Origin of the sequence: Thalassospira povalilytica, assembly GCF_002844235.1 — a bacterium.
GTDB classification, from domain to species: Bacteria; Pseudomonadota; Alphaproteobacteria; order Rhodospirillales; family Thalassospiraceae; genus Thalassospira; species Thalassospira povalilytica.
Genome location: NZ_PGTS01000007.1, coordinates 1 through 57,671 on the forward strand (window position 1 = coordinate 1; position 57,671 = coordinate 57,671).

The 57,671-nt window shown below is 55.9% G+C and carries 47 protein-coding genes (1 of these 47 running past the window's edge); 32 read left to right on the forward strand and 15 right to left on the reverse strand.

Annotated elements, in window-relative coordinates; genetic code table 11:
• Window positions 1–764: 764 nt before the first annotated feature.
• Window positions 765–2,726: a 3-hydroxyacyl-CoA dehydrogenase NAD-binding domain-containing protein gene (locus tag CU041_RS16855; RefSeq protein WP_101247804.1), complete on the reverse strand. Its 1,962-nt coding sequence runs from the start codon at window positions 2,724–2,726 to the stop codon at window positions 765–767.
• 1 nt (window position 2,727) lies between these two features.
• The gene (locus CU041_RS16860; protein ID WP_101247805.1) at window positions 2,728–3,564 is read right to left on the reverse strand and encodes an alpha/beta hydrolase; all 837 of its coding nucleotides are present in this window, start codon (window positions 3,562–3,564) and stop codon (window positions 2,728–2,730) included.
• Between the two features lie 205 nt (window positions 3,565–3,769).
• Here CU041_RS16860 and CU041_RS16865 point away from each other — a divergent pair, with 205 nt between their 5' ends.
• The 17 genes from CU041_RS16865 (at window position 3,770) to CU041_RS16945 (ending at window position 22,161) form a co-directional block, all read left to right on the forward strand.
• A complete protein-coding gene (locus tag CU041_RS16865) occupies window positions 3,770–6,064 on the forward strand; it encodes a bifunctional salicylyl-CoA 5-hydroxylase/oxidoreductase (protein ID WP_101247806.1) in 2,295 nt (764 codons plus the stop codon).
• Window positions 6,065–6,070: 6 nt separating this feature from the next.
• Window positions 6,071–6,829 carry an SDR family NAD(P)-dependent oxidoreductase gene (locus CU041_RS16870; RefSeq protein WP_101247807.1) on the forward strand — a complete coding sequence of 253 codons (759 nt, stop codon included), beginning with the start codon at window positions 6,071–6,073 and terminating at the stop codon, window positions 6,827–6,829.
• Complete coding sequence (locus CU041_RS16875) at window positions 6,826–7,326, forward strand: MarR family winged helix-turn-helix transcriptional regulator (RefSeq protein WP_068518469.1); 501 nt, start codon at window positions 6,826–6,828, stop codon at window positions 7,324–7,326. Before CU041_RS16870 ends, CU041_RS16875 begins: the two co-directional genes overlap by 4 nt.
• Entirely contained in the window at window positions 7,319–8,131 is an 813-nt protein-coding gene (locus CU041_RS16880; protein ID WP_068518468.1) for an enoyl-CoA hydratase family protein, read from the forward strand. The genes CU041_RS16875 and CU041_RS16880 overlap by 8 nt, the downstream gene beginning before the upstream one ends.
• Window positions 8,131–9,285 (forward strand): acyl-CoA dehydrogenase family protein, encoded by a 1,155-nt coding sequence (locus CU041_RS16885; RefSeq protein ID WP_101247809.1) that lies wholly within the window; start codon window positions 8,131–8,133, stop codon window positions 9,283–9,285. Before CU041_RS16880 ends, CU041_RS16885 begins: the two co-directional genes overlap by 1 nt.
• 22 nt (window positions 9,286–9,307) lie before the next feature.
• Entirely contained in the window at window positions 9,308–10,933 is a 1,626-nt protein-coding gene (locus tag CU041_RS16890; RefSeq protein WP_101247810.1) for an AMP-binding protein, read from the forward strand.
• On the forward strand, window positions 10,930–12,123 hold the full coding sequence (gene kynU / locus CU041_RS16895; RefSeq protein WP_101247811.1) for a kynureninase: 1,194 nt from the start codon (window positions 10,930–10,932) through the stop codon (window positions 12,121–12,123). The genes CU041_RS16890 and kynU overlap by 4 nt, the downstream gene beginning before the upstream one ends.
• A gap of 2 nt (window positions 12,124–12,125) precedes the next feature.
• Window positions 12,126–12,971 carry a tryptophan 2,3-dioxygenase gene (gene kynA / locus CU041_RS16900; RefSeq protein WP_101247812.1) on the forward strand — a complete coding sequence of 282 codons (846 nt, stop codon included), beginning with the start codon at window positions 12,126–12,128 and terminating at the stop codon, window positions 12,969–12,971.
• A gap of 137 nt (window positions 12,972–13,108) precedes the next feature.
• Window positions 13,109–14,248 (forward strand): ABC transporter substrate-binding protein, encoded by a 1,140-nt coding sequence (locus CU041_RS16905; protein ID WP_101247813.1) that lies wholly within the window; start codon window positions 13,109–13,111, stop codon window positions 14,246–14,248.
• 78 nt (window positions 14,249–14,326) lie between these two features.
• Entirely contained in the window at window positions 14,327–15,244 is a 918-nt protein-coding gene (locus tag CU041_RS16910; RefSeq protein WP_170310289.1) for a branched-chain amino acid ABC transporter permease, read from the forward strand.
• Window position 15,245: 1 nt separating this feature from the next.
• Window positions 15,246–16,232 (forward strand): branched-chain amino acid ABC transporter permease, encoded by a 987-nt coding sequence (locus CU041_RS16915; RefSeq protein ID WP_101247814.1) that lies wholly within the window; start codon window positions 15,246–15,248, stop codon window positions 16,230–16,232.
• Window positions 16,225–16,974 (forward strand): ABC transporter ATP-binding protein, encoded by a 750-nt coding sequence (locus tag CU041_RS16920; protein ID WP_068518460.1) that lies wholly within the window; start codon window positions 16,225–16,227, stop codon window positions 16,972–16,974. Before CU041_RS16915 ends, CU041_RS16920 begins: the two co-directional genes overlap by 8 nt.
• Before the next feature lies 1 nt (window position 16,975).
• Window positions 16,976–17,665: an ABC transporter ATP-binding protein gene (locus CU041_RS16925; RefSeq protein WP_101247815.1), complete on the forward strand. Its 690-nt coding sequence runs from the start codon at window positions 16,976–16,978 to the stop codon at window positions 17,663–17,665.
• Window position 17,666: 1 nt separating this feature from the next.
• Entirely contained in the window at window positions 17,667–18,098 is a 432-nt protein-coding gene (locus CU041_RS16930) for an acyl-CoA thioesterase (RefSeq protein WP_068518458.1), read from the forward strand.
• Window positions 18,091–18,486: a RidA family protein gene (locus CU041_RS16935; RefSeq protein ID WP_068518457.1), complete on the forward strand. Its 396-nt coding sequence runs from the start codon at window positions 18,091–18,093 to the stop codon at window positions 18,484–18,486. The genes CU041_RS16930 and CU041_RS16935 overlap by 8 nt, the downstream gene beginning before the upstream one ends.
• Before the next feature lie 229 nt (window positions 18,487–18,715).
• Window positions 18,716–20,167: a sigma-54-dependent transcriptional regulator gene (locus CU041_RS16940; RefSeq protein WP_101247816.1), complete on the forward strand. Its 1,452-nt coding sequence runs from the start codon at window positions 18,716–18,718 to the stop codon at window positions 20,165–20,167.
• Complete coding sequence (locus CU041_RS16945; protein ID WP_101247817.1) at window positions 20,164–22,161, forward strand: HAMP domain-containing sensor histidine kinase; 1,998 nt, start codon at window positions 20,164–20,166, stop codon at window positions 22,159–22,161. Before CU041_RS16940 ends, CU041_RS16945 begins: the two co-directional genes overlap by 4 nt.
• Window positions 22,162–22,203: 42 nt before the next feature.
• Here CU041_RS16945 and CU041_RS16950 read toward each other — a convergent pair whose 3' ends face one another.
• Window positions 22,204–22,626 carry a VOC family protein gene (locus CU041_RS16950; protein ID WP_101247923.1) on the reverse strand — a complete coding sequence of 141 codons (423 nt, stop codon included), beginning with the start codon at window positions 22,624–22,626 and terminating at the stop codon, window positions 22,204–22,206.
• 465 nt (window positions 22,627–23,091) lie between these two features.
• On the opposite strand from CU041_RS16950, the gene CU041_RS16955 reads away from it, so the two are divergent.
• From CU041_RS16955 to fdhD, 7 genes are all read left to right on the forward strand, one after another.
• Window positions 23,092–24,825, forward strand: a complete 1,734-nt coding sequence (locus tag CU041_RS16955) for an OFA family MFS transporter (RefSeq protein ID WP_101247924.1) — start codon at window positions 23,092–23,094, stop codon at window positions 24,823–24,825.
• Window positions 24,826–25,127: 302 nt separating this feature from the next.
• A complete protein-coding gene (locus tag CU041_RS16960; RefSeq protein WP_101247818.1) occupies window positions 25,128–26,021 on the forward strand; it encodes a LysR family transcriptional regulator in 894 nt (297 codons plus the stop codon).
• 122 nt (window positions 26,022–26,143) lie between these two features.
• A complete protein-coding gene (locus CU041_RS16965) occupies window positions 26,144–26,617 on the forward strand; it encodes a formate dehydrogenase subunit gamma (RefSeq protein WP_101247819.1) in 474 nt (157 codons plus the stop codon).
• Complete coding sequence (locus CU041_RS16970; protein ID WP_101247820.1) at window positions 26,614–28,170, forward strand: formate dehydrogenase beta subunit; 1,557 nt, start codon at window positions 26,614–26,616, stop codon at window positions 28,168–28,170. The genes CU041_RS16965 and CU041_RS16970 overlap by 4 nt, the downstream gene beginning before the upstream one ends.
• Window positions 28,171–28,174: 4 nt before the next feature.
• On the forward strand, window positions 28,175–31,054 hold the full coding sequence (fdhF, locus tag CU041_RS16975; RefSeq protein ID WP_101247821.1) for a formate dehydrogenase subunit alpha: 2,880 nt from the start codon (window positions 28,175–28,177) through the stop codon (window positions 31,052–31,054).
• 95 nt (window positions 31,055–31,149) lie between these two features.
• Window positions 31,150–31,374 carry a formate dehydrogenase subunit delta gene (locus CU041_RS16980; RefSeq protein ID WP_068518448.1) on the forward strand — a complete coding sequence of 75 codons (225 nt, stop codon included), beginning with the start codon at window positions 31,150–31,152 and terminating at the stop codon, window positions 31,372–31,374.
• The gene (gene fdhD / locus CU041_RS16985; protein ID WP_101247822.1) at window positions 31,371–32,180 is read left to right on the forward strand and encodes a formate dehydrogenase accessory sulfurtransferase FdhD; all 810 of its coding nucleotides are present in this window, start codon (window positions 31,371–31,373) and stop codon (window positions 32,178–32,180) included. The genes CU041_RS16980 and fdhD overlap by 4 nt, the downstream gene beginning before the upstream one ends.
• Before the next feature lie 22 nt (window positions 32,181–32,202).
• Here the strand turns inward: fdhD and CU041_RS16990 are convergent, their stop codons facing one another.
• From CU041_RS16990 to CU041_RS17005, 4 genes are all read right to left on the reverse strand, one after another.
• Complete coding sequence (locus tag CU041_RS16990; protein ID WP_212733818.1) at window positions 32,203–33,207, reverse strand: LacI family DNA-binding transcriptional regulator; 1,005 nt, start codon at window positions 33,205–33,207, stop codon at window positions 32,203–32,205.
• Between the two features lie 274 nt (window positions 33,208–33,481).
• Entirely contained in the window at window positions 33,482–34,972 is a 1,491-nt protein-coding gene (locus tag CU041_RS16995) for a tripartite tricarboxylate transporter permease (protein ID WP_068518446.1), read from the reverse strand.
• Between the two features lie 58 nt (window positions 34,973–35,030).
• Window positions 35,031–35,456, reverse strand: a complete 426-nt coding sequence (locus CU041_RS17000; protein ID WP_068518445.1) for a tripartite tricarboxylate transporter TctB family protein — start codon at window positions 35,454–35,456, stop codon at window positions 35,031–35,033.
• A gap of 161 nt (window positions 35,457–35,617) precedes the next feature.
• Window positions 35,618–36,664 (reverse strand): type 2 periplasmic-binding domain-containing protein, encoded by a 1,047-nt coding sequence (locus CU041_RS17005; RefSeq protein ID WP_101247823.1) that lies wholly within the window; start codon window positions 36,662–36,664, stop codon window positions 35,618–35,620.
• Between the two features lie 350 nt (window positions 36,665–37,014).
• Between CU041_RS17005 and araD the strand changes: the two genes are divergently transcribed.
• The 4 genes from araD (at window position 37,015) to CU041_RS17025 (ending at window position 42,097) form a co-directional block, all read left to right on the forward strand.
• On the forward strand, window positions 37,015–38,760 hold the full coding sequence (gene araD / locus CU041_RS17010) for an L-arabinonate dehydratase (protein WP_068518444.1): 1,746 nt from the start codon (window positions 37,015–37,017) through the stop codon (window positions 38,758–38,760).
• 92 nt (window positions 38,761–38,852) lie between these two features.
• Window positions 38,853–39,764, forward strand: coding sequence for a dihydrodipicolinate synthase family protein (locus CU041_RS17015; RefSeq protein ID WP_068518443.1), 912 nt, complete (start codon window positions 38,853–38,855; stop codon window positions 39,762–39,764).
• 28 nt (window positions 39,765–39,792) lie between these two features.
• Window positions 39,793–41,307, forward strand: coding sequence for an aldehyde dehydrogenase (NADP(+)) (locus tag CU041_RS17020; RefSeq protein WP_101247824.1), 1,515 nt, complete (start codon window positions 39,793–39,795; stop codon window positions 41,305–41,307).
• A 64-nt stretch (window positions 41,308–41,371) separates the two neighbouring features.
• A complete protein-coding gene (locus tag CU041_RS17025) occupies window positions 41,372–42,097 on the forward strand; it encodes a ribonuclease activity regulator RraA (RefSeq protein ID WP_068517025.1) in 726 nt (241 codons plus the stop codon).
• A gap of 99 nt (window positions 42,098–42,196) precedes the next feature.
• Here CU041_RS17025 and CU041_RS17030 read toward each other — a convergent pair whose 3' ends face one another.
• The 5 genes from CU041_RS17030 to xylF form a co-directional block, all read right to left on the reverse strand.
• Complete coding sequence (locus CU041_RS17030) at window positions 42,197–43,450, reverse strand: ROK family transcriptional regulator (RefSeq protein WP_101247926.1); 1,254 nt, start codon at window positions 43,448–43,450, stop codon at window positions 42,197–42,199.
• A gap of 161 nt (window positions 43,451–43,611) precedes the next feature.
• Entirely contained in the window at window positions 43,612–44,793 is a 1,182-nt protein-coding gene (locus tag CU041_RS17035; RefSeq protein ID WP_101247825.1) for a fumarylacetoacetate hydrolase family protein, read from the reverse strand.
• Window positions 44,790–45,692 carry an ATP-binding cassette domain-containing protein gene (locus CU041_RS17040; protein ID WP_233433154.1) on the reverse strand — a complete coding sequence of 301 codons (903 nt, stop codon included), beginning with the start codon at window positions 45,690–45,692 and terminating at the stop codon, window positions 44,790–44,792. The genes CU041_RS17035 and CU041_RS17040 overlap by 4 nt, the downstream gene beginning before the upstream one ends.
• Window positions 45,693–45,703: 11 nt before the next feature.
• Window positions 45,704–46,969 carry a sugar ABC transporter permease gene (locus CU041_RS17045; protein ID WP_170310290.1) on the reverse strand — a complete coding sequence of 422 codons (1,266 nt, stop codon included), beginning with the start codon at window positions 46,967–46,969 and terminating at the stop codon, window positions 45,704–45,706.
• A 100-nt stretch (window positions 46,970–47,069) separates the two neighbouring features.
• Window positions 47,070–48,101 (reverse strand): D-xylose ABC transporter substrate-binding protein, encoded by a 1,032-nt coding sequence (gene xylF / locus CU041_RS17050; protein WP_068517029.1) that lies wholly within the window; start codon window positions 48,099–48,101, stop codon window positions 47,070–47,072.
• A 243-nt stretch (window positions 48,102–48,344) separates the two neighbouring features.
• Between xylF and CU041_RS17055 the strand changes: the two genes are divergently transcribed.
• Together CU041_RS17055 and CU041_RS17060 are read left to right on the forward strand one after the other, a co-directional pair.
• The gene (locus tag CU041_RS17055; RefSeq protein ID WP_068517030.1) at window positions 48,345–49,106 is read left to right on the forward strand and encodes an SDR family NAD(P)-dependent oxidoreductase; all 762 of its coding nucleotides are present in this window, start codon (window positions 48,345–48,347) and stop codon (window positions 49,104–49,106) included.
• 89 nt (window positions 49,107–49,195) lie between these two features.
• Window positions 49,196–51,358, forward strand: coding sequence for a dihydroxy-acid dehydratase domain-containing protein (locus CU041_RS17060; RefSeq protein ID WP_101247827.1), 2,163 nt, complete (start codon window positions 49,196–49,198; stop codon window positions 51,356–51,358).
• A 199-nt stretch (window positions 51,359–51,557) separates the two neighbouring features.
• Here CU041_RS17060 and CU041_RS17065 read toward each other — a convergent pair whose 3' ends face one another.
• The 3 genes from CU041_RS17065 to CU041_RS17075 are packed head-to-tail and all read right to left on the reverse strand — an operon-like array spanning window position 51,558 to window position 56,253.
• Window positions 51,558–53,057 carry an efflux transporter outer membrane subunit gene (locus tag CU041_RS17065; protein ID WP_101247828.1) on the reverse strand — a complete coding sequence of 500 codons (1,500 nt, stop codon included), beginning with the start codon at window positions 53,055–53,057 and terminating at the stop codon, window positions 51,558–51,560.
• A 14-nt stretch (window positions 53,058–53,071) separates the two neighbouring features.
• Window positions 53,072–55,057 (reverse strand): MacB family efflux pump subunit, encoded by a 1,986-nt coding sequence (locus CU041_RS17070; protein ID WP_233433155.1) that lies wholly within the window; start codon window positions 55,055–55,057, stop codon window positions 53,072–53,074.
• Between the two features lie 2 nt (window positions 55,058–55,059).
• Window positions 55,060–56,253 (reverse strand): efflux RND transporter periplasmic adaptor subunit, encoded by a 1,194-nt coding sequence (locus tag CU041_RS17075; protein WP_101247829.1) that lies wholly within the window; start codon window positions 56,251–56,253, stop codon window positions 55,060–55,062.
• A gap of 165 nt (window positions 56,254–56,418) precedes the next feature.
• On the opposite strand from CU041_RS17075, the gene CU041_RS17080 reads away from it, so the two are divergent.
• Together CU041_RS17080 and CU041_RS17085 are read left to right on the forward strand one after the other, a co-directional pair.
• Window positions 56,419–57,201, forward strand: coding sequence for a response regulator transcription factor (locus tag CU041_RS17080; protein ID WP_101247830.1), 783 nt, complete (start codon window positions 56,419–56,421; stop codon window positions 57,199–57,201).
• On the forward strand, window positions 57,198–57,671 hold the start of the coding sequence (locus CU041_RS17085; RefSeq protein WP_101247831.1) for a HAMP domain-containing sensor histidine kinase. The gene runs 927 nt beyond the window's last position; only the first 474 of its 1,401 coding nucleotides appear in the window; its start codon is at window positions 57,198–57,200; its stop codon lies off the right edge, out of view. The genes CU041_RS17080 and CU041_RS17085 overlap by 4 nt, the downstream gene beginning before the upstream one ends.

The following is a 57,671-nucleotide window of genomic DNA, read 5'->3' on the forward strand; positions in this document are numbered from 1 at the left end:
CATTAAATAAGCTCGCCCTATAAGGGCGGGCTTTTTTAATGTTCGATTGTCGGGTGCATATGGATTGGAACATCGCAAACAGGCCAATGCCTGTTTGCATAAGGTTCTTTGCGGAGGCCATAGGCCGGAGCTGAGCGAACAAAGTGAGCGCTAATCCTGCCCCCGCAACCAATAAAAAGACCCTGTCACCTTCGGTGGCAGGGTTTTTTATTGCCCGCAGAGACAGTCTTTAAACCTGTAACCTTCCTTGGTTATGAGCCTGTGCTCATAACTTGAAGGCTGAAGCTGTTAAGAAATCGCTCCAGTGGAGCGATTTTAAGCTGAAGGTCGAGGACGGCGACTGCCGTGCGCAGACTGCGCTAGGGCCTCTTCCTCGAATCTTAGCTGCTGCCTGTTTGCACAAGGTTCTTTGCGAAGGCCAAAGGCCGCAGCTGAGCGAACGTAGTGAGCGCTAATCCTGCCCCCGCAACCAATAAAAAAACCTGTCACCTTCGGTGGCAGGGTTTTTTATTGCCCGCAGAGACAGTCTTTAAACCTGTAACCTTCCTTGGTTATGAGCCTGTGCTCATAACTTGAAGGCTGAAGCTGTTAAGAAATCGCTCCAGTGGAGCGATTTTAAGCGGAAGGTCGAGCACGGCGACAGCCGCGCGCAGACTGCGCTTTCGCCCCTTCCTCAAATCTATCCGATACCTGTTTGCAGGTTCTTTGCGAAGGCAAGAGACAAGAGCAGTCAGAACCAAATCCCGTTGCCATCGCCGCTATCCCTACTTGTCAGAGCGCGTCAAAAACATCGGCCCGCCCTTATGTCTTGGGAAGCCATAGCCATTGACCATCACAACGTCGATGGCATCCGGGCTGTTGGCGATGCCTTCGCTCAGGATCTTGTCGCCTTCATTGCGCATGGCCGAGAGGATGGTGTCGATGATTTCATCATGGGAAAAGTTGCGGCGTGTGATGCCCTTCTTTTCTGACTCGGCAATGACCAGCGCGTCGACTTCCGGGTCCGGCTGGGCTTTGCCGTTTTCGTCATAGCGATACCATCCAAGGCCGTTCTTTTTGCCAAAACGCCCCATTTCGCACAGGTAATCGCCCAGTGCCACATACCGTTCTGCCGGATCACGGAAGGGGGCAAGGCGTTTGCGCGTGGCCCAGGAAATTTCGAGACCGGCCATATCCTGCATGGCAAACAGGCCCATCGGGAAGCCGAATTCGACCATGGCAGCATCGATCTGATGGGGAAGGGCGCCGTCTTCGAGCATATATTCGCAATGCTTGCGATAGGCCGACATGATGCGATTGCCAATAAAGCCGTCACAGACCCCGCAAGGCACGGCAATTTTGCCAAGAGCACGGCCAAAGGCAAAGGCGGTCGTAAGGCTTTTGGCGTCGGCCTGTCTGGTGCGGACGATTTCAAGTAGCTTCATGATATGGGCAGGCGAGAAGAAATGAAGCCCGATCACACGCCCCGGATTAACGCATTTTGCCGCGATCTCGTTGATATCAAGATAGGACGTATTGGATGCCAGAACCGCATCTGGTTTGCAATGAAGGGACAGTTTACCAAACACGTCATGCTTGACCGCCATATCTTCAAAGACGGCTTCAACCACCAGATCGGCCGAAGCCAGGGCGGCATAGTCCGTACTGGTTGAAAGGGCCGCCATCAACTGATCAAAGCGATCCTGAGTGATCAATCCGCGCTTGAGGCTTCCTGAAAGATGCTTTTCGACCGTGTTGCAGCCATTCGCACAGGCATCTTCATTGCGTTCAATGATCGTGACCTTAAAGCCCGCAAGCAAGGATGCGGTTGCAATGCCCGCCCCCATGATGCCGCCGCCAATCACGCCGACATCGGTAATAGGTGCGGGATCCACATCGGAAAGCTCGGGCAATTTGCCAACCGAACGTTCGGCAAAGAAGATGTGACGAAGCGCCTTTGACTGATCGCTGTCGCGCAGCTCAACAAAAGTTTGGCGCTCATAGGCAAGACCGTCTTTGGCCCCCTTTTCAAGGCCGGTACGCAGGACGTCGATGGCTGCAAGCGGTGCAATCTGGCCGCGGGATTTTTTGCGGGCAGATGCGACGATGTCGTCCCATGCGGCACTGTCGGGCACATCGACCGGCGCACGATCAACAAGGGCGACAGGCATATCGCGATCAAGGATCGTCTGGGCAAAGTCCTTGGCGGCATCAAGCAGCGCGCCGTGGCAAATCGCATCGATCAGGCCAATTTCGTTGGCCTTGGTGCTTGAAACCGGCTTGCCGGACGTGATGATGTTAATGGCCTCTGTCACTGGGACCAGACGGGGCAGGCGAACCGTGCCACCCGCACCGGGGATCAGGCCAAGATTGACTTCCGGAAGGCCTAGTTTGGCCGATTTGTCTGCAATCCGGTAATGACATCCCAGCGTGGCTTCGAGCCCGCCGCCAAGAGCATGACCGTGAATGGCCGCAATAACCGGTTTGGTTGCTGCTTCGAGCCGTTTGATCACATCGGGAAGGATCGGGTCTTTGGGCGGTTGGCCAAATTCCGTTACATCGGCCCCGGCGATAAAGGTTTTGCCGCCACAGATCATGATCGCGATCCTGATGGCCGGATCATGATCGATTTGATCAAGGGCATCAACGATGCTGACCCGCACCGGATGGCTGGTGGCGTTGATCGGCGGATTGTCGACCGTGATGATGCCAATATGGTCTTCACGGGTCAGGGTGACGGTGGTCATATCAGTCATCCTCCCCGCTGATCGGTGTCAAAAGGCAGGCGGTCAGATCAGACTCGGGATCGGCAAGATCGGCAATGACATCGAAATGATGCTTGTCGGGGGCATGAACCGAACGGGTCGATGCGCCAAGCCCGGTCCAGATATTGGCAAGCAGATCATTCTGGCGGACAAATTCCGGACGTTCATCGGCACCGACCCAGCAGGTGAGTGAGCAGGGCAGGGTTGGTTTGAGAAGGGCTGCACTTTCGGTTGCCGCTTCTTCTTCATCAAGGCCCAGAACATCATTCATCGACGTGTACAAAAGCGGTCGCAAATCATGCAGTCCGGAAATTGACACCGTGTTTTCAACCCGTGCCAGAACACCGGGTGCCAAGGGCGAGGTGTTTGAAACCATCCGGCTGACAAGATGTCCGCCCGCCGAATGCCCGGTCAGGTGAATGGGACCGGATATGCGGCCCGCAACATGATTGATTGCCGCGGCAACCTGTCGGGTGATCCGGGACAGGCGGGCATCGGGTGCGAGCGTATAGCTTGGCAGGCAAACAGCCCAACCCCTTGCGACCGCGCCATTGGCAAGATGCGACCAGCTTGATTTATCAAAGGCCTTCCAATAGCCGCCATGAACGAGAACGACCAGGCCCTTTGGGGCGCCGACAGGCAGGAACAGATCGTATTTTTCGCGATCAGCAGAACCATAGGGAACATCAAGTTCGGCCCGGCCATCGGTAATCAGGGCATCGCGGAACCGGGAGGATTGTTCAGCCCACATGCCCGGAAAGGATCCGGCATCGGCAATATGGTCGCCATTGGCATAAGCATCATCCCAGTCGGTAATCATGTGACTTCTTCCCTGATATTCGATGTGGTGGCGGTTCGGTCCCGCGGTCAAAGGCGGGCTTGCGCATTCTGGTTATAGGACAAATTCTAGGCAACTTCATAGATATTTCAAACTTAAAATATTTGTGCTTGAAATAAAACAGAACGAGGCGTACCGTTTTATCAGTTTCCCGAAACAACCAAACAAATCAGGAAGGGAAAAGCTGGTGAGAGTAGCTTGTCTGGGTGGCGGTCCTGCGGGACTTTATTTTGCAATCTCGATGAAATTGCGCGATCCCGCCAATGAGGTGGTGGTGATTGAACGCAACAAGCCCGATGACACATTCGGCTGGGGCGTGGTGCTGTCTGACGAGACGCTGGATAATTTGGCCGAAAATGATGCCAAAAGTGCCGAGGCCATTCGTGCCAACTTTTCCTATTGGGATGATGTTGCGGTTCAGTATCGCGGCGAAAAGACTGTTTCGACCGGTCATGGCTTCTGCGGTATTGGCCGCAAAAAGCTTTTGATCCTGCTTCAGCAACGTGCGCGTGAACTTGGTGTTGAATTGCGGTTCGAGACCGAGGCCGAAAGTGCGGCAAGCTATGCCAGGGAATTTGATCTTGTGGTTGCCAGCGACGGGTTGAATTCCAAAACCCGCAGCGAATTTGCCGATCAGTTCCAGCCCGATATCGATACCCGCAAATGCAAATTTGTCTGGCTGGGCACGCATCAGAAGTTCGACGATGCCTTTACCTTCATCTTCGAACAGACCGACAAGGGGTGGGTCTGGGCGCACGCCTATCAGTTTGATGATGAAACCGCGACCTTCATTGTTGAATGCTCGCAGGAAACCTGGGACGCATATGGCTTTGGCGAGATGTCCAAGGAAGAGTCGATTGCAACCTGCGAGGCGATTTTCAAGGATCATCTTGGTGGTCATGCCCTGATCAGCAATGCCCATCATATTCGTGGTTCGGCCTGGCTGAGTTTCCCGCGCGTTCTGTGCAAAAGCTGGTCCCATGAAAATATCGTCCTGATGGGCGATGCGGCGGCGACCGCGCATTTTTCGATTGGATCGGGAACCAAGCTTGCGCTTGAAAGTGCGATTGCGCTGGCCAATTACCTGCATTCCGAGCCTGATCTGAAATCGGCCTTTGGCAAGTATGAGGACGAACGCCGTCTTGAGGTACTGCGCCTGCAGTCAGCTGCGCGCAACTCGATGGAATGGTTCGAAGAGATCGAGCGTTACTTTGATTTTGACCCGGTTCAGTTCACCTATTCGCTGCTGACCAGATCACAACGTATCAGCCACGAAAACCTGCGCATGCGCGATGCCAAATGGCTGGAAAGTGCGGAAAGCTGGTTCCAGCGCAAGGCAGGATTGCCGGCATCCGAACCGGTCCGTCACCCGATGTTTGTGCCGTTCAAACTGCGCGATATGGAACTGAAAAACCGGATCGTTGTTTCCCCGATGGCGCAATACAAGGCCGTTGATGGTTGTCCGACCGACTGGCATCTGATCCATTACGCCGAACGTGCCAAGGGTGGTGCGGGTCTGGTTTATACCGAAATGACCTGTGTCTCGGCCGATGGCCGGATCACGCCGGGCTGCCCGGGTGTTTATGATGATGCCCATGAAGCGGCCTGGAAACGGATCACCGATTTCGTGCATGACGAAACGGATGCAAAAATCTGCATGCAGATCGGTCATTCCGGACGCAAGGGGTCAACCCAGCTGGGTTGGGAAGAAATGGATGCGCCGTTAAAAGACGGCAACTGGCCGCTTTTGTCGGCATCCGCCATTGCTTGGTCTGATCGCAATGCCGTTCCCAAGGCCATGACACGCGAAGATATGGATATGGTCCGTGACCAGTTCGTTGCCGGGGCCAAAATGGCCGACCGCGCAGGATTTGACATGATCGAAGTCCATGCCGCGCACGGCTATCTTCTGTCATCCTTCATCAGCCCGGTCAGCAATACGCGCGATGATGAATATGGCGGATCGCTTGAAAACCGGATGCGTTACCCGCTTGAAGTCATCAATGCCGTGCGTGCAGCCTGGCCTGCCAACAAGCCGATGTCGGTGCGTATTTCGGCCAATGACTGGGTCGGGGATGCCGGGGTCACACCCGAAGAAGCGGTTGAGATTGCCCGCATTCTTCAGGCCAATGATGTTGATATCTGTGACGTTTCTGCAGGTCAGACGACAAAGGATGCGCGCCCGGTTTATGGCCGCATGTTCCAGACGCCGTTTTCTGATCGTATCCGCAACGAAGCCAAAATGGCGACCATGGCGGTTGGCAATATTTACGAACCCGATCACGTCAATTCGATCCTGATGGCGGGGCGTGCGGATCTTGTCTGTCTGGCTCGTCCGCATCTGGCCGATCCGTACTGGACGCTGCATCAGGCAGCCCAGCTTGGCAATCGCACCGAAAACTGGCCGGCCCCTTATTATGCCGGGCGTGATCAGATGTGGCGTCTTTCTGAGCGGGCCGATGTCATGACCGGAAAGGTGTAAGTCGTGATGGGTGATCTTGCCATTCAGTGTGCATTGATAACCGGGGGCGGTTCAGGTGTCGGGGCGGTTATGGCCCGGATGCTGGCCGATGCCGGGGTCAAGGTTGCCGTTTCCGGCCGCCGGACCGATGTTCTGGCCGAGGTCGCCCAGCATGAAAACATCATGGCGATCGCAGCAGACGTTACCGATGAAACATCTGTGCGTGACATGTTCACCACCATGGTCGAAACCATGGGGGCGCCCGATCTGGTGATTGCCAATGCCGGTATGGCCGAAAGTGCCCCGGTCGGCAAAATGTCGGTCGATCTTTGGAAACGCACCATTGATGTCAATCTGACCGGAACGTTTCTGACCTTCCGCGAAGGGCTTGCCGTGATGGACAAGGCCAAGCCGGGGCGACTGATTTCGATTGCCTCGACCGCGGGGCTTAAAGGTTATGCCTATGTCACGGCCTATTGTGCGGCAAAGCATGGCGTTGTCGGCCTGATCAAGGGGATGGCCGTTGAGCTTGCCAGCAGCCCGATCACCGTCAATGCGGTTTGCCCGGGCTTTATGGAAACACCGATGCTTGAAAAGTCGGTGGCAAACATCGTTGCGAAAACCGGCATGACCCGTGATCAGGCTCGTGCAAGCCTTGCCAAAATCAATCCGCAGAACCGGTTCATTCAACCAGACGAGGTTGCTGAAACCGTGATGTGGCTGTGCAGCCCGAATGCGGGATCGATCACCGGCCAGACGATTTCGGTGTCGGGAGGAGAAGCATGAATATGAACAAATCCGAAAATGCCACCGGACCGGGCGGAAACGAAACGTCTGATATCTCCAAGGCGCGCCTGCGGGCCTGGCTGCAAATCCTGAAAGTGTCGCGCAAGATCGAAGGCGAACTGCGCGAAAAAATGCGGGTCGAGTTCGGATCGACCTTGCCCCGCTTTGATGTATTGGCCGCCCTTTATCGCGAACGCGATGGCATGCGCATGAGCGAACTTTCAAAATCGCTGATGGTTTCGAATGGCAATGTCACCGGCATCGTGGACCGGCTTGTGGCAGAGGGACTGGTGGTCCGCCTGCCGGTCGAAAATGACCGCCGGGCATCCATCGTGCGTTTGACCGAGGCAGGCGAAAAGGATTTCGCCGAACGCGCACTGGTTCATGAAAGTTGGGTTTCCGATCTGTTTTCCGATCTGTCGTCATCGGATGCCGATGCCCTTATTCGTATTCTTCGCACCATCTCCCACCATAACGAGGCGCCCCACCATGACTAGGATGGCAAACATCACACCGACCCATTTCAATTGGCGCATGGAAGGCGACGTTGCCGTCATTTCACTGGACCGGCCGGATCGTAAAAACCCGCTGACCTTTGAAAGCTATGCCGAGCTTCGCGATACGTTCCGCGATCTGGTCTATGCCGATGACGTCAAGGCCGTGGTGTTCGGATCAAACGGTGGCAATTTCTGCTCTGGCGGGGATGTGCATGACATTATCGGTCCGCTGATCAAAAAGGACATGAAGGGCCTTCTGGAATTCACCCGCATGACCGGTGATCTGGTCAAGGCGATCATTGGCTGTGGCAAGCCGGTGATTGCGGCTGTGGATGGCGTTTGTGTGGGTGCGGGGGCAATCATTGCCATGGCATCCGACCTGCGTCTGGCAACCGCAGCATCCAAAACCGCCTTCCTGTTTACCCGTGTCGGTCTTGCCGGATGCGATATGGGCGCATGTGCGATCCTGCCGCGCATCATCGGTCAGGGCCGTGCCGCCGAACTTCTTTATACAGGTCGTTCGATGTCGGCCGAGGAAGGCGAACGGTGGGGGTTCTATAACCGTCTGGTCGAGGCCGATGTTCTCGAAGCAGAAGCCATCGCCCTTGCCACCCGTATTTCCCAGGGTCCGAATTTCGGTCACATGATGACCAAGACCATGCTGGCCCAGGAATGGAACATGTCGATTGAACAGGCCATCGAGGCCGAAGCACAGGCGCAGGCGATCTGCATGCAGACCGAAGATTTCAACCGCGCTTACAAGGCCTTTGTTGCCAAGGAAAAACCGGTGTTTGAGGGCAATTGATGGCTGATACATCCTACCTTGACTGGCCGTTTTTCGAAGATCGCCACCGTGAACTGGCGACACGTCTTGATGCATGGGCATCGGCCAACCTTGATGGCATTGATCATGGTGATGTCGATGCCGCGTGTCGGGATCTTGTGGGGCGTCTTGCCGGGGGCGAATGGCTTCGCCATGCCGCGATTGATGGTACTGATCCCAATTCGAAACTGGATGTCAGATCGCTGTGCCTGATCCGTGAGACACTGGCACGCTATGACGGTCTGGCCGATTTCGCATTTGCAATGCAGGGCTTGGGGAGTGGCGCGATCTCCTTGTTTGGAACGGAAGCCCATCAGAGGGAGTGGCTTCCAAAAGTACGTTCCGGCAAGGGGATCGCTGCCTTTGCCCTGACCGAACCAAAGTCGGGATCTGACGTTGCCAATATCGCCCTGGATGCCCGGCGCGATGGCGATGACTTTGTTCTGAATGGCGAGAAAACCTGGATTTCCAATGGGGGCATTGCCGATTTCTATTGTGTCTTTGCGCGCACCGGCGAAGCACCCGGTGCAAAGGGGCTTTCAGCCTTTGTGATCCCGGCCGGTATTCCCGGGTTTGAAATTGTCGAACGTCTGCACACCATTGCCCCGCATCCGCTTGCCCGACTGAAATTCACCGATTGCCGTATTCCGGCATCAAGCCTGATCGGCAAGGGCGGGGATGGCTTCAAGATCGCAATGTCGGTGCTTGATGTTTTCCGTTCGACCGTGGCGGCGGCGGCCCTTGGCTTTGCGCGCCGTGCCCTTGATGAAACCATCACGCGGGTTCAGGAACGCGAACTGTTTGGCGCACCGTTATTTGATCTTCAGATGGTGCAGGGACATGTCGCGGACATGGCACTTGATATCGATGCGTCGGCACTTCTGGTTTACCGGGCCGCGTGGCTGAAAGATAGTGGTGCCGCCCGGGTCAGCCGCGAAGCGGCGATGGCCAAACTTTATTCCACCGATCATGCACAAACCGTCATAGACAAGGCGGTGCAAATTCATGGCGGCGATGGTGTGCGCAGTGGCCACATCGTTGAATCGCTTTACCGGGAAATTCGCGCCCTTCGCATTTATGAAGGCGCATCCGACGTCCAGAAAATAATCATCGCACGGCAAACGCTGGCGCAATAATGGCTGTATCAGGGACTTCACAATGCTCGGACCAACCGCACATACCGATAGCTTCACCCGGGACAAGCTCCCGCCGCTCAATGAATGGCCGGAAATCAATCTGGATGGGTTCGACTATCCCGAATATCTGAATGCCGGTGTTGAGCTGACCGATAAAATGGTCGAACAGGGTTTTGGGGATAACACCGCCCTGATCGGCAATGGTCGCCAGCGTACCTATAAGGAACTGGCTGACTGGACTAACCGCATTGCCCATGCGCTGGTCGAAGATTACGGCGTCAAGCCCGGCAACCGTATTCTGATCCGTTCGGCCAATAACCCGGCAATGGTGGCGTGCTGGCTGGCGGCGACCAAGGCCGGCGCTGTCGTGGTCAATACCATGCCGATGCTGCGTGCCGGCGAATTGGGTCAGATTGTCGATAAGGCCGAAATTGAATTTGCGCTTTGCGATACGCGTCTGATGGATGAACTGGTGGCCTGCGCCAAGGACAGCAAGTTCCTGAAAAAGGTCATCGGGTTTGATGGCACGGCCAATCATGATGCCGAACTTGATCGCATTGCCCTGACCAAATCGGTCAAGTTCGAGGCGGTTAAAACCGGGCGTGATGATGTGGCATTGCTTGGCTTTACATCGGGTACCACCGGCAGCCCCAAGGCCACCATGCATTTCCACCGTGATCTTCTGATCATTGCCGATGGCTATGCCAAGGAAGTGCTCAATGTGACGCCCGATGATGTGTTTGTCGGATCGCCGCCGCTTGCCTTTACCTTTGGTCTGGGCGGGCTTGCGATCTTCCCGCTGCGTTTCGGCGCAACGGCGACACTGCTTGAAAAGGCATCCCCGCCCAATATGATCGAAATCATCGAAACCTATAAGGCGACGGTTTGCTTTACCGCCCCGACCGCCTATCGGGTGATGCTTTCGGCGATGGATGACGGGGCGGATCTTTCATCCTTGCGTGCGGCTGTTTCGGCTGGTGAAACGCTTCCGGCCCCGGTTTATGAGGCATGGATGGCCAAAACCGGAAAGCCGATGCTTGATGGCATTGGCGCGACCGAGATGCTCCATATCTTTATTTCCAACCGCTTTGGCGACAGCCACCCGGCCTGCACCGGGCGTCCGGTTTCCGGATATGAGGCCAAGATCGTCGATCATGACATGAACGAAGTGCCGGTCGGCACGGTCGGGCGTCTTGCCGTGCGTGGTCCGACGGGCTGTCGTTATCTGGATGATGTTCGTCAGGCCGTCTATGTCCGCGATGGTTGGAACCTGACCGGGGATGCGTTCTTTGTCGATGAAAAGGGCTATTACCATTTCGCGGCGCGCAATGACGATATGATCGTTTCATCGGGCTATAACATTGCCGGTCCCGAAGTCGAAGCGGCGCTTCTGTCCCACGAGGCCGTGGCAGAATGTGCAGTGATCGGTGCCCCCGATGAAGAACGCGGCACCATCGTTCAGGCCCATATCGTTCTGGCGGACGGTTTCCACCCGACACCCGAGATGGCCAAACTGCTTCAGGATCATGTAAAAGCGACGATCGCGCCGTTCAAATATCCGCGCTCCGTCGTCTTTATCGAGACACTGCCAAAAACCGCGACTGGAAAAATCCAGCGCTTCAGACTGAAACAGGAAATGTCTGCATGACCGACTTTGCCGCCACCAAATCCCTGTTCCATATTCCCAAAGGTGTGATTTACCTTGACGGGAACTCGCTTGGCGTGCTGCCGAAAACGGCCGCAAACCGCGCCAAGGCGATGATCGAGGATGAATGGGGGGAAATGCTTATCCGTGGCTGGAACGAAGCCAAATGGATGGAGCAACCCGAACGTGTCGGCAATCTTGTCGCACGTTTGATCGGGGCGGCACCCGGTACGGTCGTGATGGGCGATACCCTGTCGATCAAGGTCTATCAGGCCTTGGCAAGTGCGCTTGAAATGCGCCCGGATCGCAAGGTTGTTGTTTCTGATAACGGCAACTTCCCGACCGATCTTTATATGGCTGATGGCCTGATCAAAAGTCTGGATAAGGGGCATGTTCTTAAAACCCCAAATCCCGAAGATGTCGAAAGCCTGATCAACGAAGATCTGGCTGTGCTGATGCTGACCCAAGTGGATTATCGCACGGGCCGCATGCATGACATGAAACGCATCACCGAACTTGCGCATGCTGCGGGTGCCCTGGTGATCTGGGATCTTGCCCACTCGGCTGGTGCGGTGCCGGTTGATCTGACCGGGTGCAATGCCGATTTCGCAGTGGGATGTACTTATAAATATCTCAATGGCGGTCCCGGTGCGCCGGCCTTTATCTATGTGCGTCCCGATCATGCCAAGATTGCCCGTCCGGCATTGTCGGGCTGGCTTGGTCATGCCGCCCCCTTTGCCTTTGACCCGGATTACACCCCTGCACCCGATGTGTCGCGCATGCGGGTTGGCACCCCGCCGGTGATCCAGATGACGGTTCTGGAAGAAGCAATGAAGGCATGGGACGGCGTTGAAATGGCCGATATCCGTGCACGCAGCATCGAACTTTGTGAACAATTCATCGCGGGGGTCGAGGCAAGCTGCCCGATGCTCGAACTTACAAGTCCGCGTGATGCCGCAAACCGTGGATCACAGGTCTCGTTCAGGTTTGATCAGGGCTATGCGGTCATGCAGGCATTGATTGCACGTGGGGTGATCGGTGATTTCCGTGCCCCTGATGTGATCCGTTTTGGCTTTACCCCGCTTTATATCGACAATGCCGATGTTGATGGTGCAGTCAAAATCCTTGCTGAAATCATGGAAACCCGGGCTTGGGACAAGCCGGAATTTCACAAACGCAATGCGGTGACCTGATCATGGCAAAACCGACCACCCCCTATGATCCCAGCACCGAAGGTGCCCGCACGGATTTCTCCGATCAGATGTCCTATGGGGATTATCTGTCTCTTGATGCGATCCTGACCGCCCAGCACCCGCAATCGGATGCCCATGACGAATTGCTGTTCATCATTCAGCACCAGACATCCGAACTTTGGATGAAACTGGCGATCCGCGAAATTGCGGCTGCGCGCAAGGCCATTCGGGGTGGGGATTTGCGCCCGGCCTTTAAAATGCTGGCCCGTGTGTCGCGGATTTTCGAACAGCTTAATAACGCATGGGACGTTTTGCGCACCATGACGCCAAGTGACTATACGACATTCCGTGATGCGCTTGGCCCGTCATCGGGGTTCCAGTCCTATCAGTATCGTCAGATCGAATTCATGCTGGGCAATCGCAATCACGCGATGTTGCGCCCCCATGCACATCGCGAAGACATCATGGAAATGCTCAAGGCCGAACTGGCAACGCCAAGCCTGTATGACGAGGCGCTTAATCTTGTCGCGGGCGAGGGGATCGATATTCCCGAACATATTCTGAACCGCGATGTTTCGGCCCCTTATACGCCAGATGATGCGGTGATTGCCGCCTGGCACAAGGTTTACAGCGATCCGGCAAAGCACTGGTCGCTTTATGAACTGGCTGAAAAGCTGGTCGATTTCGAAGATTACTTCCGTCGCTGGCGCTTTAACCATGTGACCACGGTCGAACGCGTTATTGGTTTCAAACGCGGGACCGGCGGAACCGGTGGTGTCAGTTATCTTAAGAAAATGCTGGAAGTAGAACTGTTTCCGGAACTCTGGCGGGTGCGAACCACGCTTTGAGGATGGACGGACCCGATGCAAATACTGCAAGATCAGGGGCAGGCATCAGGTTCACGAAAACCACGACGCAAAAAGACATAAATGTCGTGGGATCAACGTGTTGCTAAATGAAAAATCGTATTAACACGGAGGCTTTAATGAAGGGTATCAAGACAACCATCGCAGCAGTTGCTGCTTTGCTTGCAGCGGGGTCGGCGCACGCTGATCCGGTCAAGGTCGGCATGATCACGACGCTTTCGGGTGGCGGTGCCGGTCTGGGGATCGATGCACGTGACGGCTTTATGCTGGCTGTCAAACAGGCAAACAATCCGGACCTGCAGGTCGTGATCGAAGACGATCAGCGCAAACCGGACGTTGCGGTTCAGCTGGCTGACAAAATGATCCAGCAGGAAAAGGTTGATGTTCTGACCGGTATCATCTGGTCGAACCTGGCCATGGCGGTTGTACCGTCCGCAGTTGCACAGGACAAAATCTATCTGTCGGTCAACGCTGCCCCGTCGCAGCTTGCCGGCAAAGGCTGCAACAAAAACTATTTCAGCGTTTCCTATCAGAACGACAACCTGCATGAAGCAGCCGGTGGCTATGCATCAAGTGCCGGTTACCAGAAGGCCTTCATTCTTGCGCCGAACTATCCGGCCGGTAAGGACTCCCTGGCTGGTTTCAAACGCTTCTTCATGGGTGATATCGCCGAAGAAGTTTACACCAAGCTTGGCCAGACCGACTATGCCGCCGAAATCGCACAGATCCGTGCATCGGGTGCAGACAGCGTCTTCTTCTTCCTTCCGGGCGGCATGGGCATCGCGTTCATGAAACAGTACGCCCAGTCCGGTGTTGATATTCCGCTGATAGGTCCGGCATTCTCGATGGATCAGGGCATTCTCGGCGCTGTTGGTGACGCAGCACTTGGTGTGAAAAACACCTCGAACTGGTCAAAAGACATCGACAACCCGACGAATGCGGCATTCGTTGAAACCTTCCAGGCCGAATATGGTCGTCTGCCGTCGCTTTATGCATCCTATGGCTTTGACACGGCAAACCTGCTGCTCTCAGCAATGGGCAAGGCAAGCATTTCCGATAAGGAAGCGTTCCGTGATGCCCTGCGTTCTGCCGATTTCAATTCGGTGCGTGGCAACTTCATCTTTGGCCCGAACCAGCACCCGATTCAGGACATCTATGTTCGTGAAGTCGTGAAGGAAGGTGACGTTCTGACCAACAAGATCGTTGGTGTCGCCCTTAAAGACCACTCTGACGCCTATGCGTCGGAATGCTCGATGTAATGACGAGCTGACAAGACGGTGGGGGCCGGTCACGGTCAATGACCGGTCCCCGACCACCTTGTGACGGAGTTTCCAATAATGTTCTCTCTTTTTCTGGAGCAGCTGTTAAACAGCCTTCAGTCCGGTCTGATGCTGTTTTTGATGGCATCGGGGCTGACGCTGGTTTTCGGTGTGATGGGGCTGATTAACCTTGCCCACGGCTCGCTCTATATGGTTGGTGCGTTTGCCTGTGCTGCTGTTGCGGCCTGGACCGGCTCATTCTGGCTTGGTCTTGTTGCAAGTGTGATGGCCGCTGCACTTGCCGGTGTTCTGGTTGAAATGCTGATTATTCGCCGCTTGTATAACCGTGATCATCTTGATCAGGTGTTGGCGACTTTTGCCCTTATTTTGGTCTTTTCCGAAGGGACCCGCTGGCTTTTCGGTTCCTTCCCGCTTTTCCTGAGCGTCCCCGATATCCTGACCGGTACGGTCGTTCTGCCCGGCGCGCTTGAATATCCGATTTTCCGTCTGGCGATCATTATTGCCGGGCTTCTGGTTGCGGTCGGTCTGTTCCTTTTGATTGGCAAGACTCGTCTTGGGGTGCGCATCCGCGCGGGTGAGGCAGATCGTGGCATGATCGCTGCCCTCGGGGTCAATATCGACCGCCTTTATACGGTTGTCTTTGCGCTTGGCGCGGCGTTGGCCGGGCTTGCCGGTGCCTTTGTCGGCACGACCCAGTCGGTTCAGGTCGGCATGGGTGAACCCGTGCTTATTCTGGCCTTTGTCGTGATTGTTATTGGCGGCATCGGCTCGATCAAGGGCGCGCTGGTTGGATCGCTTCTGGTCGGGTTTACCGACACGATGGGGCGTTTCCTGTTGCCGCATGCCTTTGCCACCTTCCTTGATCCGTCAAGTGCGACGGCAATCGGGTCGGCACTTGCATCCATGTTGATTTATATCGTGATGGCGCTGGTTCTGTTCCTGCGTCCAAGCGGTTTGTTCGGGACGGAAGCCTGATATGACCATGAACCGCGAAACACTTATCAATTCCATTCTGGCCATTGCACTTGTGGCTGTGCCGCTGATTGCGATGGGGATGGATGAACCCTTTATCATTACCCTTGCAACCAAGGTGGCGATCTTTGCCATGGCCGGGGTCGGACTTAACCTTGTTCTTGGTTTTGGCGGCCTTGTGTCATTCGGTCATGCGGCGTTCTTTGGCATTGGCGGCTATGCCGCGGGCATTCTTGCCAGCCATGCGCTCAATTATGAACCGATCATGGAAAGCCCGTTCCTGATCGAAGGCACCACCCAGATGATCGTGATCTGGATTGTGGCCCTTGTGGTATCGGCATTTGTTGCACTGGCGATCGGGGCGATCACGCTTCGGACCAGTGGCGTCTATTTCATCATGATCACCCTGGCCTTTGCCCAGATGATCTATTACTTCGCCATTTCCTGGCCGGCCTATGGCGGCGAAGACGGATTGTCGATCTATGTGCGCAATGGCTTCCCGGGGCTCAATACCCTGGATCCGATCAGCTTCTTTGCCCTTTGCGCGGTGATGCTGGGGATTGTCATGCTGTTCTCGGCAGTCCTGATCCGGTCACGCTTTGGTCTTGCCCTTCAGGGCGCGCGCCAGAATGCGCAACGCATGACGGCGGTGGGCATTGCGCCATTCCGTATCCGTCTGGTTGCCTTTGTGATTTCGGCAATGATTACCGCCCTTGCCGGGGCGCTGTATGCCGATCTTAACCGCTTTGTCAGTCCGACCATGCTGTCCTGGCATATGTCGGGCGAAATCATGATCTTTGTCATTCTGGGCGGGGTTGGACGTCTGTTTGGTCCGCTGGCCGGTGCGGCACTTTATATCATTCTCGAACATCTGCTTGGCGGTGTGTGGGAATTCTGGCAATTGCCGCTCGGTGTGTTGTTGCTGATTGTCGTGCTGTTTGCCCGCGGTGGTTTGGTCGGTGTTCTGGCCGGGGAGCGTAAACATGCCTGATGCCATTCTTTCGCTTTCAAACATCACCAAACAGTTCGGATCGTTACTTGCCAGTGATGATGTGACCCTTGATCTGCGTCCCGGTGAAATTCATGCCCTGATCGGTCCGAACGGGGCGGGTAAATCGACCCTGATCAAACAGATCGCGGGCGAAATCCAATCTGACAGTGGTAACATTCATTTCGATGGTCAGCTGATCAACGAATTTGATGCGGTTGCCCGCTCGCGCATGGGCCTTGCCCGAACGTTTCAGGTGTCATCCCTGATGCCGGAATTCTCGGTTTTGCAAAATGTGATGCTGGCGCGCCAGTCGGTCAGTGGAAAGGTATTTCGCTTTTTCCGCCCGGTTCTCGGTGACAAATCACTTGTCGAACCGGCCATGGCACAGCTTGAACGGGTCGGCTTGGCCGATCGTGCACAGATGCGTGCAGCCGATATTTCGCATGGCGAACGCCGTCAGCTTGAAATGGCTGTGGCCCTTGCCCTTGAACCCAAGGCGTTCCTTCTTGATGAGCCGATGGCCGGTATGGGGCCGGAAGGTTCCAAACGCCTGACCGGGTTCCTCGATGGTTTGCGGGCGCAGGCCCCGATCCTTCTGGTCGAACATGACATGGATGCGGTCTTTGCGCTCGCCGACCGGATTTCGGTTCTGGTCTATGGCCGGATTATCGCGACCGGCACGGTCGATGAAATCCGCGGCAACGAAGATGTCAAACGTGCCTATCTCGGGGAGGAAGCCTGACATGACTGCACTTCTCGAACTTAGTGGCGTGACCGCCTTTTACGGTGCATCGCAGGCGCTTTTTGGTATTGATTTGACGCTTAATGAGGGCGAGGCCGTTGCCCTTATGGGCCGTAACGGCATGGGCAAGACCACCACGATCAAAACCATCTGTCGCATGATGGAACATCGTGATGGTTCGATCCGTTTTGCCGGTCACGACCTTGCAAAGATGCCATCGCACAAGGCCGCCCGTCTGGGGCTTGGTCTGGTGCCCGAAGGGCGCCGGTGCTTTGCCCGCCTCAGTGTGACTGAAAACCTGATTGCCGCTGCCCGTCCCGGGGAATGGGATTTTGACAAGGTCGCCGAACTTTTCCCGCGCCTTGCCGAACGGCGCGATCAAAAGGCCATGACCCTTTCGGGTGGTGAACAGCAGATGCTGGCCATCGGACGCGCATTGATGACCAATCCGCGCTTGCTGATCCTGGATGAAGCAACCGAGGGGCTGGCCCCCGTAGTACGTCAGGAAATCTGGGCGGCGATCAATCAGCTCAAACAATCGGGTCTGACCATCCTTGTGGTCGATAAGTCGCTCAAGGAACTTTCAGGGGTCGCTGATCGCTATGTCGTCGTTGAAAAGGGCGTTACCGCCTGGACCGGTGCGGTGAACGAACTGACCGACGATCTGGCCGACCGGTATCTGGGGGTCTGACATGGCTGTTTTCACCTATCGGCAGAAAGTCCTGTTTCAACATTGCGATCCGGCGGGGATTGTCTTTTATCCGCGCTATTTCGAAATGGTGAACGCGACGGTCGAAGAATGGTTTGACGCGGTCATCGGATGCGGGTTTCCGACCATGCATGGCCCGATGCAGGCCGCCGTTCCGACGGCGGGGCTGACCATCGCCTTTACCGCGCCAAGCATGTTGGGTGATCAGCTGGAATTTCGTCTGGAACCGATCCGGATCGGACGATCAAGTCTTGAGCTGGAAATCGCAGCTTTCGCAGGTGACGAGCAACGCCTGAAAACAACGGTAACACTGGTCTTTACCAAAAAAGGGGCCGGAAAGTCAGTGGCATGGCCAGATGATTTGCGTGCCAAAATCGAAAAAGAAATCAATCAAGTGGTAGAAAACAATGCATAAAATCGTTCAGCCAGACGGATGGAAAGAGCCCAAGGGATATGCAAACGGTGTCCTTGCACAAGGTGCCACCCTGTATATCGGCGGACAAATTGGCTGGAACGAAGATCAGGTCTTCGTTGCCAAGGACTTTGTCGGACAGATGGAACAGGCGCTTAAAAACATTGCCGCTGTTCTTGATGCGGCGGGCGGCAAGCCCGAACATCTGACCCGCCTGACCTGGTATGTCACCGACAAACAGGAATATCTCGCCAAGCAGCGCGAAGTTGGCCGTGCGTATCGCGATGTTCTTGGCAAGAATTTCCCGGCCATGACCATGGTCGTGGTCAGCGCCCTTGTCGAAGACGAAGCCCTGCTTGAAATCGAAGCCACGGCGGTTATTCCGAACTAGTTAACCCGGGTAATTCAACCAGGTGATGATGCAAAAGGCGGCTTTAAGGCCGCCTTTTGTGATTTCTGGAAACATTTGCAAATATCGCAAAGCCTTGCGAACCGGCGGGGTTCGGGGGCAGGGGGCGACGTTTTGCATTTCATGTATAGCTGCACTAAGCTTTTGCGAACTGTACTCGACTGAGTAAGACCTATAATAAAAACAATAATAAGTTTCTGCGGAGGACGTCATGAGATCGACCGTTATGGGCGCATCGGACGGGACGGCGCCAACTGTTGGCAATGACACGGCTTTTAACGCGCCGGGACCGGAATTCGGTCCCTGGCTTGAAAAGGCATCAATTCTGATCGTCGATGACGAACCGGGCATGCGCAACTTTCTGGTCCGCACATTGGGCCCGCGCGCCAAACGGGTCGAAGAAGCCGCCGATTGCGAACAGGCAACTGCCTTGCTCGATCAGCACCATTTTGATGTCGTGATCCTTGATAACATCATGCCGGGCAAAAGCGGTGTCGAATGGCTGACCGAACAACGCGAAATCGGGTTCTTTTCCGACGCCATCCTGATGACGGCCTATGCCGATCTTGATACCGCGATCAAGGCCCTGCGTGCCGGGGCGGTTGATTTTGTTCTCAAACCTTTCCGGTCCAACCAGATTTTGAACGCGGTCGCCCGTTGCCTGGACCGGATGCGCCTGCGGCGGGAAAACCATGTGTTGCGCCATGAATTGCGCGCAACATCCGATCACGTGTTGCTGCGTGACAAACTGATCGGCTATTCCCCGCAAATTCAGGAAATCCGCGAAACCATTGCCCGCGTGGCACCGCTTCCGACATCGATCCTGATTTCGGGACAAAGCGGAACGGGCAAGGAAGTCACCGCCCGTTCGCTGCATGCCCTGTCGGATCGCGCGCAAAAGCCGTTTGTGCCGATCAACTGTGCCGCCATTCCGTCCGAAATGATCGAGGCGGAGCTGTTTGGTCATGTCAAAGGTGCTTTTACCGGTGCACAGACCGCACGCGACGGTCTTTTCATGCATGCGCAGGGCGGCACCCTGTTTCTTGATGAAGTCGGCGAATTGTCACTGGCCACCCAAAGCAAGCTTTTGCGTGCAATCGAAAGTCGCCGTATCCGTCCGGTCGGGTCCGAACGCGAAGCGCCGGTCGATCTGCGCTTTATCTTTGCGACCAATGCCGATCTTGAGGCCGAAGTCGAAGCCGGGCGTTTCCGTGCCGATCTGTTTTACCGCATCAATGTCATGCATATCGAAATGCCGCCTTTGCGCGAACGCGGCGATGACGTGCTTGAACTGGCTGAATTGTTCATGGCCAAATTGTCCAAACAGCTTGGCGTGCGCCAGGTCGCGATGGACAGTGCCGTGCGTGCCGGTTTGACGCGCTATGACTGGCCGGGCAATGTACGTGAATTGCGCAACCTGATTGAACGGACATTGATCCTTGGCCGGTTCCCCAACGAATTCCGCGACGAGACTGCCGATCACGGGGACCATGGCGATCAGGATACAGCGGTCGAAAGCGACGAAACCCTTGATGAAATGGAACGCCGTCACATTCTGGCGATGTTGCACAAAACCGGTGGCAACCGGAATGAAGCGGCCCGGCGGCTTGGCGTTTCGCGCAAGACGATCGACCGCAAATGCGCCAGCTGGGAACAGGAATGATACTGTTTTCCGGATCATCTGTTGATCGGCCAAAACGCACACGTTCTGTGCGTTTCAAGCTTTTGGCGATTGCACTTTTGCCAACGCTTGTCATTTTGCCATTGTTGCTTGGCGTGATGATGGTGCGCTGGAACTCCAAGTTTGATGCGCTGCTGACCTCGAAAGTCAGTGGCGATTTGACGATTGCCCATCAATATTTCACCCACATTCTTGATAATACCGGCGAACAGATCGCAGCCCTTGGACAATCTGTCGCCTTTCGCAATGTCCTGACTGCGGATGATCCCGAGGCGCTGGCATCGCTTCTGTCACAACGCAAACAGGCGCTTGGTCTTGATTTTCTTTATCTTGCTGATGGCGGAACATCGGGACAAACGACCGGTGACTGGCCGGTCATTGCCAGCGCCTTTGCCGGGCGGTCATCAACCAGCATCGATATTTTCAGCAATACCGACCTGATGGGGTTTTCACCCGACCTTGCGGCACGGGCGCGCGTTGATCTGATTGATACGCCCAATGCGGTTCCGACCACGCGCAATGCCGAAACCCGCGGCATGGTGGTCCATTCGGCAAGTCCGGTTGAATTGCCATCGGGCAAACGGGCGGCCCTGGTCGGCGGGATATTGCTGAACCAGAATTTGGGCTTCATCGATACGATCAATGATCTTGTCTATCGTCAAAGCAGCCTGCCCGAAGGCAGTCAGGGGACCGCAACCCTGTTTCTTGATGATGTGCGCATCAGCACCAATGTCCGGCTGTTTGCCGACCGTCGTGCGCTGGGCACCCGTGTTTCAAGTGTCGTGCGCAAAACTGTTCTTGAAGATGGCCGGGTCTGGCTTGATCGCGCCTTTGTGGTCAATGACTGGTATATTTCGGCCTATGAACCGATCAAGGACAGTTTCGGCAAACGGGTCGGGATGCTGTATGTCGGTTTCCTTGAGGCCCCGTTTGCCCAGACCAAATATGAAAGCCTTTTGATCCTGATCGGGGCATTTTTGTTTGTAGCGGCAATGTCGGTGCCGATCTTCCTGCGCTGGGCGCGCGGCATCTTCAAACCGCTTGAACGCATGGCCAACACCATTGGCCGGGTGGAAAGCGGTGATTTGTCGGCGCGAACCAACCTTGATCAGGTGCAGGACGAAATCACCCTGGTTGCCGATCATCTTGATGATCTGCTTGATCAGGTTCAGGAACGCGACAAACGTCTTCGTGCCTGGAATGATCAGCTCAATGCCCGGGTCGATGCGCGCACCCGCGAATTGCGCGATGCCAATCGGGCGCTTGAAACCACCACCAAACAACTGATCATGTCCGAAAAGCTAGCCGCGATCGGCGAAATTACCGCCGGTGTGGCCCATGAAATCAACAATCCGGTCGCCGTTCTTCAGGGCAATCTTGATGTGGTGCGTGATCTGCTTGGCGATCATGCAAAGATCGCCAATACGGAATTCCGCCTGATTGATGAACAGGTCAACCGGATCAATCTGATCGTGACCAAGCTTCTGCAATTTGCCAAACCCGAAGAATATGCAGGCTTTGTCGAACGCCACAGTGTCGCACAGGTCATTGATGACTGCATGCCACTGGTTGCCCATTTGCTCAGCCGTGCCGATATCGAGGTCGTGCGCGAACATCAGTCAACCCGACTGGTTCTGATGAACCGGACCGAATTGCAACAGGTGCTGGTCAATCTGATGGTCAATGCCCTGCACGCAATGCCGGACCGCGGCACATTGACGCTGATTGACGAAGACGCCGATCACGATGGCCGTCCGGGGATACGCATCACCGTGCGCGATACCGGCATTGGCATGAGCGAAGATGTCCTGAACCGGATTTTCGATCCGTTCTATACAACCAAGCGACAGCAGGGAACGGGTCTTGGTCTGTCGATCACCAAGACCCTGATTGATCGCCAGGGCGGCCGACTTGATGTTCAAAGCACATCGCAAAAGGGCACAACCTTTACCATCTGGCTGCCCGAAGCAGGCTAGGGCAAAGACACGGCCACCGGTTTGCGGGCGTAACAGATACCCTCATACGCCAAAACGGACATGTCCGTTGGCATCAATGGCCCAGGCCGGGTTCCATGCGATTTCCCATGCATGTCCGTCCGGGTCGGCAACATAGCCCCGCAATCCGCCATAGGGTGGTGCATCGGCCGGGCGCAACATTTTGCCACCCGCCGCGATCAGCCGGTCCATCAGTTCACCGACCTGATGGCCATCTGCGACATTATGGGCAAGTGAAAAGGCCGATGGACCATCCCCTTCGGGGCGTTGCATATCATCAAGCAACGCGTCCTTTAACCAGGTCCCCAGAACAAACCCGTTCATCTGGTAAAAACTGATATCGGCATTTTCAAACACCGGGACCCAGCCAAAGCCGCGCTGATAAAAGCGCCGCGACCGGTCAAGATCGCTAATTCCAAGCGTAATGACAGAGATTTGCTGTTGCATGGCCATTCCTTTCTGTTGGCGTGCGCACATTGCACGCATCCTGAAAGTCATGGGCCGTTACAGCGCAACGGAAGGACCCGCATCTGCGGGGGCCGGGCCAACCGCACCGACCTAACCTGTTTTTGACCCTTTATGGCTACCAGATCGGCGTGAAAAAGCAAGGTCCGTATCACCGAAATTCCTGCTGCCCGGGCAGTGATGCGCTGTGAAATGTTGCATTTGCGAGTGGACATTTTGTCTTGATACCACCTTGGCGTGTGGAAAAAGTTGGACATTTTGTCCATGCGCGTGCGGTGCAATATGGGGCAATTTAAGGGCGAAGTGGCGGAAATCATGGCATTTTTTCGGATGGCACAGCGATTGCGATAAAGAGGGTTCGGGGTTCTACCGTGGTTGCCCTGCACAATGCCTTCAACCGGGGGTGGGCAAGGCAAGAAGATCAAAATGCCGGGAGGTAACAACGACATGTTTGATAAGCTTAAAAAAGAACATATCGTCGCCAGCGACGATTTTAACCGCTGGAAGGTGCCGCCAGCGTCTATTGCAATTCATCTATGTATTGGCTCTGTGTATGCATGGAGCATTTTTAACCCGCCACTGATCAAGGAATTCGGCGTGGTTGCAGCAAGTTCCGGTGACTGGGGCCTGCAATCCGTTGTCTGGATTTTCTCTGTTGCGATCGTCAGCCTGGGTCTTGCTGCTGCATTTGGCGGCAAGTGGCTTGAAGAAGTCGGCCCGCGTATGGTCGGCGTTGTCGCAGCTTTCTGCTGGGGCGGTGGTTTCATTATTGGCGGTCTTGGTATTGCCAGCCATCAATTGTGGCTTGTCTATCTTGGCTATGGCGTGATTGGCGGGGCCGGGCTTGGCCTTGGCTATGTGTCGCCGGTCTCGACCCTGATCCGCTGGTTCCCGGACCGGCGCGGGATGGCAACGGGCATGGCCATCATGGGCTTTGGCGGTGGTGCGATGATCGCAACCCCGATCAAGGAAGGCCTGCTTTCGGTTTTCTACAAGGTTCCTGAATATCTTGGCCCGGAAAGTGCGGTTAACCTTGTTACCGAAGGTGGCAAGCGTATGGCCGAAGTCGGTGGCCAGATGGTCGAAGTCGTTGTGGCAGGTGCAGCACAGGTTGCTGCCGCACCGGTTCCGATCGAAGAAGGCGTCTATGTTGCCGGCACGGGTAATACCGGTGCTGCCAGCACCTTCTTCACGCTCGGGATTGCCTATTTCATCGTCATGATCATCGCATCCTTCTCGTATCGTGTGCCGCGTGATGGCTGGCTGCCCAAAGGCTGGACCCCGCCGACCGCAGACACCGCATCCAAGCGCATGATCACGCAGAAAAACGTCCATATCGACCAGGCACTGAAAACCCCGCAATTCTATCTGCTGTGGATTGTTCTGTGCTTCAACGTGACGGCGGGCATCGGGGTGATTGGCGTTGCCAAAACCATGATGTCGGAAATCTTTGGCACGACCTTGCCGCTGGTGGTCAATTCGGCTTTTGCGGCGACCTATGTGTTCATGATTTCGGTCTTTAACATGTGTGGCCGCTTCTTCTGGGCGTCCATGTCGGACTATATCGGTCGCAAGAACACCTATTACTGCTTCTTCATTCTGGGAATCGCACTTTATCTGTCGATCCCGTTTGCCGCAGAACAGGTCAGTATCAACCCGGCTGTCACCTGGCTTGTAATGTTCTATGCCGCAACCATGATCATCTTCACGATGTATGGCGGTGGTTTTGCAACCATTCCGGCCTATCTGGCGGACGTGTTCGGCACCAAATATGTCGGCGGTATCCATGGTCGTCTTCTGACCGCATGGAGCACGGCTGGCGTTCTTGGCCCGCTGGCAATCACCCAGCTGCGTCAGACCTCGGTCACCAATTCGATCAAGGATCTGGCAAGCAAGGTCGATCCGGCGGCATTCCAGGCCAAATTCGGTGCCGGTATCGAACAGCTTGATCAGCTGGTTGCGGCCAAAACCGTAACCATCGGTCGTCTGATGGAAATCGCACCGGCCGGTACGGTCGATCCGACGTCGAGCCTCTATAACACCACCATGTATGCGATGGCGGCACTTCTGGCGATTGCGCTTGTTGCCAACAAGCTGGTCCGTCCGATTGACGACAAGCACTACATGGAAACGCAGGACGGTGGTGCAACCACCGGACAGGAAGCAACTTCCAAAGCGTAACGGCCTTGGGCGTCGATTGCCGCACCCTGTGATCGACGCCCGTTTGACTGACGCACCAATTTGTCAGTCATTTTGGGGGCATGATTGGCACAGTCATGTCTTGGGTCCGGGTTCCGTTCATCCAGCCCGGACCTGCGTTCTGTTGCAGGAATAACCTTTTTGCCCGTCGGGGTAATCGGTTATCCTGCAACCAGAACACACAAGCGTCACAACGCATGTTTTCCAATCTCGCTTCGGCCCGACAATTGGCCGACTTCAACGCCCGATAAAAGCATGCCGCGAAACCGGTTGCCGGAAGTGATATGATCGACAAACTCGAAATGTTTATGGTGCTCGCCCGTGAGCAGCATTTTGGACATGCCGCCGAAGAATGCGGCGTGACCCAGCCGACTTTGTCCAGCGCACTCCGTCAGCTTGAAGACCATCTTGGTGTGGTCCTGGTCAAACGCGGTTCACGCTATCAGGGTCTGACACCCGAAGGCGAACGTGTTCTGGAATGGGCACGCCATATTGTTGGCAGTACCCGATCCATGCGTGATGAAATGCGCGCCATGCGATCCGGTCTGACCGGGCAGGTGCAAATTGCCGTGATCCCGACGGCACTTGCCATGGTTCATGAACTGACCACGCCATTTCGTGAAAAACATCCCGATGTCAGTTTCGCCATCCTGTCGCGCACCTCGACCGAAATTCAGGCCCTGCTTGACAATCTTCAGATCGATGCAGGCATTACCTATCTTGATAACGAACCGCTTGGTCGTGTGACGTCGATCCCGCTTTATCGCGAACGCTATCAACTGGTGACATCAAATCTTGATGATCTCGGGGATCGCAAAAATATCACCTGGCACGAAGCAGCCCAGTTGCCCCTGTGTCTGCTGACGCCTGACATGCAGAACCGCCGGATCATCGATCAGCACCTTAATGCCGCCGGGGCCAAGGTCAGTGCGACACTGGAAAGTGATTCCATGATCGCATTGTTTACCCATGTTCAGACCGGCAACTGGGCCAGCATCATGCCCGAAAAAATGGTCGAAAGTTTCGGGATGCGCGATCGCGTCAAATCCATTCCGATCACCGATCCCGACGCCAGCCATACCGTCGGACTGATCACCGCAAAACGCGAACCGGCAACACCGGTGGTCTCTGCCCTGCTGAAAGAGGCAAAGCTGATTTCGGAACTCGAAACCGCCTGATTGCGCCTTGATAGGTTTTCGCTATCGCGTAACGGGATGGCTTTATTGAACGGGCACCACAGATGCCCGACACTATTAAAAACAATAAATATAACTGTAACATGCTTGAGAGAGAGGCTTGCATGTCGGAAACGACCGAGGACCAGAATGTCCGCGTCGAGGCCATTTGTGATCAGATGATCACGATGGAAGGCCCGCTCCTTCCCATTTTGCACGAAGTGCAGGAAGAGTTCGGCCATATCCCCGAAGGCGCACTTCAAACAATCGCCAAGAAACTGAACCTCAGCCGGGCCGAAGTCCACGGGGTTGCAAGTTTCTATCACGACTTCCGCGAAGAAAAGGCCGGCAAACATATCATCAAGATTTGCCGTGCCGAGGCCTGCCAGGCAATGGGGGCCGACGCGCTCGCCGATCAGGTGCGCCGTCATCTTCGGGTGGATTGGTCGCAAACCACAGCGGATCGCAAGATCACGCTGGAACCAGTTTTCTGTCTTGGCCTGTGTGCCTGTGCACCTGCGGCCATGGTCGATGGCAAGGTGGTCGGGCGCGTGACCAGTGATCGTATGAACCGCATTCTCGATGAGGTGGGCGCATGACGATCAAGGTTTATGTCCCGCTTGATTCCGGTGCGGTGGCCCTTGGGGCCGATGATGTCGCAACCGCGATTGCCGCCAAGGCCGCAAAGTCCGGTGCCGATATCAAAATCGTGCGCAACGGATCGTTTGGCATGTATTGGCTTGAACCGATGGTCGAGGTGGAAACACCGCGCGGTCGCGTTGCCTATGGCCCGGTCAGCACCGATGACATCGATACCCTGTTTGATGCAGATTTTCTGACCGGCGGCGATCACAAGCTTTATCTTGGTCGGACCAGCGATATTCCGTTCCTGAAAAGCCAGTCGCGTCTGACCTTCCAGCGTTGCGGCATCATTGATCCGCTTTCGCTTGATGATTACCGTGCCCATGACGGTCTGTCCGGTCTTGAGAACGCGTTGAAAATGTCGGCAGCCGACATCGTCAAGGCGGTAACTGACAGCGGCCTTCGCGGACGCGGGGGTGCCGGTTTCCCGACCGGGATCAAATGGAACACGGTGCGCGAAGCCGAAGGTGATCAGAAATACATCGTCTGTAACGCCGACGAAGGCGACAGCGGCACCTTTGCCGATCGCATGATCATGGAAGGCGAACCCTTTGTCCTGATCGAAGGCATGATCATTGCCGGTCTCGCGACCGGGGCGACCAAGGGATATGTCTATACCCGTTCGGAATATCCCGATGCTATCCGCATCATGACCGAGGCCATAAAAGTTGCCCGTTCTGCCGGGGTGTTGGGCACCAATATCCTCGGATCGGGCAAGACCTTTGATATGGAAGTCCGTATGGGGGCAGGGGCCTATGTCTGTGGCGAGGAAACCTCGCTTCTTAACAGCATGGAAGGCAAGCGTGGTGTCGTTCGTGCCAAGCCGCCGCTTCCCGCCCTGAAAGGTTTCCTTGGCCGTCCGACGGTTGTCAATAACGTGATTTCTCTGTGCTCGGTGCCGGTCATTCTTGAAAAGGGGCCGGAATATTACCGTGATTTCGGCATGGGCCGGTCACGCGGCACCATCCCGATCCAGATTGCCGGCAATGTCAAACATGGCGGGCTTTATGAAATCGGCTTTGGCATGACGCTGGGTGAAATCGTCGAACAGATCGGCGGTGGCACCGCATCGGGACGCCCGATCAAGGCGGTTCAGGTTGGCGGTCCTTTGGGGGCCTATTTCCCCCGCGAATTGTTTGACACGCCCTTTGATTATGAAGAATTCGCCAAGCGTGATGGTCTGATCGGTCATGCCGGTGTGGTCGTTTTTGACGACACGGTCGACATGATGAAACAGGCCCGTTTCGCCATGGAATTCTGTGCCATTGAATCATGCGGTAAATGCACACCGTGCCGGATCGGATCGATCCGTGGCACCGAAGTGGTCGACAAACTTGAACGTGGCGAAGATCCGGAATTGCAGATCGATCTTCTGCGCGATCTTTGTGAAACCATGAAGTTCGGATCGTTGTGCGCGCTCGGCGGATTTACGCCCTATCCGGTGATGAGCGCGATTACCCATTTCCCTGATGATTTCAAGCCGCGTGCGCTTGATATAGCTGCGGAGTAATACGATGTCCTTGATCAAAGAAGTCGACTACGGAACTCCTGCCGCCAAATCCGAAAAAACCGTCACGCTGACCATTGATGGCAAGAACGTGACCGTGCCCGAAGGCACATCGGTTATGCGGGCCTCGATGGAAGCAGGCATTCAGGTGCCCAAACTCTGTGCGACCGACATGGTCGATGCATTCGGTTCCTGCCGTTTGTGTCTGGTCGAAGTCGAAGGCCGCAACGGAACCCCGGCATCCTGTACCACACCGGCGGCAGACGGCATGGTGGTCCACACCCAGACCGAGCGGCTTAAAAAAATCCGCAAAGGGGTGATGGAACTTTATATCTCCGACCATCCGCTTGATTGCCTGACCTGCGCGGCCAATGGTGATTGCGAACTTCAGGACATGGCAGGCGCGGTTGGCCTGCGCGATGTGCGCTATGGCTATGACGGCGGCAACCATGTCGAGGTCCGCCAGAATGGTGAAGAAAATCCGCGCTATATGGCAAAGGATGAAACCAACCCGTATTTCACCTATGACCCGTCGAAATGCATTGTCTGTTCGCGCTGCGTGCGGGCCTGCGAAGAAGTGCAGGGCACCTTTGCCCTGACCATCGAAGGTCGCGGTTTTGAATCCCGCGTGTCACCGGGCATGCACGAAGATTTCCTTGATTCCGAATGCGTATCCTGTGGTGCCTGTGTTCAGGCCTGCCCGACCGCAACGCTTCAGGAAAAATCGGTCATTGAAATCGGTCAACCCGAACATTCGGTCGTTACCACCTGTGCCTATTGCGGGGTTGGCTGTTCGTTCAAGGCCGAAATGCGTGGCGAGGAACTGGTGCGCATGGTCCCCTATAAGGATGGCCGGGCCAACCGGGGGCATTCCTGTGTGAAGGGGCGCTTTGCCTATGGCTATGCCAATCACAAGGACCGCATCCTCAACCCGATGATCCGCGAAAATGTCAATGACCCCTGGCAGGAAGTCAGTTGGGAAGAGGCCCTTCGCTTTACTGCTGACAAGTTCAAGGGCATCCAGGCCAAATACGGCAAGGGTGCCTTGGGCGGGATCACGTCATCGCGGTGCACGAACGAGGAAACCTTCCTGGTTCAGAAACTGATCCGTGCCGGGTTCGGTAATAACAATGTCGATACCTGTGCGCGTGTCTGTCATTCGCCAACCGGGTATGGCCTGAAAACCACGTTTGGGACATCGGCCGGGACGCAGGATTTTGATTCTGTCGAACATACCGATGTGGTCATCCTGATCGGGGCCAACCCGACTGACGGGCATCCTGTTTTTGCCTCGCGTTTGAAAAAACGCCTGCGTCAGGGGGCGAAACTGATCGTGATTGATCCGCGTCGGATTGACCTGGTCCGTTCCCCGCATATCGAAGCTGTCGCGCATCTGGCGCTGCGTCCGGGCACCAATGTCGCGGTACTGACGTCACTTTCCCATGTGATTGTGACCGAAGGCCTGTTTGACGAAACGTTTGTCCGTGAACGCTGTGACTGGGATGAATTCCAGGATTGGGCAACATTTGTTTCCGATCCGCGCCACAGCCCCGAAGCCATTGCGGGTGTCACCGGTGTTGATGCCCAGACCATGCGCGAAGCCGCACGGGCCTTTGCCACGGGTGGCAATGGTGCGATCTATTACGGGCTTGGCGTGACCGAACACAGTCAGGGGTCAACCACCGTGATGGCGATTGCCAACCTTGCCATGGCGACCGGCAATATCGGCCGTCCGGGCGTTGGCGTGAACCCGCTGCGTGGTCAGAACAATGTGCAGGGTTCCTGTGACATGGGATCGTTCCCGCACGAATTGCCGGGCTATCGCCATATTCAGGACAGTGCCACCCGCGATATCTTTGAAGATATCTGGGGGGTTAAACTTGATGACGAACCGGGGCTTCGGATCCCCAACATGCTTGATGCCGCTGTCGAAGGCACGTTCAAGGGCATCTATATTCAGGGCGAGGATATCCTGCAATCCGATCCCGATACCAAACATGTGGCCGCCGGTCTTGCGGCGATGGAATGTGTTGTCGTCCACGACCTGTTCCTGAACGAAACCGCGAACTATGCCCATGTGTTCCTGCCCGGTTCGACCTTCCTTGAAAAGGATGGCACGTTTACCAACGCCGAACGCCGCATCAACCGCGTGCGCAAGGTGATGACGCCAAAGAACGGCTTTGCCGATTGGGAAGTGACCCAGAACCTTGCCCGTGCGATGGGCCAGAACTGGAATTACACCCATCCGTCACAGGTCATGGCCGAAATTGCGGCAACCACGCCAAGCTTTGCCAATGTGACCTATGACCTTTTGGAACGCGAAGGTTCGGTACAATGGCCATGCAATGACAAGGCCCCGCTGGGGACACCGGTCATGCATATGGATGGTTTCGTACGCGGCAAGGGCAAGTTTGTGGTGACCGAATATGTCGCCACCGATGAACGTACCGGGCCGCGTTTCCCGCTGCTTCTGACGACCGGCCGTATCCTGAGCCAGTACAATGTGGGCGCACAGACCCGCCGTACCGAAAATACCGCCTGGCACAAGGAAGACCTTCTGGAAATCCATCCCCATGATGCCGAACAGCGCGGCATTCGCGAAGGCGACTGGATCCGTCTTGCATCGCGATCGGGCGAAACATCCCTTCGCGCCACCATTACCGATCGTGTGGCACCGGGCGTGGTTTACACCACATTCCACCATCCGGGGACACAGGCCAACGTGATCACCACCGACTTTACCGACTGGGCAACCAACTGTCCGGAATACAAAGTCACCGCCGTTCAGGTTTCCGCATCAAACGGACCATCTGAATGGCAGGTGGAATATGATCGTCAGGCCGAACAGGCGCGCCGGATCAAACCGCGTGTCGATGCCGCCGAATAGGATGCCCTGCCAGATATTGTGCTATACTCCCTTGCGCACAGTATCTGGCAAATCCTGTATCCGTTAAAAAGACCATAGCCAAAGAGTAATGAACAATGGCACCTGACAAGCTTGTCTATATGGCCAATCAGATCGCGACATTTTTCAAATCCAAACCCCACGAAGAAGGGGTGGCCGGTGTTGCCGGTCATATCAGCGATTTCTGGGAACCGCGTATGCGCAAACAATTGTTTGCCCTGATTGCCGACGGGTATGACGGGATTGACCCGCTTGTGCTTGAAGCTGCCCCGATGATCCGCAAGGTCAAGGAACCTGCATGACGCCCAAGCCTTCCGAGAACCGCATCCTTGACGGGCGCGATGTTGATCTTGCCCGTGCCATTTCGCGTGATGATGCCAATGACGATGCCCCGATGATGTTGCAGCCGGAAGTTCCGGCTGCATTGACTTTCAATGGCAAATCCCATGCGGTGATGATGGTGTCGCCCCATGATCTCGAAGATTTCATGATCGGCTTTGCCCTGTCCGAAGGCATCGTTGATGACATTTCCCAGATCACACTGCGCGAAGTGCGCAAAACCCTTCAGGGCTATGTGATCGAAGCCGACCTGCATGAAGATGTGTTTGACCGTCTTGATGAACGTCAACGCACCCTTGAAGGCCGGTCGGGATGTGGTCTGTGCGGGGTGCAATCACTTGAAGCCGTCGCGATGGACAAGATCGGCAAGGTCACGCCGGGCAATATGGCACAGGATGTCGTGTTACAGGCCATCGACGCCTTGCCCGATCATCAGACCCGCAACCGCGAAGGCGGCGGGCTTTTGCATGCCAGCGCCTTTGTCGATGTTAGCGGTAACATCAAGCTGGTCCGCGAAGATATCGGACGTCATAACGCCCTTGATAAGGTGCTCGGTGCGGTTGCCCGTCAGGGCATTGATACTGCCGGTGGCTTTGTGCTGATGACCAGTCGCTGTTCCTATGAAATCGTCACCAAAACCGTGCAATGCGGGGTGGGTGGGCTTGTGACCCTGTCGGGGCCGACCCTGACGGCGGTGAACCTTGCACGGCAGGCGGGGCTTACCCTGATTTGTCGTGAACGGCGCGGGCTGTTTCGCCGTTTTGCCTGATCCGGTCGCGATCAGGTTGCGATCAGGTTGATGCGCGTTCGATGATTTCAAATCCGACATCGATTGATTTGGTCGGCAGCGGTTCGTTTTCGATCCGTGCCACCAGCGCCTCGGCGGCGCGTCGGCCAAGATTGGCGCGATTGACTTCGACCGTGGTCAGGGCCGGCAGGGTAAAGGGCGAAAAGTCCTGATTGCCAAAACCGAGAACCGCCATGTCTTGTGGTACGCGCAAGCCGCGTGCCTGCGCCTCGATCAGGATGCCATGGGCCAAAAGATCCGAACTGCACATGATGATGCCGTTGCGAAAACCTTTTTCCAGACCGGTGCTCAGGCCATTGCGACCGCGTTCGATGGTCGCACCTGCTTCATAAAGCACTTCAATCGGCGGGTTGCCGGTCATTTGTTTGAACTGACTGGCAAAGGAATCCTTGCGGCGCAGGGCGCGTTCATCACCGGCGGATACGATCAGTGCCTGCTGATAACCTTTGCCCGCCGCATAGCGCGCCATTTCCTCGCCGGCCTTGATGTGTGAAAAGCCGATACAGACATCAAGCGGGTTTTCCGTCGTATCCCACACTTCGATCACCGGAATACCAGCCCCAAGCAACATGCGTTTGCAACCGGCCGAATGGTGGATGCCGGTCAACAGGATGCCGTCGGGGCGACGGCTGAGCATCGTGGAGACAACCGCCTGTTCCTCGTCCTGGGAAAAGCCGGTTTCGGCCATCAGAACGTGATAGCCCGATCCGCGAATGACATTGATGAAATTCTGCATCAGATCGGCATAGATGACGTTGGTGATCGATGGCACAAGGGCCGCAATCAGTTTGCTGCGCCGTGACGCCAGTGCACCGGCGACCATATTGGGCACATAGCCGGTCAGCTCGATCGCATCCTGGATGCGTTGCAGGGTCTTGGCGGAAACCTTTTTCGGGTCATTAAGTGCGCGCGATACCGTGACCTGCGAAACACCTGCTATCCGTCCGACGGTTTCCATCGTGACGGTGCCGCTTTTGATTTCGGCCATGGTGGTCTGGTCAGTATTTTTCGGCGCGAGTGACAAAGGGTTACGGTCTCTTGATCTGATGCCCGAACCGGGAATGGTCGGGCTTTGGTTTTGGTCCGACGTCAGCCAATCTGTTCTGCTTCGGACATTACATCAGCACAAAAAGGTGGGCAAGAAGCGCGGTCTGGCTGAGAACCACTATACAGCACAGGGAGGGAGCTGTTGCTTCTTGCCCGATGGTGTCGTTGGGCGGCCGGGCTGCCGTGACAGCCCGGCTGCGGGCACGTATTCTGGTTTAGTCGGTCATGCGCTTTTTCTTGCGCGCGACAGAAATCGAAAACGCAATCGACAGGGCAATCAGGATCCACAGCAACACCGCGATCCAGCTTTTGGTAAAGAAGATCGAAAACGTGCCAAAGGATTCCAGGCTTTTGACGAAATAGATTTCCGCCGATGGTCCCAGAATAAACCCGATGATAAAGGGCGCTATTTCAAGCCGGATCTTGTGGGCGAGATAACCAAACAGGCCAAAGATCAAAAGCGTCCAGACATCAAACATCACCCCGTAATTGATGGTATAGGCGCCGACCACACACATCATCAGAATGATCGGGAACAGGATGTTTTTTGGAACCGTCACAACCTTGGCCAGATGGCGAATGGCAAAGACCATCACCAGGAACATGATGATATTGGCAGCCAGCATGGCAATGATCATCGCATCCCACGTCACCGGATTGTTGCCGATAAACAGCGGGCCGACCTGAATGCCCTGAAGGGTAAAGGCACCGATCAGAATGGCGGTGGTGGAATCCCCGGGAATGCCAAGTGACAGCAACGGCACCAGTGCGCCGCCCGTCAGGCCGTTATTGGCACTTTCCGATGCAATCACCCCGGCCGGTGCACCTTTGCCGAATTTTTCCGGTGTCTTGGAAAAGTTCTTTTCCTGGCTATAGGCAAGAATTGATGCCGCACTGCCGCCAACGCCGGGCAGAATGCCGACAAAGGTACCAATCGATGACGACCGGATTAGGTTGACGATCTGGCCTTTGAAGACAGAAATCTTGAACGGCTTGCCGCCGATCTTCACCCCCGAAAGACCTTTTCCTTCCTTCATGCCTTCTTCGGCTTCGATCAGGATGGTGGCAAGGCCGAACAAACCGATCAGAACCGGCAAAAGCGAAAAGCCGCTTTCAAGGTAATATTCAAGGAATTCCGGCACCAGACGCAATTCGCCATTGCCGCCGCGCGAAATGTCATAGGCCCCGATCAGGCTGATGAAAATGCCCAGAAATCCGCTGAAAATGCCGACCAGCAAGCTGTTGGAAAGGGCCGCCATCACGGTCAGGGCAAAGAAGATGATCAGGAATTTCTCGATATAGGAAAACTTGATCGCAAAATCGGCCAGTGCCGGGGCAAACAGATAAAGCGCGGCAAGACTGATCAGTCCGCCAACCAGCGACGATGTGATCCCGATCTTGAGTGCGCGTTCGCCTTCGCCATTCTGGGTCATCGGGTACCCGTCAAGGGTGGTGGTGATCGATGACGGCGTTCCCGGGATGTTCAGAAGAATGGCCGGGACCAGGCCGCCGGAAATACCCCCGACATAAAGGCCCAGCAAAAGTGCCAGACCGTTTTCAAGACCCAGCGAATAGGTCAGTGGCAAACAGACAGCAACCGCCATGGTCGCCGTCATGCCGGGGATTGCACCGAAGATGATGCCGATCACGGTGCCCGCGGCAACCAGCGCAAAGAACATCGGTGTCAGAATGGATAGGAGTTCCATGGTAAATCTCTTGGATCATACCGCGCCAAACAGGGACCAGAACCGGGTTCCGGTCGCCTTATGGCAGCGAAATATTGAAAAGTTCGGACAGGATGTACCAGACCAGGCTTGGCGCAATCAGCGCATTGGCGCCTGCGATCATCAATGTTCGACGGCTGCGCTCGTGAAGGTAAAGCGTGCTAAGCGCGAACAGATACGGGATCGAGCAAAGGTAAAATCCAAGTCCGGTATTGGGGAAAATGTCCCCGACTGCCGGCATGGCCATGAAATAGATCACGGTCAGGGCAATCGTACCAAAAAAACGCTTGTGGTCGATGCCGGCAGGCCACCAGTTGCCATTGCTAACCGTGGCGAGAATGGTGCTGCCGCGTGTGATCAGAATTGAAACGAAAAGAATTCCCAGGATCACGGCGATAATCGTCGGGAAAATCATATGCGACGTGTTGAAATCAATCGTCACATGAAAGGGGGAGTCAAACGACATGGGACGCCTCCGGATGTGCCTGTTTTTCCCCATGGTACTGATTTCCAACCAGAATGGAAATCATGTCGGGGTGTTATGGCGGGACGTGCGGGTGGAAGAATATCCATCCACCTGATCAGGCAAAAGTGGCCCGGCATTGATATGCCGGGCCAACCGGGAAGTTAGTTGGTTGCAATCGCGTCGATGACCTGGCGGTACTGGTCGCGTTTCGCCTTAAGGTAAGCTGCGGCTTCTGCCTGCGGCTTGTAGTTCGGAATGAAGAAGGATGCCTTCTGCGTTTTCTGGATCTCGCCTTCGGCATAGATTTCCTTCAGCGCATTGTCGATCGTGGCGATCTGTTCTGCATCCATGTCCTTGTTGAACAGGAAGAAGAATTCCTTGTCGAAGGTAAAGTCTTTCGACCCGTCAAACGTGACGCTGACATTCGGAGTGGTAAATGCCAGAAGTTCGTCACGGGTGGTGTCGCCCATGCCTTCCGGATTTGCCTGTTCAATGGTTTCTTCACGTGCGGTCAGCCAGATAAAGCGCATGGCTTTCTGGTCGTCATTGGCAAGCTGGGTGAACTGTTCGTTGGCCTGAACAGATCCGTTGATCACATCAGCCTGACCATCAAACATCAGCTGGTTTTTATCTGCCTGCGAACCGGTATTGACCGGAACGATGTTTGCTTCCGATCCCGGATGCATGACCTTGGCCGCATTTTTCATCGCCGAGAAACCGATCTCGGAAACGCCACCGGCCTGAATGGCAACGCGAACGCGCTGACCGGCAGCAGCTGCTGCAAACACGTCTTCCATCGACTGCATCGGCGAATTCTTGGCAACCAGATACGCATTGCCCGGATTGATCGCGACCGTCGGTCCGACAACGTAGTTTTCAAAGATATCGTCATAACCGCGAACGCCATACAGGTTCGCAAGATAGGACTGATCATGGAAAATCATGATCGTGGTGCCGCGCGAATCGCGCTGCAATGCCTTGAATGCCTCGCCCGCGCCAACTGCATCAACCTTCACATTGATGTCGAGTTTCTTGGCAAGCGCTTCTGCAACAATGGCACTGTTCTGATAGGTGTCACCACCGGTCGATTTCGACCCGATGACAAGGCGAACGTTGCTTGGCAGGTCAGCAGCAGACGCCAGAACAGGCGTTGCAACCATGGCGGCAAAGCCGGCAGCGGCGGCGATGGATTTAAAAAGTCCGGTCATAAGATTCCTCCCGAATGACGCATTCCTGAATGGTGGGGATGTCCCCGTGATGCCTTTTGGTGTGGTTCCCATAAGGCGTTGGTGTTGCTTGTTCTTGTTGTTAGTCAGCTTGTAAACTTTCAAGCTTTATGTATGCGCATACATATTTTGATACATCTTGTTGCAAAGCCTGTCAATTGCTGAATCTCTCGGCGGTTTTGCGTAGGATAAATCTACCTTTTTGACATGTAAGTTTGCTTGACATCTTGTTAGTGTATGCGCATACATAAAGCATCAATCAAAAGTGCAGGTCGTCCTGGTCAAGCCGCTGGCGTTAAGATCAGGGACGATCGCGAGACGGGAGGAACGCCATGTCCGACAAAATCAAAAAATCCGCAGAAGATCTTAGAAGTGCGCGCTGGTTTGCGCCCGATGATCTTCGTTCGTTCGGGCATCGCTCACGCCTGATGCAGATGGGCCTTGATCCCGAAGACTGGACCGGTCGCCCGGTGATCGGCATCCTCAATACCTGGTCTGAAATCAACCCGTGCCATCTGCATTTCCGTGAACGTGCCGCCGACGTCAAAAAGGGCGTTCATCAGGCCGGTGGTTTCCCGGTTGAGCTGCCGACCATTTCGGTCGACGAATCCTTTACCAAGCCGACCTCGATGCTCTATCGCAACCTGCTTGCGATGGAGACCGAGGAAATGATTCGCTCCCACCCGCTTGATGGCGTGGTGCTGATGGGCGGCTGCGACAAAACCACGCCGGGTCTGGTGATGGGTGCGCTTTCGGCCGGTGTTCCGATGATCTATCTTCCGGCCGGTCCGATGTTGCGTGGCAACTATGCCGGTAAAATCCTGGGGTCGGGCTCGGATGCCTGGAAATACTGGGATGAACGCCGTGCCGGTAACATCAGCGACGAAGAATGGGTTGGCGTCGAAGGCGGGATTGCCCGTTCCTATGGTCATTGCATGACCATGGGCACGGCATCGACCATGACCGCAATTGCCGAGGCCATGGGCCTTTGCCTTCCGGGGGCATCGTCGATACCGGCACCGGATGCCGGTCATATCCGTATGTCGACCCAGTGTGGCCGTCGCATCGTTGATATGGTGTGGGAAGATCTGACCCCGAACAAGGTCGTCACCCCGGCATCTGTGCGCAACTCGGCCGTGGTTGCGATGGCAACCGGCTGTTCGACCAATGCTGTTGTGCATTTGCTGGCCATGGCGCGTCGCGCCGGAATTAAAATCACCCTTGATGATCTTGATGAACTTGGTCGCACAACACCGCTGATCGCCAATATCCGCCCGTCGGGCAAGGGCGACTATCTGATGGAAGATTTCTTCTATGCCGGTGGTCTGCGCGCCCTGATGGCGCAGCTTGGTGACAAGCTCGATACATCGGTCACCACGGTCACGGGCAAAACCCTTGCCCAGACCCTCGAAGGTGCGACGGTTTATAATGATGATGTCATCCGCCCGCTTTCAAATCCGGTCTATCATGAAGGATCGCTTGCGGTTCTGCGCGGCAATCTCTGCCCGGACGGGGCGGTGATCAAGCCTGCAGCCTGTGATGAACGGTTCCGCAATCATCAGGGTCCGGCACTTGTCTTTGACAGCTATCCGGAAATGAAAAAGGCGGTGGATGACGAAAATCTCGATATCACGCCCGATCATGTGATGGTGCTGCGCAATGCCGGTCCGCTCGGTGGTCCGGGCTTCCCGGAATGGGGCATGCTTCCGATCCCCAAAGCCCTGATCAAACAGGGCCACCGTGACATGTTGCGTATTTCGGATGCCCGTATGTCGGGAACCTCGTATGGCGCTTGTGTGCTTCATGTCGCACCGGAATCCTATATCGGGGGTCCGCTTGCCCTTCTGAAAACCGGCGATATCGTCAAGCTTGATCTTGATAACCGTCGCCTCGACATGCTGGTCGACGAGGAAGAGCTTGAACGTCGCCGTGCAGCCTGGCAGACGCCCGAGCCGCGCTATCAGCGTGGATATGGCTGGATGTTTGGCAAACATGTCACCCAGGCCAACGAAGGGTGCGACTTTGACTTCCTGTCGCCGGAATTTGGCGAAACAGCGGGCGAGCCGGATATTTTCTAGGCTTGCCGCAAACCATCATCAGAAACAGCAACGGGGCGTGATTTGCGCCCTGTTGCAATGACACGAACCAAATCAATCAGGGATATTGACCCATGGCACTTTCCAAAGCCGATCTGCGTGGCGTGCTGTCAGGTATTTCCGGCATTCTAGTCACCCCTTATGACGAGAATGGCGACATTGCACCGGCCAAGCTGAAACCGATTATCGACCGCGCGCTTGCGGCGGGTGTTCATTTTCCGGTGGTGAATGGCAATACCGGCGAATTTTACGCGCTGACCACGGCTGAGGCCATCACTATGGCCAAATCGGTCGCCGAAATGCTTGACGGTCGTGCGCCGATGCTGGCCGGTATCGGTCGTGGCGTACAGGATGCCTGCGCACTTGCCAAGGCATCCGCCGAAGCCGGGGCCGAAGCATTGATGATCCATCAGCCGCCAGATCCCTTTGTCGCCCCGCGTGGTGTTGTTGAATATATCAAACGCATTGCCGATGCATCGGGCGGGCTTCCGATGATGCTGTATCTGCGCAATGATGCGATTGGCACCAAGGCGATTGCCGATCTTTGTGCCATCGAAGGTGTGGCTGGTGTAAAATGGGCAACCCCGAACCCGATGAAGCTGTCCGAGGCGATCAATGCCTGTGATCCGGATATTGTCTGGGTCGGTGGTTTGGCTGAAACCTGGGCACCGGCATTCTATGCGGTTGGGGCGCGTGGCTTTACATCGGGGCTGATCAATGTCTGGCCGGAACGGTCCATGGCAATCCATGCCGCCCTTGAGGCCGGTGACTATGCCAAGGCCCGCGATCTGATCCGCGATATGAGCGCCTTTGAAGAAGTCCGCGCCGAAGAAATGAACGGTACGAACGTGACCGGTGTCAAAGCGGCCCTTAAGCTTCTTGGCGATGATTGCGGTGCGACCCGCCCGCCGTCGGCCTGGCCGTTGACCGATAAGCAGCATGACAAGCTGGTTGGCTTCATGCGTCAAAACAATCTTGTGAAATAAGCGGCCCCGCCGCACAGAGGAGACATCCATGTCCTATACCCTGACAGGAAAACATCTGATCGCGGGCGACTGGGTCGCCGGAACCGCAACCTTCCAGTCCGAACCGGCCCACGGCCCGGCCAATACTTTCCCGGTCGGCACCCCCGATCTGGTTGATCAGGCCGCCAAGGCCGCTGAAGAAGCCTTCTGGACGTTTGGCTATTCCACCCGCGAAGACCGCGCCAGGTTCCTCAATACCATTGCCGATGAAATTGATGCCCGCGGTGATGAAATCACCGAAATCGGCACCCAGGAAACCGGCCTGCCCGAAGCCCGTCTTCAGGGCGAACGCGGTCGTACGGTTGGTCAGCTTCGCCTGTTTGCCAGCCACATTCTTGATGGTGCCTATCTGGATCGTCGCTATGACGAAGCATTGCCTGATCGTGCACCGCTGCCGCGTCCCGACCTGCGTTTGATGCAGCGTCCGATTGGTCCGGTTGCCGTGTTTGGCGCATCGAACTTCCCGCTGGCATTTTCGGTTGCCGGTGGTGATACCGCATCGGCACTGGCTGCTGGTTGCCCGGTCGTGGTCAAGGGCCATTCAGCCCATCCGGGTACCGGTGAAATCGTTGCCCAGGCCATTGATGCCGCGATCAAGAAATGCGGTGTCCATCCGGGCGTCTTCAGCCTTATTCAGGGTGGCAAACGTGATGTCGGTCAGTCGCTTGTGCAGCATCCGCTGATCAAGGCGGTCGGCTTTACCGGATCGCTTGGCGGTGGTCGTGCGCTGTTTGATCTGTGCGCATCGCGCCTGGAACCGATCCCGTTCTTTGGCGAACTGGGTTCGGTCAACCCGATGTTCCTGCTGCCCAAGGCTGTTGCCGCACGTGGCGCAGAACTCGGCAAAGGCTGGGCAGGGTCGCTGACCATGGGGGCGGGGCAGTTCTGCACCAATCCGGGGATTGCGGTTGTAATTGATGGTTCGGATGCCGATGCCTTTGTGAGCGCTGCCAAGGAAGCTCTTTCAGGTGTTGCAGCCCAGACCATGCTGACCGATGGGATGGCGGAAACCTATCGTGCCGGGGCAAAGCGCGTTGCCGCAACTGCGGGCGTGAAAGAAGTTCTGACCACGTCATGCGATCTGCGCAATGCGACGCCGTATCTGTTTGAAACCACCGGTGAAAACTGGCTTTCGAACCATGAACTGGGCGAAGAAGTCTTTGGTCCGCTTGGTCTGGTCGTTCGGGTCAAGGATGTTGCGGAAATGCGCACCATCGCCAAGGCGCTTGAAGGTCAGCTGACCTGCACGCTGCATCTTGATGCGGGCGATGCTGCCGATGCGCGTTCGCTTCTGCCGATCCTTGAACACAAGGCGGGCCGTGTTCTTGCCAACGGGTTCCCGACCGGTGTGGAGGTATCCGATACCATGGTCCATGGCGGGCCATATCCGGCATCGACCAACTTTGGCGCGACTTCGGTCGGGACCATGGCGATCCGCCGCTTCCTGCGCCCGGTTTGCTATCAGAACATCCCGACCGACGTGCTGCCGGCTGATATCGCGTAACCAACTGCTTTTTCCAAGATACCGCCCGGCGCAAAGCCGCCGGACAAACCCACGGAGACAAATAATGAGTGACTATGTCCTGAGCAGTGCGACACGCGACAAGCTCAAGAAAATCAGTACCGCTTCGCTGTGCACGGCACTTTTCAAACGCAACCTGCGCAACCAGTTCATCCAGAATGTTCATCAGGTTGCCCCCAAAGATGAAAACATGGTCGGGCAGGCCTATACGCTGCGCTATATCCCGGCCCGCGAAGATCGCAACCCGATCGAAGTGTTCCGTGATCCCAAACATCCGCAGCGCGTGGCTGTCGAAGAATGCCCGCCCGGTCATGTTCTGGTGATGGATAGCCGCAAGGATGCCCGTGCGGCCTCTGCCGGCTCGATCCTTGTGACCCGCCTGATGAAGCGCGGTGTCGAAGGCATCGTGACCGATGGCGGTTTCCGTGATGCCGAAGGCATTGGCAAGCTTTCCATTCATTCCTATCACTCGCGCCCGTCCGCACCGACCAACCTGACCCTGCACGAGGCCTATGACCTTAATGTGCCGATCGGATGTGGTGATGCGCCGGTCTTCCCGGGGGATGTTCTGGTCGGGGACAAGGATGGCGTTGTTGTCATTCCGGCCCATCTGGCCGATGAACTGGCCGAAGAATGCGCAGGCATGGAAAGCTTCGAGGACTTCGTTCTTGAAGAAGTCCTTTCGGGCAAGCCGATCATTGGTCTTTATCCGGCAACCAAGGATGAAACCAAGGCCAATTACGAAGAATGGCGCAAGAAGAACGGGCGTTGATTTCCGCCCGCTGCGTCACAGACAATGCGTCACAAACGACAAAAGCCGCTCCGATGGGGCGGCTTTTTCATTGGTGGCCGGCTTTGCAAGCGGGTGTTGCTAGTTGGCGGTGGTTGCCTGAAACATGTTTTCATCATGACGCAACAGGCTTTGGCCAATCGCCCCTTGAAGGGCAAGGTCCTTGTCCCAGGCCAGATGGGTGATTTCGGGGCCACGGCGCAGTTCGGGAACCTGTGCCTGTTCAAGGCCGCGCATCAATTCCGGTTCCATCATGTCATAGGCGCGTGCGCCCGATCCGGTGATGAAAATCTGTTTGGGGCCCAAAAGCGCGATTAGATTGGCAATGCCATATCCCAAAACCTTGCCCGCATGGTGGAACAGATCAGCCAGGTCCTGATCCCCGGCGCGGGCGCGCGCCACCAGATCCATCATCTGTTCTTCGCTTGGATGCAGGCTGTTGGTATCGGGCAGGTCAATCAGGCCGCGGGCATCGCGCAATATGGCGTAATCCCCGATATAGGCTTCAAGACAGCCGCGCCTGCCACAGTTGCACAGCGGCCCGTCGGGTTGATATTTGGTGTGGCCGAATTCGGCTGCTGTACCGAAATCGCCATTGTAAACCGACCCGTTCAGAACCAGCCCCATGCCGATGCCATAGCCCAGCATGATCACGGCAAAATCGCCGCCGCGATGCAGATTGGTGTTCTGGGAAATGGCGGTGGCAATGCAGTTGGCATCGTTTGACATCTGCACAATCCCGCCAAACCGTTCACCCAATGCCTTGGCAAGTGCGATGTTGCGATGACGCAGGGCCGGGGACCAGATGATTTCGCCGCTATTACTGTCGCACACCCCCTGAACCGCAAGGCTGATGCCAACCGGTGGTCGGGCTGAAAAATCCTTATGCCGGGTGATGAATTCCTCGATCAGCCCGATCAGGGTCGTGACCAGACCATTTTCATCAAGATCGCGGGTATTGATGCTATGTTCCGAACTGCATTCAATTTCACCCTTGAAGTTGCCCAGGGCAATTTCGATCAGATTGATGGTGATCTTGACGCCAATCACACAGGCCGCATTGGGCACAAGATCAAGCAACACCTTGGGGCGGCCGCGTGTTGATCCGCCATTTCCGCCGCCATTGCCGGTCGCGTTTCCGTTCGCCGTTCCCTGACTTTCCTGCACCAGCCCCTGTGCCATCAGATCGGCGGTCAGGGATGTTACCGTTGCCGGGCTTAACCCGGTTGCGGTGCCGATATCAATGCGCGCAGCAGGGCCGTGAATGCGCAAATAGCGCAGAATGGCAATCTGTGACGGCTGGCGTGGGGTTTCGGCTTCTTTACGGCGGCTCATGAAGCGGATCTGCATCCTTTGAAATCGCGGGGCGGGCTTTGTGCGCGCCGCAGGATCGGGACGGATCAGTGCCCGGTGGCATATCAATACGTCCTGATCCTTGATATGGGCATTTTTTATCCCGTTTTGGCAAGGGGATAGAACGCCCGGGCGTCTGTTTGTTACAGAAGCCCGCGGGCGGCAAGGTTGGTCATCAGGGCGGTAATGCCGAATTGCCACGGATTGATGGCATCGGACCGGTCAACCTGATTGATCAGTTTGCCAAGGCTTGGCGTCGAGATGGTCACAAGATCCCCCATCTCGTGGGTGAAGCCCTTGCCAGCACCGCCGCGGTCATCGGTGGGGGCAAACATGGTGCCCAAAAACAGCATGAAGCCATCCGGGTACTGGTGATGTTTGCCAATTGCCTGACCGACAAGGCTTTCGGGTGTGCGGCTGATCTGGCTCATCGAACTGACCGCATCAAGGTGATAGCCATCCGTGCCATCAACCGCCATGGCAAGATCGGCACCCTTGACGGTTTCAAGGGTAAAGTGGTCATCAAACAGGCGGATGAACGGCCCGATGGCGCAGGACCCGTTATTGTCCTTGGCCTTGCCCAGAAGCAACGCGGACCGGCCTTCGACATCACGCAGATTGACGTCATTGCCAAGTGTCGCGCCAACGATCTTGCCCTTGGATGTCACGGTCAGAACCACTTCGGGTTCCGGGTTGTTCCAGTTTGAAATCGGATGCAGGCCAACATGGGCCCCATGGCCCACAGCCGACATCACCGGGGATTTGGTAAAGATTTCCGCATCCGGGCCGATCCCGACTTCAAGATATTGCGACCAGGCACCTTTTTCGATCAGGACCCGCTTGATCTCGGCGGCCTTGTCTGATCCCGGTTCGATCTGTGACAGGTCATCGCCAATGATGCCGGTGATTTCGGTGCGGATCTGATCGGCCTTGCTGGCATCCCCGCGTGCCTGTTCCTCGATCACGCGTTCAAGCAGGCTGGCAACAAAGGTCACGCCACTTGCCTTGATCGCCTGAAGATCATTGGGGCTCAGAAGATGGGCGGTCTTGCCATCGGCACCCGGTCTTGACTGTTCGATGATGTCGCCAAGCGATGCGGCGGTTGGGAAACTTGCCGGGTTTGACAGCCGGGCCAGAACATCGTCGCGTTCAAGCAACTGGCTGATGGTCGGCGCAAGGCTGCTGATATCACGCAGATTTTCACCATCGACCAGAACCGGGGTCGGGCCGGAAACCCGCGGGTCCCAGATGCGTCCGATCAGAATGGCACGATTGGCGTCATCGGGCAGGATATCGGTATGGTTTGCCGGAAAGCCTTGGGTCATCGGGGCGTCTCGCTTGTTTCGTTCGGGGTCAAAGGGGCGGGGTGTGGTTGGTCGGTGCCAGTTTTATCCGGTGTCGTGATGTCCGATGCTTTGGATGTGACCGGACGGTTGGTTGCACCCGGACCAGCCAGATGCAAAAGATGTTCGGGCATCTTGCCCAGAATGATCATGCCAAGAACATCATCATGTGTGACATCCTTGGTTCTGACGCTGCCGACCAGCTTGCCGTTTTTCATCACATGCAGCCGGTCGGAAAGATCAAACACATCATGAAGATCGTGACTGATCAACAATATACCGAGCCCGTCACGTTTCAACTGATCAATCAGTTCACCGACCATTTTGGTTTCATGCACGCCAAGCGCGGCGCATGGTTCATCCATGATAAGCACGCGGGCTTCGAACAAAAGGGCACGCGCAATCGCAACCGATTGCCGCTGCCCGCCCGACAGGGCCGAAACAGGTGATGTAAATTTCTTGAAATTCGGGTTGAGGCGATGAAGGACCTCGCGTGCCTTGTGTTCCATCGCCGCATCATCAAGGAACCCAAGCTTGTCGATGATTTCGCGCCCCAAAAACAGGTTTTGGGCTGCATCAAGGTTATCGGCAAGCGCAAGGTTCTGATAGATCGTCTCGATATTGTTGTCGCGCGCATCACGGGCATTTTCGATTTTGGCTTCCTTGCCATCGACAATGATCTGGCCGCTATCGGCCTGATACGCACCCGACAGGATCTTGATCAGGGTCGATTTGCCAGCGCCATTGTGGCCCAGCACCCCGACCACTTCGCCGGGATAAAGATCAATCGAAACCCCGTCGACGGCCTTGACCCCGCCAAAGCTGATATGGATGTCGCGCATTTCGACAAGCGGATCGGTATTTGTGGTCATGTCGGTCATATCCGGTCTCCTTACGCGGTCGGGTCGCTGTAACGACGGTGGAAATACTTGTCGCTAAAGACAGCCAGAACAAGAACCAGCCCGATGACAATGCTTTGAAGCGATGTATCGACCCCCAAAAGCGCCATGCCGCTTTGAAGGCTTTGCATCACAAGCGCACCGATCAGCGCGCCATAAATCGTGCCAACCCCGCCCGCAAGCGACGTTCCGCCAATCACCACGGCGGCAATGACGCGCAATTCATCAAGGGTGCCAAGATCATTGCCCGCCGATTGCAGGCGTGCTGACGAAATCGCCGCACTGATCGCGCACAAAACCCCCATCAGGGCAAAGACCGCAACCGTCATGCGTTTGACATTGATGCCTGCAAGCTCGGCGGCCTGCGGATTGCCACCAATCGCAAAGACATAGCGCCCGAACCGGGTCCGCTTGACCACAATGGTCAGGATGATCGCCACAAGGGCGACAATCAGAAGCGGGATCGGAATACCGTGCGAGATTTCAAGATTTTCCGGGGTGACCGGAATGCCCTTGTTCTCAAGCAGGCGTTCGGCGGCGCGCGTCGGCAGGTGATAGGCATTGAGGGTCGCAATCGCGGCCAGAACCAGCCCGCCCTTGATGATGGTATTGGTATATTCGGCCCAGACCGGCTTGACCGGAAATTCGAATGAAAGACGGCGGCGGCGCTCCATGATCGCGGCATAGATGATCGCAAGAATGGCGATCAGGGCGACGATCCAGCTCCATGTCGCGCCAATCGTGCCTTCGATCCCGCCGCCCAGCAAAATGAAATTGTGATCAAGCGGGGCAACCGTTCGGCCCTGTGTCACCCACCAGGCCGAACCGCGCCATACCAGAAGACCGCCAAGCGTTACGATAAAGGCCGGAACACCGAGATACCCGACGGCAAGCCCCTGAAGCCCGCCAATAGCCGCGCCAAGGACAATGCCGACCAGAAGGGTCAGGATCCAGGTCAGCGGATGATTGTAATCCAGAAACTGTGGCAGGACATCGGTCTGAACCACCCCCATGATCATGGCCAGAACGCCCAGTATGGCGCCGACCGAAAGATCGATATGGCGGGTAACGATAATAAGAACCATGCCGCAGGCCATCACGGCAACCGATGCGGTCTGGACCGACAGGTTAAAGATATTGCGCGGGGTGATAAATCGCCCGCCCGATGCGATATCAAAGCCGACCCAGATGATCAGCAAAACAACGGCAAGGCCAACCAACCGGCGGTCGACTTCCATTTTCGTAAGCAGTCGTGACATGAAAACGCTCGTAAGGCAGCGGGGCCGGCATGCTGTGTTCTGCGCACGCGAACAGCAGCCGACCCCGGGTTAAGCAAGGCAGGAGGAAATAAAGACTGCCCTAGTTACAGGCAGATACCTTGCCGCTCGGAACGCCTTTGCATACGACGTCTTTGGAAACCCATCCGGCATCAATCACCAGATCAAGCTTGTTCTGGGTGATGGCAACCGGATCAAGGAAGAAGGATTTCATGGTCACGCCATTCGGGCTTTGCCAGTCTTCGGTGCCCGAAACGTCGGCAAGCTTGGTGCCCTTGGCAAGATCGACTGCGATTTCAGCGGCCCGTTTGCCAAGAAGACGCGCATCCTTCCAGACCGAAACCGTCTGGGTGCCAAGTGCAACACGGTTCAGAGCCGCATGATCGCCATCCTGACCCGAAACCGGGATACCCTGCATGCCCTGTGCGGAAAGGGCGGCAACCACACCGCCAGCCGTACCGTCGTTGGAGGCAACAACAGCATCAACCTTGTTATCCGCAGCCGTCAGGAACTGCTCCATATTGCGCTGGGCGATCGCCGGCTGCCAGCTGTCGGTATAGGCTTCGCCGACAACCTTGATGTCACCGGAATCGATGGCCGCCTGAAGAATTTCAAGCTGGCCTTCATGCAGGATATTGGCATTCGGATCGGTCGGCGCGCCCTTGATAAAGACGTAATTGCCTTTGGGCTGGGCGCCAAACACGGCCTCGGCCTGAAGGCGGCCGACTTCCTTGTTGTTGAATGTAATGTAATAGGCGTTCGGGTCTTCGATCAGGCGGTCATAACCGACCACCGGGATTCCTTCATTGGTTGCCATTTCCACCGCCGGACCGATCGAGGCGGAGTCTTGCGCCAGAACGATCAGTGCATCCGCGCCGCGCGCAATCAGGCTTTCAATATCGGAAAGCTGCTTGGACGGATTGCTTTGGGCGTCCGCACTGATGTATTCCGCGCCGGCTGCTTCAAGGGCGGCCTTGATCGCGGCTTCATCGGTTTTCCAGCGTTCTTCCTGGAAATTCGACCAGCTGACGCCAACCGTAAGATCGGCCGCAAAGGCATTTGCAGACAGCAATACGCTACCGGCCAGCATGGCCGTGGAGAGGAGTTTTTTCATTGGTTTCTTCCCTGAATGAATGTGTCTTGTTGCGACATTTATTTTTGTTGTCGAAAAAATGTTGACGTGAAGAAGCCGTCCTGTCAAATTTTTTTTAGTGATTAAATTAAAAACAGCTCTTTAGGCGATCAATTTGTCCCGTAAATCCGCATTTTTGGTTGATTTATGGGGTGATTTTCAATGATGCACTGCATCATTTAATTTGGTTGTCTAAAATAAAACAAAGATATGACAGGGAACGTTATGACAGCGAGTTATCACGACATTGACGGGAAATCCGTGCTTGTGACCGGCGGTGCGTCGGGGATCGGGGCATCAATTGTGCGTGCCTTCTGTGCCCAGGGGGCGCATGTCGGTTTCTTTGATATTGATGATGGTGCCGCACAAAAGCTGATTGACGAGATCCGCGATGAAACCGGTCGGGCCCCGGTCTACAAATCCTTTGATCTTCGCCAGCAATCGCTGATTGCGGGTGCGGTGCGCGAAATGTCGGCGGCAATCGGGCCGATGGATGTTCTGGTCAATAATGCCGCCCGTGATGACCGGCATCGCCCCGAAGAAATCGGACCGGAACAATGGCGCGATGGTCTGGATGTCAACCTTGCGCATCACTTCTTTTGTGCTCAGGCCGTGGCCCCGGACATGAAGAAAAAGGGTGCTGGCAGCATCATTAATTTCAGTTCCGTAAGTTATATGATGGGGCTTCCTGATCTGGTGGCTTATGAAACGGCCAAGGCCGGGGTGATTGGCCTGACGCGTGCGTTGGCGCGTGACTGGGGGGCTGATGGCATTCGTGTGAATGCGCTAACGCCGGGCTGCATCATGACCCAGCGACAGCTTGATCTGTGGATTTCCCCCGCCGACGAGGAACGCATTCAGCAACAGCAATGCGTCAAACGCCGGCTGGTCGGTGATGATGTCGCGCAGATGGTGCTGTTTCTGGCATCCGATGTGTCTTCGGCCTGCTCGTCACAGAACTTCATTGTTGATGGCGGCATCGTCTGATCCGTCACGCACCGGCCTAAATCCAATCATCGGGTTTGCCGGTTCGTAAATGCCTTGTCCCGCAGTCGCCCCAATCGAGAACACACATCATGTCGCCCACCAATCTTCCCGCATCCCCGATCATCATTGATGAAAAAGCAAACCCTTACCGCGATTGCATTCAGGGGCTGGCCAATCAGCCGATCACGGTTGTCAAATTGCTGCGCGATGCGGTGAATGAAAACCCGGTCGTTGCCCGGGGCCGTGATTTCAGCGTCCCGGAAATCAGGGATGTGGTCGGGCGTCTGGTGGAAAACCGGCCACGCATTGCGATCATTGGCGGCGCGCCGGATCATCCGGCCCATCTTCTTGATCGGCCACAGGCCCTGATGGCGGCAATCCGCATCTGGGAAATGGGCGGGGTGCCGTTCCTGTTTCATGTGCCGGTAATCTGTGATGGCACCGCGCAAAACAATATCGGGCAAAGCTATTCCCTGGCGTCGCGCAATCACACGGCTGCTGCGGTCAATATCACGTTCGAAGGGCACAGCTATCACGCGGCCTATGTCATTGCCGGCTGTGACAAATCACCGGCTGCTGTGGTTGCCGGTCTGGCGGCTGCCGATCATGCCCGTGCCTATCGCGGCGATCAGGCCCCGGTCTGGGCGGTTTTTGCCCCGTCCCATGTTCTCAAGGGCGGTGAAATCCCCGAAGGCACACGGCGGTTGCTTGATGATATCGCAGCCAGTGCGGACGCGGCCGGGCATGATGATCTGGGATCGGATATTCGTGAAAACATGCGCTATATCCTGCAATGCACCTCGGACGAGGCCTTTGCCGGGTTGCTGGAACGCGCCCGGTTGCTGGGGCTGATTGATGGCGCACTTGAACGCCGCGTGCTCGATCAGCTTGCCACTGCGACCTGTGATTCAAAGGGTGGCATTTGTGCCTTTAACGGCACGGGAAATTCATCGCGCACCATGCTGGCGGCCTTTGGCCTGACACCCCCTGAACTGGAACTTCTGACCGATGTTCCGCCCTTTAGTGCGGTGGCGGCCGGGGTGGATGCCTTGTTTGATGTCTTCAACAAACCGCAATATGCGATCGGCAATCTGCTAAAAGCCAATTTCGCCAATTTCGTGCGCATTCATAATGCGACCGGATCAAGCAGCAACATGCTTTTGCATCTGCCTTTCATGATGCGTTATGCCGGGTTTGATGTGTCGATTGATGATTATCAGGATGTGCGCACCAAAACCCCGGTGCCTGAAATCTTTGCCCACAGCCTGACCGAAAATCGCGATACCTTTGTACTGGCCCAACAAATGGCCGAAGGCAAAAATCGCGGCATGGAAAGCATTTATCGCATTCTTGCCGATTTGGGGGTGGCGATGGATCTTGATGCGCCGACGGTCCTTGGCAAAACCTGGGCCGAACGGATTGCCGGTCTTGAAAATCCGGTTGACCTGTCGCTTGGTGATGCATCGGTCATTCGCGCCACCCCGGTGCGCAAACGATCGGGTGTCGATGTTCTTACCGGCAGTTTCTTTGAAAATTGCGCGGTCAAAACATCGGGTATGAGCGACCATTTGCTGTCGCATTTCGACGATCATGTTTTCATCGTCCGCTATTACGAAAACGAACATGTCTGTAACGGGGATTTCGCATCCCCCGATCTGGTGACACGTTTGATTGAAACCGATGGCGTGGACGAAGAACTGATTGCCGCAGTGGTTCGGCGCAATGGCGGGAACAGTGTTGATATGAACGCGCCCAAGGACATGCTGGCACAGGGGCATTTGTCCTTTGCCTTTGTCATTGGCGGGCAGGGGCCCGAAGCCTATGGCATGCCGGAAATGTTTTCACCGTCCCAGAACCTGCGTCATCACCGCATTCTTGAAGCATCCTCGATGCTGATTACGGACGGGCGCTATTCCGGGGTGACAAAGGGCGCGTGCATTGGTCACATGGTGCCCGAAGCATTCACGGGCGGCGGGATCGGTTATCTGCGTGACGGGGATGTGCTGCGTCTGAACCTGACGACGCTGAAACTTGACTGGCTTGATCCGGTGGCGTTTCTGGACGGGGTGGAATTACCCGCCGATCCACGGGGGATCAAAGAACGGGTCGAACTCTTCGAAGGGCGGCTTGGGCGGATGGAAGCCCGGCAATGTGATATCGCTGCGAGCAATGTCCTCGATGCGATTGGAAATGCGGCGTGCGGCATCGTCCCACGGGCAGTTGACCGCCGTGCAATCAAGTCCTGGCGATAGGCGTTGCGCGCTGTCGCGTTCAAATATGATTTCACCGCGCGTCACGCTGTTGGATTCCCGAACCGTCAAAACAAGTGCCGCAAAGCACAGCCCGCCACCGACAAGCATCATAAGCCGTCCAAGCATTGGTGCTTTTTCACGATGAAATCGGGGCATGTCCTGACCTTTCAAATATTGCCAATATCCGCGCGCGCCGTGATCAGGTCGGGCTGACCTGATCGGTTGCCGCACCGGACTGCGATGCGTCTGGTGTCGCATCCCCGCCCAGCGCCTGATAAAGCGTGATCAGGTTGGTGATGCGATCAAGCTGGTTTTCAAGGACGGTTTCCTCGGTGGTGCGCCGGTCTTCCTGCGCATCAAGCCAATCCTGCATCGCGACCGCCCCCGACCGGAACCGGGTTTCATAGATCGCCTCTGCGTTAAGTGACGCTGCAAGTGCTGCTTCAAGTCTTTCAGCCCGGCGATCATAATTGGTCCGCGCAGACAGGGCATTTTCGACATCCGCCATTGCTTGGTACGTGGTCTGGCGGAACTCGGCGATGGCCTGTTCATATTCGGCTTCGGATACCTTGATATTCAACTGCCCTTCATTCCAGTTCAGGAATGGTAACGCCAGGCTGGCGCCAAGTGTTCCAACCGGATTGGACAAAAGATTGCGCAACTGATCACTGCTTGATCCAAGCGTCCCGGTCAGGCTGATGGTTGGCAACAAACTGGTCTTTACGGAATTGAGTTCCTCGACACTTTCGCGCAGGCGCAATTCAGCAGCCCGGACATCGGGACGCCGTTCCAGAAGACCCGATGGCAACCCTTCGGGAATGGCGGGCAACATACCGGCGGGCAGTGTCTTGCGCGTGATTTCAATATCTGATGGCGGTTGGTTGAACAGAATGGATAACGCATTCTTGGTTTCGATCAGGCTTTGTTCAATCTGGGTATAGGCCGCGCGCTGGTTTTCAAGGTTGCTGCGCGCTTCATTGACTTCAAGCGATGATGTCGAACCCGATGCATATTGCACATCCACCAGATCAAGGGTTTGCTGTGCGTAATCAATGCTGGCCTGCGCGATATCAAGACGCTGCTGATAATAGACCGCCTGCCAGTAAAGGGTCGCCGTGGTCCCGATCAGCGAAAGCGCAGTGCTTTCGCGATCTTCAAGGGTGGCAAGGGCTTCCCACTTGGCGGCATCATAATCGTGGCCAAGCTTGCCCCACAGATCAAGTTCGTAACTGATCCCGGCATCAACGCCATAGCTGCGCGTAATGTCACCATTGCTGCGACCATCTTCGCTGTCAAACTGGCGCGATGTCGAAATATCGCTGCCCGCTGAAAGATCGGGATAAAGCGCATCTTCGGCAAGTCCCGCAGTCAACTGTGCCTGGCGGACCTTGATGGTGGCTGCGGCCAGATCGTTGTTGGTTTCAAGCGCGCGCGCAATCAACCGGTTCAGCTGCGGGTCGTCAAAATTCTTCCACCATCCGGTCTGTGCAAGAATTTCAGCCCGGGTTGCGGTATCATCCGTGCCAATGTCGTTTCCAATGTCGTTTCCGGTGTCGTTTCTGGTGGCTATATCTGTTGACTGGCCCCACGATGCCGGCATGGTCATGTCGGGCCGGTCATAGCTGACTTCCGACAGGCTCGAACATCCGGCAAGCATCAGCATCGACAGGATCGTTCCGGTTTTCAGAATGTTTTTCATGATCTTTTTCTTTCCTAGTCGCGTGACAGGGCATCGACCGGATCCAGTCGTGCCGCATTGCGGGCGGGCAAAAAGCCGAATGTGATGCCGATCATGGTCGCGCAGGCAAAGGCACCGATGATTGATGTCGGGGAATAGACCATCGAAAAACTGCTGCCGATAAGATCAAACAGCTCGCCGATGGCAAGGGCGCCAAGAACGCCAAGTCCCCCGCCCAGAATGCACACCAGGACCGCTTCGATCAGGAACTGGCGCAAAATGTCGCTTTGACGGGCGCCAACGGCCATGCGGACCCCGATTTCACCGGTGCGTTCGGTGACCGAAACCAGCATGATATTCATCACCCCGATCCCGCCGACGACCAATGAAATCACCGCAATCGATGAAATCAGAAGCGTCATGGTGCTGGTGGTTTTCTCGACCGTCTGGCGGATGCTGTCACTATTGACGGTAAAGAAATCCTTGGTGCCATGGCGCTGGGTCAAAAGATCGGTAATCTGGCTTTCGGCAAGCGCGGGGGCGACATTGTCGGCCACCCGTACCGTGATGCTGCTCAGATAGGTCTGACCAAGAATACGGGTCAAAGCCGTGCTGTGCGGCACCCAGATATTCAGACTGTCCTGATTGCCAAACGTGCTGGTTTTCGGCGCGGTTACCCCGATGATCTGTACCGGCACCGATCCAAGAAGGATCACTTCGCCAACCGCACGTTCCCCGTCCGGGAAAAGCTTCTGCACGGTATTGTCGTCAATGATGGCAACCTGGGCACGTTTCCCGATTGCCGTCTGGTCAAACCAGATGCCGTCGGCAATTTCATAGCCGCGGACACGGTAATAATCGGTGCCAACACCGGTGACATTGGCATTGACCTCGATATTGCGATATCGCAGTGCGACGGTGCTTGAAACCCGGGGCGTGACGCTGTCGACATAATACTGGCTGGCCAGAACGTCGGCATCACCGGCGGTCAATGTGCGGATCTGATCGGCATCCCGGTCTCCGAAATCCTTGCCGCGATTGATGTCGATCGTGCTGGTGCCGATGCTGCTGATATCGGAAAGGATGCGTTCCTGTGACCCGGTGCCAAGGGCCACGACCGAAACCACCGACGCAATGCCGATAATGATGCCCAGCATGGTCAGGAAAGTGCGCAGGCGATGCGCATTCATCGCAATCAGCGCCATTTTGAACGCTTCGCCAAACCGGCCAAGTTGCGACAGATAGCTGCTTTGATCGCTGCTGATGGTGTTGATCGCAACGGTCGATGCGTCCTCATCGGATTTTGGTGTGATGCGTTCATCGCGGATGATTTCGCCGTCGCGGATTTCGATGATGCGTTCGGCATGGGCCGCCACATCATGATCATGGGTCACCAGAATGACGGTATGTCCGTCCCGATGCAGATCGCGCAACAGATCAAGCGTCTGCTTGCCGCTTTGCGTATCAAGTGCGCCGGTCGGCTCATCGGCCAGAATGACATCCCCGCCATTCATAAGCGCACGGGCAATACTGACACGTTGCTGCTGTCCGCCCGAAAGCTGGCTCGGTCTGTGATGGATGCGGTCACCCAATCCGACACGGGTCAGGATTTCGGTTGCGCGTCTGGTTCGTTCGCCGGCATCGGTTCCGGCATAGATCGCCGGAACTTCAACATTGCCAAGCGCACTAAGATCCGACAACAGGTGATATCGCTGAAAGATGAACCCGAAATATTCGCGGCGCAGGGCGGCAAGTTCATCAGGTTCAAGATCACCGGTCAGGCGACCATTGACGCGATATTCCCCCTCGGTCGGGCGATCCAGACAGCCAAGGATATTCATCAATGTCGATTTGCCCGATCCCGACGCCCCGATGATGGCGACCATTTCGCCACGCTCGATCGTCAGATCAACGCCCTTAAGCACGGCGATCTGTTCTTCACCGGCCGGGTAATGACGCCACAGATTGCGAATTTCGATCAGCGGGGCAGTGGTGCTGCTTGACATGGTTTCATCGCGCATGATCAAAACATCCCACCCGGAGGACCCCGGCGTCCCGATTGTGTGCTTGTCGGTAATTCGGCCCCGCTGGCCATGCCAATGACGATCTCGTCATCCGCACTCAGGCCGCTGGTGATTTCGGCATTGATATTGGTATTCAGCCCGACGGTGACGGCACGCGGTTCCGGGTGGCCATCGTCGGTCATGACATCAAGAAAATAACCGCCATCTTCGGTCGGGCCTTTCAGGGCCGAGGATGGAACAATCAGGGCATTTTCCGACTGATCAAGAATGATGGTGACTTCGGCTGTCATCCACAGACGCAAAAGATGGTCGGGATTTTCAACATCAAACAGCGCGTTGTAATAGACCGCTTCGTCATCGGTGTTTTCATCATCGTCCTCGATCCCGGTCGGGGCCGGTTCAATGGCGCGAAGGGTGCTTTTGTAAACGGTGCTGGAATCCCCCAGAACCGTGAATTTCACAGGCAGGCCTTCCTTGATACGGATGATATCGGCTTCGGAGACCTCGGCCTTGACGGTTACGGTATCAAGTTTGGCCAGCTTGATGATGGTCGGGGTGGATTGTGATGCGTTGACGGTCTGGCCTTCCTTGACCGGAAGGGCGACGACCGTGCCATCCATCGGTGCTGTGATCTTGGTATAGCCAAGGTCGATCCGCGCGGTATCCACCGCAATTTCGGCCTGGGTGATCTGGGCATTCAACGCATCGACATCGGCCTTGGCAATCGCAAGGGCGGCTTCGGCCGCGTCATAATCTTCCTGCGGGGATGCATCAAGTGCGCGCATCTTCTTCTGGCGGGCAAAATCAAGTTCCGCCTGTTTGAGTGTCGCCTTCTGGGCGGCAAGCTGGGCCTTGATATTGGCAAGGGATGCCTCGGCCTCCTGCAGATCGTTTTCCTGGGTTGACGGATCGATCTCGGCAATCAGGTCGCCTTCGCGGATCCGGTCGCCAAGTTCCACATGCAGGGCCATGATCTGACCGGAAACCTGCGCGCCGACACTGACCAGCTTCGAAGCACTGACCGCCCCGGTGGCAAGCACGGTATCTTCGATTGTGCCCATGCGCGGCTTGGCCGTGATAAAGGCGGTATCGGCACGGCTGGGGAACAGATAGGCCTGCAACCCCCACGCGGCCCCGGCCAGGGCGACAATCAAAATGACGGCGTTGCGGACACGTTTTCCGGATCTACTCATCGGGCATTCATTCCTGACATTGCTCAGTGGCGCGACATGCGCATTCCTGATGAGCAACAGATAACAAGCCAGCCCGGGCTTGAGGGTGAGGGGGGCGAAAATGATCTGTAAGGAATGTGTAAAGATGGCCTTCGGGCTCTTTTAACGGGCGCAACGATGGGTAGAATGGCATCATCCAGACCGCAAAAACAAACCGGCCCGTTATACCGTGCCGACGCCAAGGAAAGACGCAAACAATTGACCCGCATATTGCTTGTAGATGACGACGCCGAACTGGGGGCGATGCTTGCCGAATATCTTGATGGCGAGGGCTTTGACGTTTCCCAGGCCTATAACGGCAAGGAAGGGCTGGCGCGCGCGCTTCAGGGGGAATATGCCGTCATCCTGCTTGATATCATGATGCCCGGCATGGGCGGCATTGACGTTCTGCGCGAATTGCGTGTCAAAAGCCGCGTACCCGTGATCATGCTGACCGCCAAGGGTGATGACGTTGATCGGGTCATCGGGCTTGAACTGGGGGCAGATGATTACATCCCCAAACCCTATTATCCGCGGGAACTGGTGGCCCGTATCCGTGCGGTCTTGCGCCGTGCCGAACCGGTCGTCCCCAGTGATCCGGACGGGGCGGGGGACAATCCGTCAGATGAACTTGTTCATGGCAAACTCAAACTCAAACCGGCCAGCCGCGTCGCAAGTTTTGATGGTGTGGCGTTTGATTTGACCGTGTCGGAATTCAATCTGCTCGAAGTGCTGATGCGTGCGGGCGAACGTGCCCTTTCCAAGGACGAATTGTCGCGCAAGGTGCTGGGCCGCCCGCGCGAGGTTTATGACCGTTCGATTGATGTGCATATGAGCAACCTGCGACAGAAACTGCAAACCATCAGCGGCGATGCCGGCATGATCGAAACCGTGCGCGGCTTTGGCTATCGTTTAAGGCAGGACACATGAAAAGACGTCTGTTCTGGAAAATCCTGATCGGGTTTATCATAACCTTTACCGGTATCTCGGTCGGGGTGTGGTCGCTGCTGATGTTGTATGGCGGGCCGCCCGAACCGTTCCATATCGGCTATCTCAAACGCACCGCTCCGGGATATCTGCAAACCGCGGCCGAAGTCGCCCGCCATGGCGGTGTTGACGAACTCGAAGCCACCATTGCCCATTGGCCAAAATCCGAACGCAGCCGCCTGATCATTGATCTGGGCTCCCCCGGTTCGGGCGGTACTGTCGATGGCGCCAATAGTGCCGATATGGTTGCGCGCGTCTTGCCGGATAACGGTTCCCCCGAATGGCTGGATGCGCTCAAAGAATACCCCGCCTTTGAACAGGTCGTGACCGGACCTGGCGGTGAAAAGATCCGCCTGATCTATGATGTCAGTGATGTGATTGCCGAAATCCCGCAACGGTCACGCTGGAAAGTC

What these genes read in the sequence shown, in the direction of transcription:
- CU041_RS16855 (WP_101247804.1), bottom strand. Translation starts at nt 2,726, where the DNA reads ATGACCACCGTCACCCTGACCCGTGAAGACCATATTGGCATCATCACG.
- CU041_RS16860 (WP_101247805.1), bottom strand. Translation starts at nt 3,564, where the DNA reads ATGATTACCGACTGGGATGATGCTTATGCCAATGGCGACCATATTGCC.
- CU041_RS16870 (WP_101247807.1), top strand. Translation starts at nt 6,071, where the DNA reads ATGGGTGATCTTGCCATTCAGTGTGCATTGATAACCGGGGGCGGTTCA.
- CU041_RS16875 (WP_068518469.1), top strand. Translation starts at nt 6,826, where the DNA reads ATGAATATGAACAAATCCGAAAATGCCACCGGACCGGGCGGAAACGAA.
- CU041_RS16880 (WP_068518468.1), top strand. Translation starts at nt 7,319, where the DNA reads ATGACTAGGATGGCAAACATCACACCGACCCATTTCAATTGGCGCATG.
- CU041_RS16885 (WP_101247809.1), top strand. Translation starts at nt 8,131, where the DNA reads ATGGCTGATACATCCTACCTTGACTGGCCGTTTTTCGAAGATCGCCAC.
- CU041_RS16890 (WP_101247810.1), top strand. Translation starts at nt 9,308, where the DNA reads ATGCTCGGACCAACCGCACATACCGATAGCTTCACCCGGGACAAGCTC.
- kynU (WP_101247811.1), top strand. Translation starts at nt 10,930, where the DNA reads ATGACCGACTTTGCCGCCACCAAATCCCTGTTCCATATTCCCAAAGGT.
- kynA (WP_101247812.1), top strand. Translation starts at nt 12,126, where the DNA reads ATGGCAAAACCGACCACCCCCTATGATCCCAGCACCGAAGGTGCCCGC.
- CU041_RS16905 (WP_101247813.1), top strand. Translation starts at nt 13,109, where the DNA reads ATGAAGGGTATCAAGACAACCATCGCAGCAGTTGCTGCTTTGCTTGCA.
- CU041_RS16910 (WP_170310289.1), top strand. Translation starts at nt 14,327, where the DNA reads ATGTTCTCTCTTTTTCTGGAGCAGCTGTTAAACAGCCTTCAGTCCGGT.
- CU041_RS16915 (WP_101247814.1), top strand. Translation starts at nt 15,246, where the DNA reads ATGACCATGAACCGCGAAACACTTATCAATTCCATTCTGGCCATTGCA.
- CU041_RS16920 (WP_068518460.1), top strand. Translation starts at nt 16,225, where the DNA reads ATGCCTGATGCCATTCTTTCGCTTTCAAACATCACCAAACAGTTCGGA.
- CU041_RS16925 (WP_101247815.1), top strand. Translation starts at nt 16,976, where the DNA reads ATGACTGCACTTCTCGAACTTAGTGGCGTGACCGCCTTTTACGGTGCA.
- CU041_RS16930 (WP_068518458.1), top strand. Translation starts at nt 17,667, where the DNA reads ATGGCTGTTTTCACCTATCGGCAGAAAGTCCTGTTTCAACATTGCGAT.
- CU041_RS16935 (WP_068518457.1), top strand. Translation starts at nt 18,091, where the DNA reads ATGCATAAAATCGTTCAGCCAGACGGATGGAAAGAGCCCAAGGGATAT.
- CU041_RS16940 (WP_101247816.1), top strand. Translation starts at nt 18,716, where the DNA reads ATGAGATCGACCGTTATGGGCGCATCGGACGGGACGGCGCCAACTGTT.
- CU041_RS16945 (WP_101247817.1), top strand. Translation starts at nt 20,164, where the DNA reads ATGATACTGTTTTCCGGATCATCTGTTGATCGGCCAAAACGCACACGT.
- CU041_RS16950 (WP_101247923.1), bottom strand. Translation starts at nt 22,626, where the DNA reads ATGCAACAGCAAATCTCTGTCATTACGCTTGGAATTAGCGATCTTGAC.
- CU041_RS16955 (WP_101247924.1), top strand. Translation starts at nt 23,092, where the DNA reads ATGTTTGATAAGCTTAAAAAAGAACATATCGTCGCCAGCGACGATTTT.
- CU041_RS16960 (WP_101247818.1), top strand. Translation starts at nt 25,128, where the DNA reads ATGATCGACAAACTCGAAATGTTTATGGTGCTCGCCCGTGAGCAGCAT.
- CU041_RS16965 (WP_101247819.1), top strand. Translation starts at nt 26,144, where the DNA reads ATGTCGGAAACGACCGAGGACCAGAATGTCCGCGTCGAGGCCATTTGT.
- CU041_RS16970 (WP_101247820.1), top strand. Translation starts at nt 26,614, where the DNA reads ATGACGATCAAGGTTTATGTCCCGCTTGATTCCGGTGCGGTGGCCCTT.
- fdhF (WP_101247821.1), top strand. Translation starts at nt 28,175, where the DNA reads ATGTCCTTGATCAAAGAAGTCGACTACGGAACTCCTGCCGCCAAATCC.
- CU041_RS16980 (WP_068518448.1), top strand. Translation starts at nt 31,150, where the DNA reads ATGGCACCTGACAAGCTTGTCTATATGGCCAATCAGATCGCGACATTT.
- fdhD (WP_101247822.1), top strand. Translation starts at nt 31,371, where the DNA reads ATGACGCCCAAGCCTTCCGAGAACCGCATCCTTGACGGGCGCGATGTT.
- CU041_RS16990 (WP_212733818.1), bottom strand. Translation starts at nt 33,207, where the DNA reads ATGGCCGAAATCAAAAGCGGCACCGTCACGATGGAAACCGTCGGACGG.
- CU041_RS16995 (WP_068518446.1), bottom strand. Translation starts at nt 34,972, where the DNA reads ATGGAACTCCTATCCATTCTGACACCGATGTTCTTTGCGCTGGTTGCC.
- CU041_RS17000 (WP_068518445.1), bottom strand. Translation starts at nt 35,456, where the DNA reads ATGTCGTTTGACTCCCCCTTTCATGTGACGATTGATTTCAACACGTCG.
- CU041_RS17005 (WP_101247823.1), bottom strand. Translation starts at nt 36,664, where the DNA reads ATGACCGGACTTTTTAAATCCATCGCCGCCGCTGCCGGCTTTGCCGCC.
- araD (WP_068518444.1), top strand. Translation starts at nt 37,015, where the DNA reads ATGTCCGACAAAATCAAAAAATCCGCAGAAGATCTTAGAAGTGCGCGC.
- CU041_RS17015 (WP_068518443.1), top strand. Translation starts at nt 38,853, where the DNA reads ATGGCACTTTCCAAAGCCGATCTGCGTGGCGTGCTGTCAGGTATTTCC.
- CU041_RS17020 (WP_101247824.1), top strand. Translation starts at nt 39,793, where the DNA reads ATGTCCTATACCCTGACAGGAAAACATCTGATCGCGGGCGACTGGGTC.
- CU041_RS17025 (WP_068517025.1), top strand. Translation starts at nt 41,372, where the DNA reads ATGAGTGACTATGTCCTGAGCAGTGCGACACGCGACAAGCTCAAGAAA.
- CU041_RS17030 (WP_101247926.1), bottom strand. Translation starts at nt 43,450, where the DNA reads ATGAGCCGCCGTAAAGAAGCCGAAACCCCACGCCAGCCGTCACAGATT.
- CU041_RS17035 (WP_101247825.1), bottom strand. Translation starts at nt 44,793, where the DNA reads ATGACCCAAGGCTTTCCGGCAAACCATACCGATATCCTGCCCGATGAC.
- CU041_RS17040 (WP_233433154.1), bottom strand. Translation starts at nt 45,692, where the DNA reads ATGACCGACATGACCACAAATACCGATCCGCTTGTCGAAATGCGCGAC.
- CU041_RS17045 (WP_170310290.1), bottom strand. Translation starts at nt 46,969, where the DNA reads ATGTCACGACTGCTTACGAAAATGGAAGTCGACCGCCGGTTGGTTGGC.
- xylF (WP_068517029.1), bottom strand. Translation starts at nt 48,101, where the DNA reads ATGAAAAAACTCCTCTCCACGGCCATGCTGGCCGGTAGCGTATTGCTG.
- CU041_RS17055 (WP_068517030.1), top strand. Translation starts at nt 48,345, where the DNA reads ATGACAGCGAGTTATCACGACATTGACGGGAAATCCGTGCTTGTGACC.
- CU041_RS17060 (WP_101247827.1), top strand. Translation starts at nt 49,196, where the DNA reads ATGTCGCCCACCAATCTTCCCGCATCCCCGATCATCATTGATGAAAAA.
- CU041_RS17065 (WP_101247828.1), bottom strand. Translation starts at nt 53,057, where the DNA reads ATGAAAAACATTCTGAAAACCGGAACGATCCTGTCGATGCTGATGCTT.
- CU041_RS17070 (WP_233433155.1), bottom strand. Translation starts at nt 55,057, where the DNA reads ATGCGCGATGAAACCATGTCAAGCAGCACCACTGCCCCGCTGATCGAA.
- CU041_RS17075 (WP_101247829.1), bottom strand. Translation starts at nt 56,253, where the DNA reads ATGAGTAGATCCGGAAAACGTGTCCGCAACGCCGTCATTTTGATTGTC.
- CU041_RS17080 (WP_101247830.1), top strand. Translation starts at nt 56,419, where the DNA reads ATGGCATCATCCAGACCGCAAAAACAAACCGGCCCGTTATACCGTGCC.